Origin of the sequence: Paraburkholderia humisilvae (genome assembly GCF_902859855.1) — a bacterium.
GTDB classification, from domain to species: Bacteria; Pseudomonadota; Gammaproteobacteria; order Burkholderiales; family Burkholderiaceae; genus Paraburkholderia; species Paraburkholderia humisilvae.
Genome location: NZ_CADIKH010000030.1, coordinates 1 through 56411 on the forward strand (window position 1 = coordinate 1; position 56411 = coordinate 56411).

Consider the following 56411-nt stretch of genomic DNA (forward strand, 5'->3'; position numbering starts at 1 on the left):
CCGTCGCTCGCAACAAGCTCAAAAGCGCTCAGCACCGACCTTCGATCATCGCCGCGTGCTGGATTCAGGCAACCTTGTGGTGACGTCATGATTTATGGAAAGGTCAATAAAGGCGCGTTTTTCTCCGAGTTTATCGACATGTTCGATATCTACCTGCCGGTGGTGGTGCTGTCGCCGGTGCTGTTCTTCTTCCAGCCGCCGCATCTGTCGAGCGGCATGGAGACGATCCTCGCGTCGCTCGTGTTCATTACGACGCTGCTTGGCCGGCCGATCGGCGCGCTGCTGTTCGGCATGGTCGCGGATCGGGTCGGCCGCCGGATGGCGTCGATCTGGTCGGTGACGGGCTTCGGCGTCGTCACGTTGCTCATCGCGTTGCTGCCGGGCTATCAAAGCATCGGCATCGCGTCGTACGGCTTGCTTGTGCTGCTGCGCTTTGTCGACGGCATATTCCTAGGCGGCGGGTATACCGGCGCCATGCCGCTTGCGATCGAGTACTCGAAGAAAGACCAGCGCGGTTTTGTCGGCGGGCTGATCATCGCCGGCTTTCCGGCGGCCTATGTGACGATCAACCTGGTCGCGATGGTGATGTTCGCGTTTTTCCCGCTGAACGGTGTCAATTCGCCGTATGCGCAGTGGGGCTGGCGCGTTCCGTTTGTGATCGGCGCCGTGCTCGCGGGCGTGCTCGCGTTGTACTACGTGCACAAGGTCGCGGAGTCGGAGATCTGGAAGAGCGAGGCCGGCGAAAAGCGCGCGAAAAACGACACGCCACTGCTGTCGGAGCTGTTCAGCGGCAAGAGCGCGCGCAGCCTCCTTCAGGTGCTGTTGCTGATGACCGGCTTCTGGCTCACGCAGAACATCATCACGATCTTTCTGCCAACCGGGCTGCTCGTGCACACGCTGCATCTAAGCGGCTTCCAGTTGACCTCGACGCTGCTGCTGTCGTATTTCGTGCTGTTTTTCAGCTATATCGGCTCCGGCATGCTCGGCCAGAAGATCGGCCGGCGGCGCTTCTTCGCGATCGTCGGTCCGCTGATCGCCACCGTCGGCGCCGCGCTGCTGTATGTGCTCGGCAATGTGAGCGGCCTGTCGCTGCCGACCATCATGCTGACGGTCTGTGTGCTCGCGGTCCTCGTCACGTCGCCGTGGGGCGTGATTGTCACGTATATCAACGAGCGTTTTGCGACGGAAGTGCGCGCGACCGGCTTTGGCGTGGGTTTTAGCCTGTCGGTGATCGTGCCGTCGTTCTACGCGTTCTATATGAACTGGCTCGGCGCGTTCATGCCGCTTTCCGTGACGCCGGTCGTGCTGCTCAGTATCGGCGGGCTGATCGGCATGGTGGGTGCGCTGATGGGACCGGAAACCAGGGACGTCGATTTTTGAAGGACCTATCTGAAGGACCTATTTGAAGGACATCATGAACAAGGAACGAATCGGATTTATCGGGCTCGGCAATATGGGCGGCCGCATGACGCGTCGCATAGTCGATGCCGGTATTGCGGTGCTCGGCTATGACACGGTTGCGCAGCGCGTTAAAGACGCGGGCGCGCAAACGGCAGCATCGGTTCGCGAAGTGATCGGCTATGCGGACCTCGTGCTGCTGTCTTTGCCCGATAGCAAGGTCGTCGAAGCCGTCGTCGAAGGCGCGGATGGCATTCTCGCGCACTGCCGCGCCGGGCAAACGGTAATCGACCTCAGCACCGCCGCCGCGAGTTCGACGGTGCGGCTCCATGGTCTTTTCAACGCGCGCGGCGTGCATTACATCGACGCGGGCATTTCAGGCGGCGCTGCAGCGGCCGAGAAAGGCACGCTGACCTTGATGGTCGGCGGCGATGCCGCCGCGATCGAGGCGGCGCAATGGATCTTCAAGCCAATCGCCGGCAAGGTAATGGTGATGGGCGCAAGCGGCGCCGGCCACACGACGAAGCTGCTGAACAATTTCCTGAACGCGGTGAGCCTGGCCGCGACTGCCGAAGTGATGGTGGCCGGCAAAAAGGCGGGACTCGATCTGCATCGGCTGCTCGACGTGCTCAATAGCAGCACCGGGGTCAACTTCGCCACGCAGAACCGCTTTCCGAAGATTGTCGATGGCGATTACCTCGAAGGCGGATTGACGTCGAAGCTGATGACGAAAGACATCGTGCTGTATATCGACCGCGCGCGCGAACTGGGCATTGCGTCAGTCAACGCGGCGGGGCCGCTTGCGAGCTTCGGCCTTGCGACGTCGCTGGGCTATGGCGATCTGATCAGCAACCGCGTCGTCGATGCGATTGGCGACGTGTCGGGCGGCGTGAGGCTTCATGGCAACGCAAATCGCAAAGGAGCGAACTGATGAAGGTGTTCCACGGTAGAGCGGTGGGCGCGGCGTCGGAGCGGCGCGGCAATGGCGATACGTTTACCGGCGTCGTATGGGCCGACCCGGTGATGCCGGCCGCCGACGGAGTGACGATCAACACCGTGTGCTTCGAACCCGGCGCGCGCACGTACTGGCATGCGCATGAGCGCGGACAGATCTTGCAGGTGACGGCGGGGCAGGGCTGGATTTGCGTCGAAGGCGGCAAGCCGGAAGTGATCCGCCAGGGCGACTTCGTCTGGATCGGTCCAAACGAACGCCACTGGCATGGCGGCAGCGCGGACACTTTTATGGTTCATATCGCGACGTCGCTCGGCAAATCGACATGGCAGGAAGCGGTGAGCGAGCACGACTATCCGCCGTCGGCGCGGCGCTGACAGACAGGAAACCCGCTATGAGTCTGACTGAAAAGCAACAGCAAGTGAAAGATGCGTTCATCCGTGTGCGCGGCACGTGGGGGCCGTCATGGGAAAGTCTGCTGCGTCTCGATGCGGGTTTTCTCGAGGCGTACCTGAATTTTTCAGCGGTGCCGTGGCGCAGGAATCATCTCGAAGACAAGGTCAAAGAGTTCATTTACATCACGGCGGACGCCGCCGCGACGCATCTGTACACGCCGGGAATCCAGCAGCATCTGCACATGGCGCTGAAGTTCGGCGCGACGCGCGAAGAACTGATGGAAGTGCTCGAATTGATCAGCACGATCGGCATTCATGCGTGCAACGTCGGTGTGCCGCTGCTGCTCGAGGTACTCGAAGAGGAGGGCAAGCGGTCAGGCCGCGCGCCGCTCGACGAACGGCAGCGCGCGCTGAAGGCCAGTTTCGAAAAGAATCGCGGCTACTGGCATCCGTCGTGGGATGGACTGCTTGAACTCGATCCGGACCTCTTCGAAGCGTATCTCGAGTTCTCGTCGGTGCCATGGCGTACCGGCGTGCTAAGCCCGAAGGTCAAGGAGCTGATTTACTGCGCGTTCGACGCATCGGCGACGCATCTGTATCAGCCGGGCCTCAAGCTGCATATGCGCAATGCGGTCCGCTATGGCGCGACGGCCGGCGAGATTATGGAAGTGCTTGAGATCGTCAGCGTGATCGGCATTCATGGCGCGGCGGTCGCGGCCCCGATGCTCGAAGTGGCGCTCGCTGCCGGCGCTCATGCAGTCGAACCGGCAACCGGGTAAGCGGGCCTTGCGCGCCGCGGCCGTGCGCGAACCCCATTCGGGTTCGAACAGGCCCGTCAGCGGTTGGGCTTCCGGTATGATGTGCAACGGTTTTCATTGTCGGACAGGCATACAACGGACGGGATACACGATGTCAGCAGAGATTGGGGTGATACGGCCGGAAACGCTGCGCCATCAGGTCGAAAACGTTCTGCGGCAGGCGATCGTGACGGGGCGTTTCGCGCCGGGCGCGCGCCTTGTCGAACGCGAACTGTGCGAGACGCTCGGCGTGAGCCGCACGTCGGTACGCGAGGCGCTGCGCAAGCTCGAAGCCGAAAAGCTCGTGCGCAGCGTGCCGCACAAGGGGCCAGTGGTCGCGGTGATGTCGAAGCAGGAGGCGGCCGAGCTGTATGCGCTGCGCGCGCTGCTGGAAGGCTTCGCCGCGCACGAGTTCGCGCGTCTGGCGGACGACCGCGCGATCGCGCGCTTCGGTGAGGTTGCAAAGGAGTTGCGCGCTGAAGCCACCGCGCGCAACCAGGCCGGCGTGTTGCGCGCGAAGACCGCACTCTATGATGTGCTGCTCGATAATTGCGGCAATGCGCTGATCAAGGAAATCCTGACGAGCCTCTACTCGCGGGTCAACCTGTTGCGCGCGACGTCCCTGATGCATCCGGACCGGCTGCCTGCGAGCTTGCGCGAAATCGACAAGCTCTACAAGGCGCTCAAGGCACGCGACGGCGAAGCGGCGCAACAGGCCGCACGCGTGCATGTGCAGAACGCGGAGAAGGCCGCGATGCGGATGCTCGACGAGCCGCACCCGGACGACGCATAGCATTAGCGCGGCGCCGCATCGAGCCGCACGATCCAGCCTTGTGTTGCCTTGCTGTGGGATGGATACCGGCGCAGCACGTCCGGATCGTGTCCGGGCACCACGTGGTGAGTGGAATCGGCAAGCTGGTGCACGACGCGATATCCCTCCAGCATGTCGCCGACGTTGTAGACCGCGGGAAATGGCCGTTGCTGTTCCATGTTCGCATACAGATGCGATGCGTCGGAGGCGAGCACGACCCAGCCGCGCTCGGTGTGCACCCGCACCACCTGAAGCCCGTTCGTATGGCCGCCGACCAGGTGCACGGAAAGACCCGGCGCGAGTTGCGACGCACCGTCGTGAAACTGCACGCGGCCATCGAAGATACGGCCGACCATCATCTTCACGTCGTCCGGATTGAACGGATGCTTGAGTACGCCGTGGCACATGCAGCGGCCGGTGCAATACGCCATCTCCCGGTCCTGCACGTGGTAGCGCGCCTTCGGAAATAGCTCGCGGTTGCCTGCGTGATCGTAGTGCATATGCGTGACGATCACGTCCTCGACCGAATCCGCACGGATACCGACCGCCTGCAAACCTTCTTCGACGCGATGCGTGGTCGTGCGGCCGCGCCCATTGCCGACCTCCGGGTCGAACCCGGTATCGACGATAAACGTGCGGCTCTCGCCGACCACGGCCCAGACGAAATAGTCGAGCGGCATCGACACGTCGTGCGGATCACCGCCGAGAAAGTTCTCGCGGGCCGGGCGGTCGTGGTGAGCGTATTTGATTGCGTAGATCTTGTAGTTTTCGAGTGGCGAGGTCATCGAGTGTCTCCTTTTCTCGAATCGTGATAGCGCTATCATAGCGCATCGTGGTTCATTTCGCGCAAGCCGTATTTGCGTTTGCCGGTGGGGACGATGCAGGACTGTGCACGACAGGCGCGACGTACTGACACCGCATACCGGTGGGATACAATTCGCCATCTTTCGAAAGGCCGGATGCAGATCAGTGAAAAAGCGCGCAGGCACCGCCGCTGGCGGGAACCCACGAGAAAGCGAGAGCAGGACCCGCAGCGGCGGAAGCGCGGTGCGCATGGTCGATGTCGCGAAGGCGGCAAACGTGTCGCTGATGACCGTCTCGCGCGCACTGAACGAACCAGCCAAACTCTCCGAAGACACGCGCAAGCTTGTGCTCGATACGATTCGCAAGATCGGCTACGTGCCGAACTCGATCGCGTCGAATCTCGCATCGAATCGTTCGAACGTCGTAGGGCAGATCGTCCCCAGCATCCAGAATTCGCTGTATTCGCACACGATGAAGGGCGCATCCGACGTGCTGCGCACGGCGGGCATGCATCTGCTGATTGCCGATAGTGGCTATTCGCTCGATGAAGAGGAAGCGTTGATCGGCGCGTTCGTCGCGCAGCGCGTGTGCGGACTGCTGTTGCACAACACCGTGCATACACCGCGTGCGGCACAGCTGGCGCGCCAGGCCGGCATTCCGGTCATCGAGACCGGCGACCTTGTGCGCAATCCGCTCGACGTCGTGATCAGCTACTCGAACTTCAATGCGGCGAAAGAGATGACGCTGTATCTGGCGGCGCGCGGTTATCGGTCGATCGGTTTCGTCAGCGTTCCGATGCTCAACAATCCGCGCGCGAAAGAGCGTCTGAAGGGCTATTACGCGGCACTCGCGGCGCTCGGCCGCGAACGCAACCCATCGCTCGTGCGGGAAGCGGAACCGGGTCTGACGTCCGGCGCGCACGCGATGATCGACATGATGCAGCGCGTACCCGAGGTCGATGCGATCTTTTTCGCGGGCGACGTGCTCGCGGTCGGCGCGCTGTTCGAGGCGCAGCGGCGCGGCTGGAAAGTGCCCGAGCGAATCGCGATCGCGGGCTTCGACGACCTCGACATTCTTCGGCACACGGTGCCGAAGCTCACCTGCCTGAACCTGCCGCGGCTTGAAATCGGCCGGCGCAGCGCCGAATGTCTGCTGCAGCGCTTGCGAGGCGACGCGGATGCGGCGCCGGCGCGGCTCGATCTCGGCTTCGAAATCATTCAGCGCGAAAGTACCTGAAACGGTGGGCTCGGGCGCGATGCGTGCGGAGCTGCATGCTTCGCTGGTTCGCGCGTCGATTCCTCCGTTGATTCACCGCGGTGATTCTCCGCGGTGATTACCGTTTGGCAAACAAATTAAGTTAGCGCTATCATAAAAACACGCCTTCGAACGGGAAGGCATCGCTAACTCAGGAAGCGTGTCGGATGAAAGGAAAAACTGCGCTCGTGACCGGGTCATCGCATGGCTTGGGCCTCGCGATGGCGGATGCACTGGCGGCTGCAGGATGCAAGGTACTGCTGCATGGGGTCGAACCGGCCACCGATGTTGAGCCTGCGCGTGCGGCTTTTGAAGCGCGCTATGGCGCAGCACCCGACTATATCCAGGCGGACCTCGCGAACCCGGCAGCAGTCGAACAGCTGATCAGCCAGGCCGTTGAACGGACGGGCTCACTGGACATTCTTGTCAATAATGCAGTGGTGAGGCACTTCGCGCCCATCGATGCGTTTCCAGTCGATAAATGGGAGCAGGCACTCGCGGTCAACCTGAGCGCTGCGTTTCATGCGGTTCGTCTTAGCTTGCCACGTATGCGCGAGCGCGGCTGGGGACGCATCTTCAACATGACATCGGTATATGGGATGCGCGGTACCGCGAACCGTGTCGATTACGTGACGACCAAATCGGCGCTGCTCGGTTTGACCCGCGCGGTGGCTGCGGAGACGGTCGGCACCGGTGTTACTTGCAATGCGATTTGCCCCGGTGCGGTTCATACCCCGACCAGCGAGAAGCGCATCGTTACGCTGATGAACGAGACTGGGCTCGCGCGCGAGGCCGCGGTTCGTGAGTTCTTGCGGGGCAAGCAGCCGAGCGGGCAGTTCGTCGAAGCGTCGCATGTCGCGCAGCTCGTGGTTTTTTTATGCGGTGACGCGGCAGGCGAGATCAACGGCGCGATGCTGCCTGTCGAAGGCGGGTGGCTCGCGACTTAAGCGGCGCACCTTTAATTTAAATGTGAGGAGCAGGACATGCTTGAGAACAAGCTAATCGGTTTCATCGGTGTCGGCGTAATGGGTCGGCCGATGGCGCGGCGTCTGATCGAGCAGGGTCACGCACTGATGATCTACGATAGGGACGCGCACGCGCTCGACGAATTGCGGAAAATCGGCGCTCAGGTTGCCGACAGTGTGCGCGCAGTCGCGGACACCGCCGGCGTCGTATTCACGAGCTTGCCGACGCCCGCGATTTTTCGCGACGTCGCGATCGGCGCGCAAGGCGTCGTGCACGGCAAGGCGGTCAAAGTCCTGATCGATCTGTCGACGGTGGGCTCGACCACCGAGAAGGAAGTCGCGGCGGCGCTGCTGGCAAGAGGCATCGAGACCATCGATGCGCCGGTGAGCGGCGGCGCCGCCGGCGCGCAGAAGGGCACGCTTGCGGTGATGATCGCCGGCAAGCCCGAGGTGGTCGCGCAGGTGCGCGAGCTGTTCGATGTGTTCGGCAAGACCTTTAACGTCGGCAGCGAGCCAGGGCAGGGTCAACTGATGAAGCTGCTGAACAACATGTTGTCGTCGACGGCATTTGCGATCACGTCCGAAGCGTTTGTCGCCGGTGTCAAAGGCGGGCTGGAGCCGGAGACGATGATGGCCGTGATTAACGCGGGCAGCGGCAAGAACGGCGCGACGCAGGACAAGTTTCCGAAGCAGGTGTTGCCGCGCACGTTCGATTTCGGCTTTCCGATCGGCAGCGTGTGCAAGGATATCGGCCTTGCGGTCGACGAGTGCCAGGCGCTTGGTGTGCCGATGTGGGTGGGCAGTACGGTGCGGCAACTGTGGAACTTCGCGGCGCTGCAGGATGGCACGAAGCGCGATATGACCGAGCTGGTTCGTTATATCGAGGACTGGTCAGGTTCGGCTGGCGGGAAAAAATAGCCGGTCGCTGGTCGGTAGACGCGGCGATGGTTAGGAATCCATCAGGTTGCCATGCGGTGGACATTCCTGAAAAACAAAAAACCCGGCCATGATGACCGGGTTTTCTGCTTGATTCGAATGGTAGGCCGTACGGGATTCGAACCTGTGACCAACGGATTAAAAGTCCGCTGCTCTACCAGCTGAGCTAACGACCCCAAAAGAGAAGCGAAATTATAGCGATGACCATACGCCCGTGTCAAGATAGCGCACGGCGAAATTCAGGTAGTCGCGTGGGCGGAATAGCGTTCAGCGCCGGGAATCAAGCCCGGCAGACCCGCCACCGCTTGTCGCGGCGACACGTCGGATGGCCGCGTTACTTGATCTGCGAAAGCTTGCTTTGCGCAGACTGCGCGACATCGGAGCCGCCATACTGCGCGACGATCTGCTCAAGCGTTTTCTTCGCGGCGGCCTTTTGCCCCTGCTCGAGCTGGTTGTTCGCGATGGCGAGCAACGCTTCAGGGGCACGCGGGTGCTGCGGGTAGTTTTTCACCACGCCCTGCCATACCGCGGTCGACCCCTTGTAGTCGCGCAACGCGTACAGCGCGTTGCCGAGCCAGTACTGCGCGGTCGGCTGATACGGGCTTTGCGGAAACTTCGAGATGAAGCTGCGAAACGATGCGGCGGCGCCTTTGAAGTCGCCGTTGCGGAACTGCTGCGAAGCCGCGTTGAACGCGTCCGTCTCACCCGGCTGCACTTCGCCCTGCACCCCGTCGACCGTTTGCTGCTGCGGCTCGAACTTCTTCAGCCGGCCGTCGAGGTCGGTGTAGTAGTCCTTCTGCTGCTTCTGCAAGATGGCCAACTGGTTGGTCAGATCCTCGTTCTGGCCGCGCAGCGTCGCGACCTGCTGGCTCAGCTGGTCGAGACGGCTCGACTGATCGAGGATCGTGCGTTGCGCAGCCGATAGCTGGTTCGTCAGACTGTCGGTCTTCGTGCGCAGGTCGAGAATCGCCTGGCGGGCCTGGTCATCATCGAACAGGCCTGCATGCGCCGGCATGGCCACAAAGGCCACGCCCGCTGCGCATGCTGCTGCGGCGAGCCGCAGCCGGGAGAAACGGAGTGTCATACGGCGCGTTACCCGTTACTGTTGGTAGACGAGATCGGCGCGGCGGTTTTGCGCCCACGACGCTTCGTCATGACCGGTCGCGAGCGGCTTTTCCTTGCCGAGACTCACGGCTTCCATTTGCGAATCAGGCACGCCCATCAACGACATCGCGCGACGCACGGCTTCCGCACGCTTCTGTCCAAGCGCGAGGTTGTACTCGCTCGTGCCGCGCTCGTCGGTGTTACCCTGGATCAGCACGTGACGCTGCGGGTGCGACTTCAGATACTGCGCGTGTTGTTGCAGCAGCGGCTGGTACTCGTCCTTCACCGAGTAGCTGTCGAAATCGAAGTACACGCTGCGCTTCGCGAGCGGGCTGTTCGGGTCGTTCAGCTCATCGACGGTGACCGGCGCGACCGCATTCGGATTCGGTTGCGCACTGATGTTGCCTGTATTCGTGGTCTGGGCCGGAGGCGTCGACTTGCACGCAGCGAGGGCACCGACGACCGTCAGCGCGGCCAAAGTAAGACGCAGTTTGGAATTCATGCTTGACTCTCCTTGTGTGGTTATTGCATAAACGGGCCCCAGGACGGCTCGCGCACGCTGCCACCCTGAACGGACAGGACCTGCCGCGTCCGACCATCGGTCGATACTGCAGCCAACACGCCACGGCCGTTCACCTGAGTGGCGTAAAGGATGTACTGACCATTCGCCGCGAAGCTCGGCGATTCGTCATGTGTCGTGTCGGTCAGCGCCGTCGCGACGCCAGACTGCAGATCCTGGATGTATAGCTTGAAACCGCCGCCGGTGCGCGAAATATACGCCAGTTGTTTGCCGTCCGGGCTGATGCGAGGACTCGTGTTGTAGTTGCCGGTGAAGGTCACGCGCTGTGCGGCGCCTGTGTTTTCGCCCGCGGCCGGCATTTTATAGATTTGCGGCTGACCGCCACGGTCGCTCGTGAAATAGATCGACTGGCCGTCCGGCGAGAAGTCCGGCTCGGTGTCGATCGAGCTGCCTTCCGTAAGACGCCGCAGGCCGCTGCCGTCCGCGTTCACCGCGAAAATCTGCGTGTTGCCGGTGCGCGAAAGGGCGACCGCGAGCGTTCGACCATCGGGCGACCACGCCGGCGCACTATTGTTGCCCTTCTGATCGGACACGATGACGCGGCGGCCGGTTGGCAGGTCGTGGATATAGACGATCGGCTTCTTCTTCTCGAACGACACATACGCGACCTTCGTGCCGTCCGGCGACCATGCCGGCGAGATGATCGGCTCGGGGCTCGACAGCGCGATGTGCGCGTCCTGGCCGTCGGAGTCGGAGATTTGCAGCTGGTAGCGGTTGCCGACCTTGATCACATACGACAGGCGTGTTGCGAACACGCCGCGCGTGCCCATCAGCTTCGCGTAGATGTAGTCGGCGACCTTGTGCGCACTCATCCGCAGACCGCTTTCCGGGCTCACGAGCACGAGGCCGCCGAGGTTTTCCTGCTTGACCGTGTCGTACAGCTTGAACCGCACTTCGTACTGGCCGTCCGGACGCTTCGTCACGCTGCCGGCGACGAACGCGTCCGCCCCTTTCGCCTTCCAGCTGCCGAGGTCGACCGTATCGGTTTCGGAGATCGGCGTGGCGCCCGCGTCGATGTTCGTGAACTTGCCGCTGCGTTGCAGATCCTGGCGTACGATCGTGCTGATCTGCTGAGGGGAACTCGCTTCGTTCGCAAAATTCGCTGTCGCGATCGGAAACTGCGTGGATCCGACGCCCGTCACGAGGACGTTCAGCTGTGCATGTGCCGCACCGCCTGCCGCGATCATGCAGGATGCCACCAGTGTTCGCAGGCCTAGCTTCGTCATCAAACTCATGCTTTATCGATTCCCCAAAGTACAAAAAACCTTCATAACTGCAAACAGACCCAAGCACGCAGAAATCGTTCCCGAATGAGCGGTTGCCTTATCAGGCGTGACTGACGGCTTTCAGCATGCCTTAGCGCAAGGTTCTCCGGCGCGTCCCTAACTTTCGTTCATGTTTCGCAAAGCGTTGCTCAACCCGCCGGACGCAGCGTAATGGTAAAGCTCGCCGGTGTCTTGCCATTTGTGTCTTGCGGCATCGGATCCGAACGCTGGACTGCGCGCAGCGCCGCGTCATCCCACTGCGAATTGCCGCTGCCGCGCGTGATGGTAGCCGACAGCAGCGTGCCGGTCGGCGCGCAGCGTACCGAGACCACTGTTTCGAGCCCTTGCGTGTCGCCCGCCCACACGATGTTCGGCCGCACCCGCCGCTGTACCTTCTCCGCATAGCCCGGCGATGTCGCCGTGCCGCCCGCGCCGCTACCCGTGCCGCTCTTCGCGAGTCCGTTGCCGCTCGAGCCTTCACCGCCTGCCATGCCCTGCAGCGCCGCGAGGCGCTGGCGACGCTCCTGATCGAGCTTCTTCGCGGCTTCAGCCTGTGCCGCCGCCTTCGCCTTCGCGGCCTTGTCGGCTTCCGCCTTCTGTTGGGCGTCGGCCTGCGCCTGCTGTTGTTCCTTCAACTGATCCTGCTTTTGCTGCTCGGCCAGTTGTTGCTGCTTGAGCTTTTGCGCTTGCAACTGTTGCTGTTGCAACTGCTGCTTCTTCAAGGCCGCGGCCATTTCGGCCTGCTGTTCGGCGAGTTGCTGCTGACGCTTCGCGTCGGCTTCCTGCTGGGCCTGCAACTGCTGCTGCCGCTGCTGTTCGGCCAGTTGCGCAGCGCGCGCGGCTTCCTCCTGCTTGCGCTTCTTTTCCTGCAGCGCGATGTCCGCCTGCTCGTCGGGCACGGGCGGCGCCGGTGCGACCGGCATGGGCGGTGGCGGGGCGCGCGGCGTCGACAGGTCGGGTACTGCGGTCCACAGTTCGGCCTCTGCGCCTGCCGGCGTGCTGTTTTGCCAATGAATGCCGTGATACAGAAAGAATCCGAGCAGCACATGCATCAATGCGGCGAGCACGAACGCGCGCAACGTGCCGCGTTCACGCGGTGGCTGCAACGGATAAGCGGATTTCTGGCGAATCATTGCGATTTGACGAGCAATCCAACGCGCTTGACGCCGCGCGCCTTCAGATCGGACATCACGTTCATCACCACTTCGTACTTCACGGTCTTGTCAGCGGCGATCACGACGGGCTGGTCGGGATGCGATTGCTCACGGTCGGTGACGAAGCTGTTCAGGTCGGCTCGCGTCATGGTTTCCTGTTGCGTGGCGCCCGCGTCGTCCTTATAGCGCACACTCATGTTGCCGTCCGCGCGGATGTTGACGACCACCGGTGGCGTCTGCTGCTGCGGGCTGGCACCGCCGACGGTCGGCAGATTCACGATCGACGGTGCGACGAGCGGCGCCGTCACCATGAAGATCACGAGCAGCACGAGCATCACGTCGATATACGGCACGACGTTGATGTCGGACATCGCACGGCGCGAGCGGCCGCTGCGCATGCTGGAACGGGTCGTGGAACCGGCCATCGTGTACTCCTTAATGGGCCTGGCGCTGCAGGATGTTCGAGAACTCTTCGATGAAGGTCTCGAAGCGGATCGCGAGGCGGTCGATATCGTGAGCGTAGCGGTTGTACGCGACCACTGCAGGGATCGCGGCGAACAGGCCGATCGCGGTCGCGGTCAACGCTTCCGCGATGCCCGGCGCGACGTTCGCGAGGGTTGCCTGCTGCACGTTCGCGAGGCCGCGAAACGCGTTCATGATCCCCCAGACCGTGCCGAACAGCCCGATGTAAGGGCTTACCGAGCCAACCGACGCGAGAAACGCGAGGTTTGCCTCGAGCACGTCCATTTCACGCTGGAATGCGGCGCGCATCGCGCGGCGCGCGCCATCGAGGATCGCGCCCGGGTCGTTCAGGCGCTTTTCCTTGCCCTTCAGAAACTCCCGCATGCCGGATTCGAAGATGCGTTCGAGCGCGCCGATCCGATGCCGGTTGTTCGCTGCGCTCTGATATAGCGCCTGCAGGTCTCCGCCCGACCAGAAGTCGCGTTCGAAGCGCTCGGTCTGTCCGCGGGCGCGGCGAATCGCAAACCACTTGCGGAAAATGAAAGTCCAGGACATCAGCGACAGCAGCAACAGTAGCGCCATCACTGCCTGCGCCAGCAGGCTCGCATTGAGAACGAGGGAAATGATCGATAGATCTTGTGTCGTATTCATAGAGGTTCGCTGTAACGTCCCGCAAGGGGCGTCCGGCTGCAAGGCGGATCGAAGCGCTCCGTGAGGGAACCGGAAGCTTCGGCGAACCCTTTCGCCGAACCATGCTTGGTCTTGTTCTGACCGTTACGAGTTCACTGGCCAGGTATCAACGGTACTCATATGCCGGCCGTTGACACGCCTGTCCCCGTGTTGCCCGCGCCATTGTTCGGGCGGGTATCCGGCGGGCCGCGCCGCAATGCGGCGAGCACTGCCGGAGCGATCGCGGTGGGTCGAAGCGCGGCGGCATCCACGCAGCCGACACGGATCGTGCCGGTCGCGAGCAGCGTGCCGTCGCGCCACGCTTCCTGCGCGAAATCGACGGACGCGCGGCCGAGCCGTTCGATCCTGCTGACGATTGTCAGCAGGTCATCAAGACGCGCGGGCGAGCGATAGTCGAGCGCCGTGCTGCTGACGATGAAGAGCGTGCCGGTTTCGCGTGCGAGCCTGCCTTGTTCGATTCCGCAGGCGCGCAGCCATTCGGTGCGCGCGCGTTCGAAAAACTTCAGGTAGTTCGCGTAGAACACGATGCCACCGGCGTCGGTATCTTCGTAGTACACGCGAATCGGCCATGCAAAGCCGATTTCGGCGCCGGGCGGACTGCTTGGCGTTTTCATGTCGCGCATTTTACCGGAACCCGACAGGCTGCCCGCATTTTCGGCACATCGCTTGCCCGGTCAGCCGCGATGGATCGACAGGCCGGCGAACGACTGCGCGACGGGCATCAGTTCGATCGAATTGATGTTCACGTGCGCGGGGCGCGTCGCCACCCAGTAGATCGACTCGGCGATGTCTTCCGCGGTGAGCGGCTGGACGTCCTTGTAGACGTTCGCGGCTTTCGCGTCGTCGCCGTGAAAACGCACGTTCGAGAACTCGGTGCCGCCGCACAGGCCCGGCTGAATGTCGGTGACGCGCACGGCCGTACCGGCGAGGTCCGCGCGCAGGTTCAGGCTGAACTGCGCGACGAAGGCCTTGGTCGCACCATAGACGTTGCCGCCGGCATAGGGCCAGTTGCTCGCGACCGAACCGAGATTGACGACGTGGCCGCGATTGCGCTCGACCATGCCCGGCAGCAGCGCGCGCGTCACCTGCACCAGGCCTTTGCAGTTGGTGTCGATCATCGTTTCCCAGTCGTCGAGGTGGGCCTTGTGAGCCGGTTCGAGGCCGAGTGCGAGACCTGCGTTGTTGACGAGCACGTCCACCTGCGCGAAATCCGCCGGCAATGTGGCGGGCAGCGCCGCGACGGCCGCGCGGTCGCGCACGTCGAGCTCGAGCGCCAGCAGGTTCGTGCCGAGTTCGCGGGCGAGGGCGTCGAGACGGTCCTTGCGGCGCGCGGTGGCGACGACGCGGTGGCCGCCCTTTACGAAGGCGCGGGCGATGGCGGCGCCGAACCCGGCCGACGCCCCGGTGACTAAGACGATCATTGCAATTCCCGGTTGGTTGTGAAAGGCGACAAGCCTACCATTGTCGCGCCTCCTGATCCGGCCGCCACGGCCGGATCAGGAGGGCGGACGAGCGGACCGAATGGCGGGTGAAGCGGCGGCCGGGCAGGGCGCCCGGGTTCGCGCTCCGGTGGCCCGATGGGCGGAAGTTCCGGTGGCAGATCGGGCGGCCATCTGGATGGCAGGTCCGGCGGCCATTTCGAAGGTAGATCCGGTGGCCATTTCGACGGCAGATCCGGTGGCCAGCCGGGTGACGGATACGACGGCATGTCCTCCGATGGTGTGGCCGGGCGCAGCGGCGACGAATACCTGCGACCGTTTTCCGGCGCGGTGGCCGATTCGCGCCGGGCCGGCCGCCGCGGTGCCGGGCGGTACGTCGCGCAATGCGCCCAAGTAGCGAATTTGTCAGGCTTTTTTGGCTCGGCGCGGGCGCCGCAAGGCTGGTTGCCTATTCGATCCGCTTCCAATAAACTAACGCGCTCACCCCTGCGTGACTGGCGATAGAACCCAACGGGTTCAAGGTGGAGCAACCCACCGTGAAGCGCGGGGTTCCGTTTTGCCGTTCGCCTGGGCAGCTGTGATCCGCGCGCCATTGTTTGTGCTGCCGGTCGCTGGCTCGCCTCGCGTGTGCGGCTTCCCCGTAGTCCGCGTATCCTGGCTTCCAGCTTTCTGCCGCACCGCGCACCCATTTGCGCGCCTTGCGCACGCGTATCAAGCGCCTTGGCGCGCAAGATCGGGCGCGAAACTACGCGTGGACTCACGGTCAACCGAACATTCTTAACGGAACGCACATGTTTGATAAAGCCCAAAGCACCATTGCGAGCGTCGACCCGGAAGTCTGGCAGGCAATCGAGCAGGAAAACCGCCGCCAGGAAGAACATATCGAGCTGATCGCGTCGGAGAACTATACGAGTCCGGCGGTGATGGCCGCGCAAGGCTCCCAGCTCACGAACAAGTATGCGGAAGGCTACCCGGGTAAGCGCTATTACGGCGGCTGCGAGTACGTCGATATCGTCGAGCAGCTTGCGATCGACCGGGTCAAGCAACTGTTCGGCGCCGAAGCGGCGAACGTGCAGCCGAATTCGGGCTCGCAGGCCAATCAGGGCGTCTTCTTCGCGATGCTCAAGCCGGGCGATACGATCATGGGCATGAGCCTCGCGCATGGCGGCCATTTGACGCACGGCTCGCCGGTCAACATGTCGGGCAAGTGGTTCAATGTCGTGAGCTACGGGCTCGATGCGGCCGAAGACATCGACTACGAAGCGGCCGAAAAGCTCGCTCACGAACACAAGCCGAAGCTGATTGTCGCTGGCGCATCCGCGTTCTCGCTGCGCATCGATTTCGAACGGCTCGCGAAAGTCGCGAAGTCGGTCGGTGCGTATCTGATGGTCGATATGGCGCACTACGCCGGCCTGATTGCCGCCGGCGTGTATCCGAACCCTGTGCCGCATGCGGATTTCGTCACCACCACCACGCATAAGAGCCTGCGCGGCCCGCGCGGCGGCGTGATCCTGATGAAGGCTGAATACGAGAAGCCGATCAACTCGGCCATTTTCCCGGGTATCCAGGGTGGTCCGCTGATGCACGTGATCGCTGCGAAGGCCGTCGCGTTCAAGGAAGCGTTGTCGCCGGAGTTCAAGGAGTATCAGCAGCGCGTGATCGAAAACGCCCGCGTGCTCGCGGAAACGCTGGTCAAGCGCGGCCTGCGCATCGTGTCGGGCCGAACCGAGAGCCACGTGATGCTGGTCGATCTGCGCGCGAAACACATTACCGGCAAGGCGGCGGAAGCGGCGCTCGGCGCAGCGCACATCACGGTCAACAAAAACGCGATTCCGAACGACCCGGAAAAGCCGTTCGTCACGAGCGGCATTCGTCTGGGCTCGCCGGCAATGACAACGCGCGGCTTCGGCGTGGCGGAAGCCGAACGGGTGGGCAACCTGATTGCCGACGTACTCGACAATCCGGAGGACGGCGCCACCATTGAACGTGTGCGCGCGCAGGTTGCCGAGCTGACGAAGCGTTTCCCGGTCTATCGCTAACCGATCATGCGCTGCCCGTTCTGCCGGCACGACGATACGCAGGTGGTCGACTCGCGGGTATCCGAAGACGGCGCCGCGATCCGGCGCCGCCGCCGTTGCCCGGCTTGCGACAAGCGCTTCACCACCTATGAGCGCGTCGAGCTGTCGCTGCCATCGGTCGTGAAGAAGGACGGCAGCCGTGTCGAATTTGATCGGCGCAAGATTGTCGCCAGCATGAAGCTCGCATTGCGCAAGCGGCCGGTCGCCGCCGATGCCATCGACGCCGCGGTCGCGCGTATCGAGTACCAGCTGCTCGGCAGTGGCGAGCGCGAAGTGAAAAGTGAGCGGCTTGGCGAACTCGTGATGAACGAGCTGCGCGCGCTCGACACAATCGCGTACGTGCGGTTCGCATCGGTCTACCGGCGCTTCGAAGACGTATCCGAGTTCGAGGACGTGATCGAAGAGTTCCGCCGGGCGCCGACGCCATCCGATACACCCAAGCCGCGGCGCAAGCGCTGATTGCGAGGTGAGCCACTCCGCAGTGAGATACCTAACAAGTGGCTTCATACGCTGAGCAGTGGGCCACTCGGTGGCCACCCCAGTTATTGCGTCGTTCACCAGCATTCTCTCTCCCTTTCTCACCTGACTGAACCCCTTCAACGTCTCGTAGCCGGGACGCGTTCGATACGCATCCGATATTGCGTGTGATTGCGTTCGCGCGCCACCTGGCCATTCGGCATATTGTTAGCACTCTGAAACAACGGTAGATTCGTCACCGTCGTTGCTGAAAACGGAGGCGAACAATGAAAAACGATGGCTGGGCAATGCGTGCGCGATATGGCTTCACGCTGATCGAAACGCTGATGGTGGTTGCGCTGCTGGCGTTGCTGGCGGCGATGGCGACACCGTCGTTTGTCGCATGGCAGGTGCGCGATCAGGTAAACGCACGTGCCTACGCGTTGTTATCGACGCTGGCTTACGCGCGCAGTGAAGCGATCAGACGCGGCGTGCGCGTCACGGTGTGCCGCATCGATGCGGCACGGCATTGTCTTGCCGCGGGTCAGGCGTGCCGTTCCGGCGCGACGGACTGGTCATGCGGCTGGGCGGTGATGATCGAGCGGGCGGGCGCGCTCCTCGCGCTGCGTGCACAGCCGGAATTCGCGGCAGTCAGCATCGCTGGTGCCTCGACGAATCTTAGCTTTACACCGCCCGCGGGGCAGACGATCGGCAGCTTCCGCAGCTTCGATCTTGCACCGCGTGTGCCGTGGAAAGCGACGCAAGGTAACCCGTGGCGCCGCTGCATTCGCATTGCGGCCGGCGGGCGCGCGCGTATCGCCGAAGGCGCTTGTGGAGCATCGGCATGAATCGCTCATCTGCACTTTATCAATTCTCTGATCGCGGCGAATCGTTGATTGAAGTGATGCTGGCCGTTGTGCTGACCGCCGTGACTGCGCTCGGACTGATTGCCGCGCAAATGTGGATGATCCGCGATGCGCGCGCGACAGCAACGCGTGAGCACGCGGCGCTGATCGCCGATGCACTCGTCGAAGCGATGCAGCCCGCGCCGCAGAGCAGCGCGGCGCTCTCACAATGGCGTGCTCGGGCGGCTGCGTTGCTGCCGCAAGGCGAGACGTCGGAGAGCGACGCTGGCGATCGGACGTCTGTCGTGCGTGTGACGTGGCACGCCACCGCCAATGCACCACGTTCGGGCGAAGTGATCGACATGCCGCCGCCGTGCGGCGACGTCGCAGTCCCCACAGGCACCGGCTGTGTCGTACTTGCATTTGCGCGATGACGCGGCGCGCTCTTCGTTCATGCGGCCACACATTGCTCGAGGTGATGATCGCGGTCGCGCTCGGCCTCGTCGTGACGGCGGGCGCGGTGTCGCTGTACCGTTCGCAGCGGCTCGCACTTGTGCGCGCCACCGACGCTGTGCAGATGCACGACGCCGGAATGACGGCGCTAACGCTGATCGCGCTGCAGTTGCAGATGGCCGGCTTCACGCCCGCGGACGCTCCGTCGGCAGGTGCGTCGACCTCTACCGGCGCGCTCTTCGGTTGCTCGGCCGCGCGTCCGGTCGGGGCCGATGAGCGCCTCACGTGCGAAGCGCTCGCCAGCCATTCGGACGGCATTGCGATCCGCTACGTCGCCGATAACGTGTCGACGTGGCCGTCGGCCGCCGCGCAGCCAACCGATTGCCTTGGCCAGGGACTGGTGCGAACGCTTGCCGAGGGGCAGGGCGTGCCGGTCGTCAACCGCTTCTATGCCAAAGCAAGCGGGTCCACCGGCGAGCCGGAACTGTACTGCGAGGGCAGTGGCAAGCCGGGCTCGTCGCAACCGCTGGTAGAAGGCGTCGAGCGGCTGCGGCTGCGCTACTGGGCAGCCGGCGCGCCGGCCGCGCTCGATGCATCCGCGCTTGCGCCGGACCAGTGGAACCGTGTCGTCGCCGTCGACGTTTGTGTGCTCGTACGCGGCGCACGCGACACGGCGCCGAGCCGCTACGTCGATTGCGACGGCGTGCCGTCGGTCGGTACGGACAAGCGCGCTCGCGACGCGTTCTGGCGGCGCGTCGCGATCCGGAACAACAGTGGAGGTGAAACATGATGCGTTGCGGACCTAAACCGGTGCCGGCAATGAAGCGTCATACGGTGAGGCGCGGCGGCCGTGCTCCACGCCGCGATAGCGCACCGCGTGCCCCGCGTCGCGCGCGCAACCGCGGCGCGGCATTACCGGTCGTGCTGATATTGTCGTCGATGATGCTGGCCACATCGGCCGCGTGGTTCGAAACGTCGGTCGCGTCGGCGCGCGCCGCGGCAAACCTGCACGACCAACTGGTCGCGTTTCACGCGGCGGATTCGGCGTTGATGTTGTGCGCGCAACGCGTCCTCGCGGACCAGTCACCGTCGGCTGAGCCGGCGGCGGACGGCGAGCCGGTTACATGGAAACTGCCCGCTACGTTCGGCGCGGCTGCGTTCACCCCCATTGCGAAATGGCAGGGTTCGTTCGCTCCGCCGCAATGCGTGATCGAAGCGTGGCGTCTCGCGACGCGTCCCTCCACCCGTGCATGGCTCATCACCTCGCGCGGCTATGGCAGCACACAGGACGCGCAGGCGTGGCTGCAGCTTCAACTGGTCGTCGATAACGGCATGGTCGAGCGTCACTGGCGGCGTGTCGCGGCGCGGCCTTTCTAAGCGGGCGCACGATCGCTCGACAATCACTCAATCCGGATCGACCGAATGAAGCTTCACGCCGATGCTTTTACGCTGTTGGAACTGGTGATCGCGCTTGCGATCATCGCCGTGCTCGCCGCATTCGCGGTGCCGTCATACCGTGCGCAGGTCGTGCGTGGACACCGAACCGATGCCGCGGCGGCGCTCTATCGCGCGGCCCAATTCGTTGAATCGGCGCCGCGCGGCGGTGGCGCCGTCACGTTGCCGTCCGGGTTCGATCAGGTGCCTCAATCCGGTGCGGCCGTCTACCGGCTACAGATGCTGCCCGCCGACGCAGCAAACGGCGGCTATACGCTGGAAGCGACGCCTACCGCGACAGGCCCGATGCAAGACGACCCATGCGGCACCTTCGCGCTCGACGCGACGGGGCTGCGCACGAACCGCGCTTCTGCTGGCACGCCGGTCGACGCAGTAGCGTCCGGTGCGACCACAGGCAACACGCCTGGCGTTGATTCCGCACAGTGCTGGAACGCGCGCTGATGCATGCTCTGACACCCGAGCTGATGCGTACATCAGCCCGCCGCCGGCTACGATGCCAGGCGAGCGCCGCGCCGATCGCCTCCTGATCGACCTGGCGGTCAACACGCGAACCCAATCAGCCGCCCGCGTCCGCCGCTTGCTCCGACTCGCCAGCGCCGCCGCGACTCGCCCCGCTTGCGCTTTTGCCCGAAGGACGTCCGCCCGTCTGGCGCCGCACCTGCTGCCAGACCCGGTAAGCCTCCCAGGCCGCGAGCCCGAGGCTGCCCCACTTCAGCAGCGGCTTGGCGGTCGCCACCACGCTGGTGCGCAGCGGCCGTGCGAGCAGCAGCGACATGATCGAGCTCAGCAGCGGATACTGTTTCAGCAGGGTGCCAATGCCCTTGCTGGTCGCGCCGCGTGCGCTCCAGCGCATGCTGGCGAAGCCCGGCAGCACGAATTTGAGCCAACTGAAACGAATGATCGCCTGGCGCAATTCGACGGTCGCCTGGGCGAGTTCCATGCGCTCGACGTCAGCACGCACGATCAGGAGTTCCTTGCGCAGCGCCCGCATCTGGGGCGTGCTCAGGTTTTTCGCCACTCTGTTCTGGTAATGGCGGAATGCGGCATCTGAAGAATGGGCCTGGCTCATGAGGTGTCAGTGGAGCGTCAGAGGTTGTCGAAGAAGTCGGCGGCGCATGGTCAATGAACACAATGAAACCAGCGTACACGCCGGTCAGCGCACCCGTCGATGCGCACGCGACGCGCGTCAGTTCGAATGCTTACGGAAAATCTCGCGGTCTTTCTCGAACTCGCTGAGCGTCGCTTCGAACACCGCCGGCGCATTGTGCAAGTTGCTGCGCGCGCGCAGGCCGCATACCAGCGCGGCGACCGCATAGACAATCGTGATGCCCGCGAGCGCCTGCCAGCGGTAGGTGTCCCAGAACGCGATCGCGATCAGTACGGAGAGCGAAATCAGCGCCATCACCGCCAGCATCATCGCCGCGAGTCCGAGGAAAAGCACGGCGAGCAGGCGGTCTTTTTCTTCTGCCAGCTCAATGCCGATCAGTTCGAGCCGGGTCTGCAGGATCGAAAAGACGGAACCGAAAATGCGGCGCAGCGGACTGTGTTCCGCGCGCTGCGATTGGGTATCGGTGGTCATGGCGTGAGCGCGTTACCCCGTGAAAGTGCGCCGGAAATTCACCGGAAACCCCACCGGGCGCACTGGAATCAACCTGGCCGGCGCTGCTGCGCGCCAGCCAGGCCGTGTCTGAAAACGTGTCCGGCTCGACGTCAGATAACGTCCCGCCGGGCCGGCCGCGCTGTTCGCAGCATAGCTTGCCGCGATACTTCGTGCGGTATTTCCCGCATGACTTGCCGGTTTACTTCCCGCATCACTTCCGATTGATCAGCAGGCCCAGCAGCACACCTGCGCCAACCGCGATGCCGATCGATGTCCACGGGTGCTCGTGCACGTAGTCGTCGGTCGCGCGTGCAGCCTTCTTGCCTTTTTCGACCACCACCACTTGCACATCCGCCGCCTTTTCCTTCGCCTGCTTGAGCCGCGACAGCGCGGTTTCGCGGAGTTCGGAAGCGCGTTCGCCGGTTGCGCTCGCGGCCTGCTTCAGCAGATCTTCAGCGTCTGCGAGGACTGTCTTGATATCCGACATCAATCTCTCCTTGTTGACTTCCGACATTGATTGCTCCCTTCGTGCACGCTACGCGTGGAATCGTAACCAAAGAAACCGCCGCTGGCGAGCATGGCAGGTGAGCGGGACGGATCAGGACCCTCGCGACACCGCAGAAACCATTCCCGGCTGGCCAGTTGCGCAACAAACGATCGACAAGCGAAGAAACCCGATGGAAAACGCCCGGCGGCGGCGATCGCGGGCTGCGGCGGCGGGCGTGACGCTCATACGACGCTTCCCACATTAATAGCACGGGAAGCGGATCTGACCCGCTAAGTTTCACTCATCGTGACCAAAATTACAAAAAACTCATATGTGTATGACGCTCCGTTCGTTAAGCGGACAGGCGGACGTCCGGTATGCTCTAATTTTTCCAAGCGCCGCCGGACATCTCCGGTGGACCATTCGAACACTAAAAGGAGCTGCACGATGAGTTTACGTCTTGGCGACACCGCACCTGATTTCGAACAGGATTCGAGCATCGGCCAGATCCGGTTCCACGAGTGGCTGGGCGACAGCTGGGGCGTGCTGTTCTCGCACCCGGCCGACTTCACGCCGGTCTGCACGACGGAACTGGGTCTGACGGCGAAGCTTGCGAGTGAGTTCGAGAAGCGCAACGTGAAGACGATCGCGCTGTCGGTGGACACCGCCAAATCGCACCACGAGTGGATCAAGGACATCAACGAAACGCAGGCCGCGAGCGTCGGCTTTCCGATTCTCGCCGACGGCGACCGCAAGGTGTCGGAACTGTACGACATGATTCATCCGAACGCGAACGAAACGCTGACGGTGCGCTCGCTCTTCATCATCGACCCGAAGAAGAAGGTGCGGCTGATCATCACGTATCCGGCGAGCACTGGCCGCAACTTCGACGAGGTGCTGCGCGTGATCGACTCGCTGCAGCTGACTGACAACTATCAGGTCGCGACGCCGGGCAACTGGAAGCAGGGCGACGACGTCGTCATCGTGCCGTCGCTCAAGGATGAAGAAGTGATCAAGCAGAAATTCCCGAAGGGCTACAAGGCGCTGCGTCCGTATCTGCGGATGACGCCGCAGCCGAACCTGAAGTAAGCCTCCGGCAAGCGCCAAGGCGAAGACAAAAGCCAAGCCGGGCCGCAGGTGGCCGTTACCCGCGGCCCGGCTTCTAATTTGGCCTCGCGCTTCTGAAAGTCAGGCAACAAGACCGTGTGCGTCGATCAACCGGTTCACCACCCGTATCACGAACTCCGGACTGATCGTCGCCGTGCACTGGAAGCGCTGCGCGCGGCGATCCGCGCGGCGCGGGCACCAGTCGAAATCGTCGGGATCGAACTGGTGCGCGGTGTCGTTGAAGCAGCTATTGCACGGGTGAAAGTTGATCACGCGCCACGGTGTGTGGAACTCGGTCTGCGGATGCGAAAAGCCGCTAATCATCACGACCGGCCTGCCGACCGCCCACGCGAGCCATGACAGGCCGCTGCCCAGCCCGACGAAGAACGCGGCGTGCGCGAGCAGGCTCGCGCGCTCCTGCAGCGGCCGTTCGCCGGTGAAATCCTCGGCGCCCGCCGGCATCCGGTTCAGCGCGCCGGGCTGTCCGTATGCGCGGTCACGGTCGATGCACAGCACGCGAAAGCCGAGCCGCTTCAGATGCGCGATCAGCGTCGGCCAGCCACGCGGATTGTTCCAGTACTTGCATTGGGCCGTGGCCTGCGTCGCGATGCACACGTACGGTTGCGCGATGCGCCGCGCGGTGTCCGCGACGATCAGCCGCGGCCGCCGCTCGCCGGGCGGCACGCCGAGCATGTACGCGACCGCGTCCTGCATGCTGCTCACGCGCGGGTCGGTCGGCTGGTGATCGCGTTCGTCGTAGGGGGAAAAGAGGCCGACGTGATACGTCGCATAGAACGGAGTGCCCGCTGCGGCGGCTGCGCCGGGAGCGCGATCGGAAACGAGCTGCAAAGCCGGGTAGCCAGCGCGAAAGAGCGGGTGCAGGTGGTCCGGCAACGCAACGTGCAGATCGCAGCGGTGCTGCTCGCGAAACGCGTCGATCGCTGGCATCCACGCGAGCGAGTCGCCGAGCGCAGCCGACGCGAGACGGACCAGCACAGGCTGGCCGGCTGCATCGAACCCATGCTCGAACACGAGGCGCGCGCCGTCGAACACTTGCAGGCGCGTGCGCACGAAGTACTTGCGCCGGCTCGCGACGGTCGCGCCGGCTTCGACCATTTCGTCGAACACGACGTTGTGGGTATCGATGTCGACCATCCGCACGCGCCAACCGTCGACCGGCACCTGCACGCGGCAGCCGTAGTTGAAATCGAAACGGACGCCTTCGGGCCCGTTGAACACGGGCGTGCCCGGTCGCGTAAAGCTCGATTCGGTGAGACCGTGCTGGGTGCCGGTGCGGACGGTTTCGCTCATGTTTTCTCCGAGGCGGCGCCGACAAAGTCTGTCGACCCCGCGTCGAAGATCGGAATCGGCGCATCACAAAAATGCAGCCGACACCTTAAGCGGGCGATTTGCCTGTCCGAATTGGACAACTCTTAAAACGCGCCCGTACAGTCCTGGTTTGCGGGCTAACTCAGAAGAAAGCCTGAATCCCCGTCTGAGCGCGTCCGAGAATGAGCGCATGGATATCGTGTGTGCCTTCGTACGTGTTGACCACTTCGAGGTTCACCAGATGACGCGCGACGCCGAACTCATCCGAAATGCCGTTCCCGCCGAGCATGTCACGCGCGATGCGCGCGATGTCGAGCGACTTGCCGCACGAGTTGCGCTTCATGATCGACGTAATTTCGACGGCGGCGGTGCCGTCGTCCTTCATGCGCCCGAGGCGCAGCACGCCTTGCAGCCCGAGCGTAATTTCGGTCTGCATGTCGGCGAGCTTTTTCTGGATCAGCTGGTTCGCGGCAAGCGGCCGGCCGAACTGCTTGCGATCGAGCACATACTGGCGCGCGATGTGCCAGCACGCTTCGGCCGCGCCGAGCGCGCCCCACGCGATGCCGTAACGCGCTGAATTCAGACAGGTGAACGGCCCGCGCAACCCCTTCACGCCGGGCAGCAGGTTTTCCTCGGGAACGAACACCTCGTCGAGCACGATCTCGCCGGTAATCGACGCGCGCAAACCGACCTTGCCGTGGATCGCCGGCGCGCTCAGCCCCTTCCAGCCCTTCTCGAGGATAAATCCGCGGATCTCGTCCTTGCCGTTCTCTTCGAGCTGAGCCCAGACGAGGAACACATCGGCGATCGGCGAGTTCGTGATCCACATCTTCGAGCCCGACAGCGAGTAGCCGCCATCGACTTGCTTCGCGCGCGTGACCATGTTCGCCGGGTCCGAGCCGTGGTTCGGCTCGGTCAGGCCGAAGCAGCCGATCCATTCGCCGCTGGCGAGTTTCGGCAGGTATTTGTCTTTCTGCGCAGCGGAGCCGAATTCGAAGATCGGCACCATCACGAGCGACGATTGCACGGACATCATCGACCGGTAGCCGGAATCGATCCGCTCGACTTCGCGCGCGATCAGCCCGTAGCTGACGTAATTCAGGCCCGGGCCGCCGTACTCCTCCGGAATGGTCGGGCCGAGCAGGCCGAGTTCGCCCATTTCGCGAAAGATCGCGACGTCGGTCTTTTCGTGGCGAAATGCTTCGAGCACGCGCGGCGCGAGCTTGCCCTGCGCGTAGGCCGCGGCGGCGTCGCGCACCATGCGTTCTTCGTCGGTGAGCTGCTGGTTGAAAAGCAGCGGATCGTCCCAGTGGAATTGCGCATGCGCGGCCATGATGTCTCTCCTGAATACTCGATTGCCTGATCGCTCGACTGCCGGGTGGTGACCGGGGCGCGGACGCTCGATCGTGCGTAACGTGATCTGACTTGACTTGAGTTCCGCTGTGCGAAACAATGTTTTGCAAATGACACTTGAGTGTACCATCCGATGCCACGCTCCGCACCTGCTCCCGCCAAGACAGCCGATTTACACGATTCGCCGGATTCGCCGGATTCGTCGCAGTCTGCGCCGTTCATCGACGAGCGCAAGTTCGTCGTCGCGCTTGCGCGCGGGCTCGACTTGCTGCGCGTGTTCAAGCCAGGCGAGACGCTGCTGGGCAATCGCGATTTTGTCGAACGGACCGGTTTGCCGAAGGCAACCGTCAATCGCCTGGCGTATACGCTGACGGTGCTCGGCTACCTGCGTTTTGACGAAGCGCTCGGCAAATATGCGCTTGACGCGGGCGTGCTATCGCTCGGTTTCGCGCTGCTATCCGGGACCGACACGCTCGAACTCGCGCGTCCGCATCTGCGGGCCTTTGCACGGGAGGTCGGCGCGGCGGTGTCGCTCGGGTGCCGCGACGGTCTCGACATGATCTATCTGGAAACCATCCGCAGCGAAACGGCGCTGACGCTGGGGCTTGCCTCCGGCTCGAAGCTATCGATGCTGACGAGCTCGATGGGTCGCGCGTACCTCGCGGTGCAGCCGGTCGATGTGCGCGACGCGCTGCTCGCCGAACTCGCGCAAGCGGCGGGCGACGTCGGTCAGGCACAGACGGAACAAGCGCGGGTCGAAATCGACGCATTCGAGCACGCGGGCTGTTGTTATTCGTTTCGCGCGTGGCACGACGACGTCAACGCGGTCGCCGTCCCGTTTCGCGATCCGCGCGATGGCCGCTGGCTCGTGCTCAGTTGCAGCGGACCGGCGTCATCGATGGGGGAGGAGGTGTTTCGTGAGCGCGTCGCACCGCGCCTGATGGCGCTTGCGCAACGCCTTGGCGGCCCGGCGCAGCGTGGCGCGCGGTCGCACGCACGGTGAGCCGGCGCGGCGGCTGATCAGGCCATTCTGTCAAGCCGCCCTATGCTCATTGACCACAAACAGCGGCCCTTGCACGAATCGCACGTCGTACTGCTGCAACAGATCGAACTGCGCTTCAGTCGCGACGCGGTTGAAAATCAATGGAATGCGAAGGCGGTTCGCATAACCGACGAGCGGTTTCACCATCGAATCGCGTAGTGCCGCGCCCGCGTCCATCTTGATGAAGTCGAGACGGGCCATGTCGGACACCGACAGGATTTGCCCCGCGTTCGGCAGATTCCCCGCCACCTTGAAGCCGTAATGCTGGTAGCTCTTCGTCAGATAACCGAGAAAAGTGCGATGAGCGACAGCGGCCGGCGGTAACTCGATCACGATGCGCGACGGATTCAGTCCGAACGAGATCAGTACGGTCGAAAAGTGCCGTCCATGGTCATAGCGCACGCTCTTCAGCAAGCGCTCGTGCACACGCAGAAACAACAGCCCATGCCGCTGCGCGCCGAAGAAGTTGATGGTGTGCATCGCGCGTGACATGCGGTCGAGTGCGACCAGTTCCTGGTCGTCGGAGACGTGCTCGAACGGATCGAAGGTATCCACATGCGCGCCGTTCAGCAACTGCGTGACCGCCTGAAAGCCGAGCTCGTCGCCGAACCGGTCCGCGCTTTCCGGCGCCGACGACAGCGACTGCGCGAGCGCATGCACGCTGATGTCAAAGATCGGCTCGTAGTGGCTGCCGAGTTCGAAGTCGGCGTAACGCGCGATCGCGGTGTCGCGATGAACGCCGCTACCCATACGCAAATGCTCGCGAAGAAAGGGCACGGTCGATGCGCGATCAACGAGTTGGGCAATGGTCAACGGGATCATCGTGGCGTAGGGGAGCGATCGGGCGCGCTCGATTGTTCGGCTTGTCGCCGCATCCTTTGATGGTAGCAGCGGGCGCCAGATCACGACTAACCAAATGCTGATATCGATTCACGCGGCGGCGTGCATATTAGGGTTTACGTTGATTTCACTAATCGTAATTGGTTTTACCATTCGGAACTTAACGGTTGGTCAACGGAGAACCTGCATGAACACATCGACGCGGCCCGAAAGCCACGCGGACGGTGCCAGCGGCATCGGCGACGCTGGCGGCGCGTACCAGTCCGGCTTCGCGAACGAATTCGCCACAGAAGCGCTGCCCGGCGCGCTGCCGCACGGCCGCAATTCGCCGCAGCGCGCGCCTTACGGGCTCTACACCGAACAGTTGTCGGGCACCGCGTTCACCGCGCCGCGCGGCCACAACCGGCGCTCATGGCTATACCGGATCCGGCCGGCCGCGATGCACCGGCCATTCACGCCCTTGCCGTCGGAGCGTCTGGTCGCTAACTTCGCTGACGTGCCGCCGACACCGCCGAACCAGCTCCGCTGGGACCCGCTGCCGATGCCGTCGAAGCCCACCGACTTTATCGACGGCTGGGTGACGATGGCGGGCAACGGCGCCGCCGAAGCGATGAACGGCTGTGCGATTCATCTGTATGCGGCGAACCGCTCGATGCAGGACCGTTACTTCTACAGCGCCGACGGCGAATTGCTGATCGTTCCACAGCACGGCCGTCTGGCGATCGCGACCGAGCTGGGCAAACTCGACGTCGCGCCGTACGAAATCGCGGTGATTCCGCGCGGCGTGCGCTTCACCGTTGCGCTGCCGGATGGCGACGCGCGCGGCTACATTTGCGAGAACTTCGGCGCCCTGCTGCGGCTGCCGGACCTCGGGCCGATCGGCTCGAACGGGCTGGCGAATCCGCGCGATTTCCTGACGCCGCACGCCGCCTATGAAGACCGCGAAGGCGCGTTTGAACTGGTCGCGAAGCTGAACGGCCAGCTGTGGCGCGCGGACATCGGCCATGCGCCGCTCGACGTGGTCGCGTGGCATGGCAACTACGCGCCGTACAAGTACGACTTGCGCCGCTTCAATACGATTGGCTCGATCAGCTATGACCATCCGGACCCGTCGATCTTCCTCGTGCTGCATGCGCCGAGCGATACGCCGGGCGTCGATACGCTCGACTTCGTGATCTTTCCGCCGCGCTGGCTCGCGGCCGAGGATACGTTCCGTCCGCCGTGGTTCCACCGTAATGTCGCGAGCGAGTTCATGGGGCTTGTCCACGGCGTGTACGACGCGAAGGCGGAAGGCTTTGTGCCGGGCGGCGCGAGTCTGCACAACTGCATGTCGGGGCACGGGCCCGATGCGGAAACCTTCGAGAAGGCATCGCACAGTGACACGTCGAAGCCGCATAAGGTGGCCGACACGATGGCATTCATGTTCGAGTGCCGCACGCTGATCCGGCCGACGCGTTTCGCACTCGAGCGCGCGCCACTACAGGCGAACTACGCCGAATGCTGGCAAGGCTTGCAAAAACACTTCAACCCGGAGCAGCGATGAGCCTCGAGAACTCCCTTCAGTCGACGCTCGACGCTGCGCGCCAAAGCTGGATCGATACCGCGAACGACCCGGCCTGCGATTTCCCGATCCAGAACCTGCCGTTCGGCATCTTCAGCGATTCGCGCGATCGCATGCCGCGCGCAGGGGTGGCGATCGGCGATCGGATCGTCGACCTGGGCGTGCTGGAACAGGCGGGGCTGCTGCCGTTGCCGGTTCAGCCTGACGCGATGAAAGACGGCGCGAGCGTGTTCGCGCGCGATTCGCTGAACGCGTTTATCGCGCTCGGCCGTGACACATGGCGCAGCGTGCGCGTGCAACTGAGCGCGCTGCTCGCGCGCGACAACCCGCGCCTGCGTGACGACACAGCGCTCCACGCGCGCGCGCTGGTGCGTCAGGCGGACGCGACGCTGCATCTGCCGGTGGACATTCCCGGCTACACCGACTTCTATTCGTCGAAGGAGCACGCGACCAACGTCGGATCGATGTTTCGCGACCCGAAGAATGCGCTGCTGCCGAACTGGCTGGAGATACCGATCGGCTATAACGGACGGGCGTCGTCGGTGGTGGTGAGCGGCACGCCGGTGCGGCGGCCCAATGGCCAGATCAAGCTGCCGGAGGCGCCGCGACCGGTGTTCGGCGCGTGCCGCAAGCTCGATATCGAGCTGGAGACGGGCTTTATCGTCGGACGCGGCAATGCGCTCGGCGAGCCGATTGCATGCGCCGATGCGGAACAGCATATCTTCGGCATGGTGCTGCTCAACGACTGGAGCGCACGTGATCTCCAGCAATGGGAATACGTGCCGCTCGGCCCGTTCAACTCGAAGACTTTCGCGACCACGATCTCGCCGTGGATCGTCACGCTCGATGCGCTCGAACCGTTCCGCGTCGCGCAGCCGGACCAGCAGCCGGCGCCGCTCGACTATCTGCGGCACGACGGCAGGCATGCCTTCGATATCGAGCTCGAAGTCCGCTTGCGGCCGCGGCACGCGGGCCGCGCGACGATGATCGCGCGCACGAACTTCCGCCATATGTACTGGACGATGGCGCAGCAGCTCGCGCATCACACCGTGTCGGGCTGCAATACGCGGGTTGGCGATCTGATGGGCTCAGGAACGATCAGCGGGGCCGCTGAAAACGCGTTCGGCAGCCTGCTCGAACTGACGTGGAATGGCAAGAAGCCGCTTGAGCTCGACGAAGGTGGCACGCGCATGTTTATCGAGGACGGCGATGAACTGACGCTTGCGGGCTGGTGTCAGGGCGATGGTTATCGCGTGGGTTTCGGCACGTGTATGGGCGAGGTGTTGCCGGCACGCGGGTGAAACTCTCGCGCATCCCGCACAAGGGCAATGCGCACGTGCAACGCCGCGGTGACTATTGCAACGCGCGCACCGCGGCGCGCCGTTTTTCCCACAACGCTGCGAAGAGAAAGGAAAGCGCGCTCGCCAGCAGCACGCCGATCAGCGCATCGTTGCCGATACGCTTCATCAGCGCGCCGGCGACGAGCGGCCCGCCGAAGCTCGCGACGCTCCACGACGCGCCGACCAGCGAACTCGCGGACACCAGCGCCGCGCCGCGAAAGCGCTCGCCGCATGCGACGAGCGACAGCGTATAGATCGCGCCGGCCGCGCCGCCCAGCACATACAGCAGCGGCCAGCACAGCCACGGTGTCGCGACCGCCCACGGCAGCAGTGCGAGCAGCAGCACGACGACGACGGCCGCGCCGATATGAACGCGTTCGCGGCCCAGATGGTCCGCGAGCCAGCCGATCGGGAATTGCAGCGTGGTGTCGCCGAGCAGCAGCGCCGAGGCGAAAAGCACCGCGACACTCGCTGCGAATCCGTGGGCCATCGCGAAGAGCGGAATCAGCGACAGCGCGAGCGTGTCGAATAGCGCGAAGAACCCGGTGCCGACCACCAGCGCCGGCATGCGCGGCAGCACGTGCCGCCAGTTGCCGTGCGGCTCATGCTCGCCCGCGACGCGCGGCGTCGCGCGGATCGCCGCGAGCATCGGCAGCGCGAGCAGAAAGACGGCGCCGCAGGCGAGAAAGCGCCAGCCGGCAAACGGCGCGATGCGGCTGACGAGCACCGGGCCGGTCATCTGGAACAGCGTGAAGTGGGTCGCGTAGATCGCGATCACACGGGCGCGCGACGCATCGTCGGCAAGCTGGTTCACCCATGCTTCGCCGACCGTGAACAGCAACATCAGCGCGACGCCGCACACCACGCGCAATACGCCCCAGACCCACAGGTTAGAGGTGAACTGCATCAGCGCGGTCGCGAGCGCGACCGCGAGCACCGCGCCGACGATCACCTGACGGCCACTGAAACGCGCGGCGATGCGGCTTGTCAGCGGCACGACGAGCAGGCCGCCGGCTGCTTGCGCGGCAGTCAGCAGGCCGACGACGTCGGTGCCGTAGCCGGCGTCGGTGAGCGCGAGAGCCGTCAGCGGAAGCGTTGCGCCGGTGCCGAGTCCGACCACGGCGACGCTCAGAATGAGCGCGACAAAGTCGCGCGAGAAGATCACTTTCATCGGCCGTGATGCTACTACGCGGGGCAGTGGCGTGTGCGCGGCAACGTGCGCGCGCGTGAACCCGAAAACGGCGCGATTAACCCGGTATCGCGACCCGCTGTGTGCGCCGCTCGAGCGACACCGACCAAAGCATCACCGCAACCGCGCCGGCCGCGGTCGTGACGCCGACCCACGGTAACGCGGTAAGCGGCGCACCCGCACCGATCGCCATGCCGCCGAGCCACGCACCGGTCGCGTTGCCGAGATTGAACGCGCCCTGGTTTAATGTCGATGCGAGATTCGGCGCATGGCTTGCGCGGTCGACGATCAGCATCTGCAGCGGCGGCACGATTGCAAACGCGAGCACGCCCCATGCGAATACCGTGACGAGCGCGGGAATTTCCGCATGCATCGCCGCGGCGAACACGACCAGGATCGCGACGATCGCGAGCAGGAAGCCGAGCAGCGATTGAACCGGCCGCCAGTCCGCGAGCTTGCCGCCGAGTGTGCTGCCGACCGTTAGCCCAAGCCCGAATAGCAGCAGCACGAACGTGACCGCATGCGGCGTGAAGCCGGTGACGTCTTCGAGAATCGGCGTGATGTAGGTGAACGTCGAGAAGAGACTCGCCGACGCGAGCACGCTGGTGCCGAGCACCATCAGCACTTGCGGATTCTTCAATACTTTGAACTCGTGCAACAGGCTTGCCTTCTGCATGTCGATACGCGATGGCAGGCAGACCGCGAGCGCGGCGGCGGCTAGCACGCCGATGCCGGTCACCGCCCAGAACGTCGCACGCCAGCCGACTGCCTGGCCGAGCGCGGTGCCAAGCGGCACGCCCAGCACGTTGGCGAGCGTGAGGCCGGTGAACATCAGCGCGATGGCCTGCGCGCGGCGGTTCGGCGCGACAAGCCCCGCCGCGACGACCGAGCCGATGCCGAAAAATGCGCCGTGGCAGAAAGCGGTGACGATGCGCGCGATCATCAGGACGACATAGTTCGGCGCGACCGCGCACAGCAGGTTGCCGACGATGAACACGCCGATCAGACTCATCAGCGCCTTTTTGCGCGGCATGTTCGCCACCGCGATCGCGACGATCGGCGCGCCGATGGTGACGCCAAGCGCATAGGCGGAAACCAGCATGCCGGCCGCCGGGATCGATACCGCGAGATCGCGCGCGACGTCGGGCAGCAGCCCCATGATCACAAATTCAGTCGTGCCGATGCCGAAGGCGGCGACGGCGAGAGCAAGCAGGGGCAGAGGCATGATGGGAAAGCCGGCAGGCGCCGTGCTCGCGCGCATTCGGGAAGAAGCGCGTCGGCTCAGGCAGGGAAAATCATTAGGGAATTGTACCTAAGCCAAAACCCGTGCGTCAGAGCATGCAACAAGTGTTGTTTTTTGTTGAGTGCCGGTGAATGGCAGCCGGGCGGCCCGCGTGCCGGCGCGTATGCGGTGTGTACACAGTTTTACGGCCGTATGTCGGTGTATGGCGTTAACCGTCCGATGGATCGAATGCGGCGCCGTGTCGTCCGGCGCCGCCGGCAAAACGTGTGGCAAGCGCAGCGCCTTCGCCGAATACCGCTGGGTAACCACCGGCGCCTTCGCGGCGTAACGCTTCGGCGAAGTCATCGAGCATGCTGTTTTCGAGCGCCGAACGGCGGTCGGCCAGCAGCGCGGCCTGCGGCAGCGCTGCCAGTTCCGCAGCGAGCCGCTCGGCCGCGGCACGCGCGGTGCCGTCGTCGACCACGCGGTTGGCGAGCCCGAACGCAAGTGCCTCGTCGGCGCCGAGCGCGCGCCCGGTCAGAATCAGATCGAGCGCGCGTGACAGGCCGATCAGCCGCGGCAAACGGATCGTGCCGCCGTCGATCAGCGGAATGCCGACCCGCCGGCAAAACACGCCGAGCACTGCCGACCGTTCGACCACCCGCAGATCGCACATCGCCGCAAGCTCGAGTCCGCCCGCGACCGCATAGCCGGATATCGCCGCGATCATCGGCTTCGTGAACGGCGTGCGCGTCGGGCCCATCGGGCCGGGGCCGCTACCGTCGGCATGGAGTTCGTTGCGGCGAGCGGGGTCGTTGAGTGCGCTGAGGTCCGCGCCCGCGCAGAAGGTTCCGCCCGCACCGAACAGGACTGCGGCACGCCACGCGCCGTTGGCTTCGACATGGGCGAAAGCGTCGGATAGCGCGTGCGCGGTCGGCCGGTCGACGGCGTTGCGGCGTTCGGGCCGATCGAGAACAATTGTTGCCACCGCATCGATCGCTTCGATACGGACATGTTCGCCGAATGTTTCGACGGTCATCATCGTCTCCTGACAGACAACACGCATCGCGCGGTCGGCTGTGCTCGAAAAACCACAGATGCACGCCGAAACCGCTTGCGTTGCTGACACGCGGTTTTCACAATCGACTCGTAGCGTAACCTGCTTTGCATGCCGGTTTGACGCGTGGTTCAGGCGCTTGCAGGTGTGTTGAAGCGAGCCGCCGTTTGTTCTCCGCTGTTTGTTTTCATTTGAAGCCGTCGATGTCGAACTCAGCACTGCCCGCGTGTGAACCTGTCTGGGTCGTTCAACTTTACGATCATGAATGGTACGACCACGTTCGCCTGAAACGCGTTTTTTCCACCGACGGCACCCGTCATGAAGTCGTGCTCGTCGATGCGCGTAGGCTGCTGTCCTGCGCGGACCGAGACGACACCGACTATGTGCTGCGCCCTGTGCTCGAATGGCATCCGGGCAAGATGCGCGGCATTCGCGAATTTCTCGATCCCGACAATGCGCGCATTCCGGAAATGCCTTATGTCACTGTGTCGTCGCGCCGCGCGCCGGGTCTGATCGGCTGGCTCGGCCTTGAGCACGAAGGCGTGGTCACATTCCGCAACGGCCAGCATCGCGCACGCTATCTCGCATCGGCGGGCGCGCGGTGGTTTCCGGTCGAAGTGCATGAGCGGGAGGCCGCGCTGCTTCGCCAGTATTGCGGTGCGCCCGATGATGCACGCACCGCGTTGCGGCCGAGCATGACCATCGCACAGAGCGCCGATGACACGGACGACGATGAGCAGGCCGACGACGCGTCGTTCGAACGCACGCGTCACGGCAACTTGCGCAACGGGCGCTAACGCATCATGCTCCGCGCGCCGGCTTATGCTCGATGACGTTAAGCGGCACGCCATCACTCCACGCTTTCACATTGCCGAGCGTCGTCTGCGCGATTTCGCTCATCGCCTCGCGCGTGAAGAACGCCTGATGCGAGGTCACGATCACATTCGGGAACATCAGCAGCCGCGCGAGCACGTCGTCCTGTAGCGGTGTATCCGAATGGTCTTCGAAAAACAGGCCGCCTTCCTCTTCATACACATCGAGCCCGAGGTGGCCGAGCTGCCCGCTCTTTAACGCACCGATCAGCGCATTGCTTTCGACGAGACCGCCGCGTCCGGTATTGATCAGCATCGCGCCGCGCTTTATCTTCGCGAGCGCGGCCGCATCGATCATATGGTAGGTGGACGGCAGCAGCGGGCAGTGCAGGCTCACGACGTCCGCGCTGGCAAGCAGCGTATCGAGCGGTTCGTAGCGCGCGCCGAGCGCGAGCAGATCGGCGGCCGGCGGGCCCGGATCGTATGCGATTACCTGCATGCCGAAGCCCGCCATGATGCGGCCAAACGTGCGGCCGATCACGCCGGTGCCGATCACGCCGACCGTCTTGCCGTGCAGGTCGAAACCCAGCAGACCGGTAAGCGAGAAGTCGCCCTCGCGCGTGCGAGCGACCGCGCGCGGCAGGCGCCGGTTCAGCGCGAGGATCAGGCCCACTGCGTGCTCCGCGACCGCATGCGGCGAGTACGCCGGCACGTGCACCACCGGCAGGCCGAGGCGCTGGGCCGTCACGAGATCGACGTGATTGAAGCCCGCCGAGCGCAATGCGATAAGCTGCGTGCCGCCGGCGTGCAGCTGTTCAAGTACGGCAGCATCGACGCTGTCGTTGACGAACGGACAGACGATCTCGTAGCCGTGCGCAAGGATCGCGGTCTCGCTATCGAGGTAGGACTCCTGGAAGTGCAGTTCGTAATGAAACGACGCGTTGGCTTCGTTGAACGTGTCGCGGTCGTACTGGCGGCTGCTGAACAGGATCATGCGCATCGCGGCTCCCAAAGAGCGCGCGCCGTTCCGCGCGGCGGGTTTCGCGGAGGGTTTCCGCTGTGAGTCCATGCGGATGAACTCGCGGGGGACCTTGCATTTGACCTCGCAATCGACTTTATCGAGGCCCCGGGTCTGCACCCGGCGAGTCATCACGCATGCGGAACGACGTGCAGATCAGCCAGTATCGCACCATGCGGCGCCGCCGCGGCGGACGATGCGGCGCTCATCTGCTCGAGCGCAAAGTCGACGAACGCGCGCGTCCTGCCGTTCAGGTGCCGGCGGCGCGGATAGACGAGCGAGATGTGCCGATGCGGGTCGTCGATCGTGCAGTCCGGCAACACGTGCGCGAGCGTGCCGGCAGCGAGATCGCCGGCGACAAGCGGCGCGGGCAGCACCGCGACGCCCATGCCGGCAAGCGCCGCAAGGCGTACCAGCGGCGCGCTGTTCACCGTGAAGACCGGTTCGATGGTCACCGTATGCGCGCTGCCATCCGCCTGCACGAAGCGCCACGACGCGCTGCGCCGCTCGGATGGTAGCGCGACGCATGCATGGTGCGCGAGCTCATCGGGGCGCTGCAGTGCGCCGTGTTCGTCGAGATAGGCGGCCGACGCGCAAGCGACGAGCGATTGTGTCGCCAGCGGCGTTTCGGCGAGGTCGAGTTCCGCATTCGCGGTGGAAAACGCGGTCACGATACCGACGTCGTAGCCATTGTCAGGCAGCCGCGCGAGCTGTTCCGCAAGCGCAAGCCGCACGCCTATCTTCGGATGCCGGCGATGAAAGCCGTCGACCAGCCGCGCCAACGTCTGCGGCGCAAGCGCGCCGGCTGCGACGACACGCAACAGGCCGCCTGGCTCGCGCTCCGTGCACGCGACCGCGCTGTCCAGATGGTCGAGCTCTTCGAGCAGGCCGCGGCAACCTTCGAGATAGTGCGCGCCCGCTTCGGTCAACGACAGGTTGCGCGTGGTGCGATTGATGAGACGAGCATGCAGATGCGCTTCGAGTGTCGCGATCGAGCGGGTGACGAGCGCGTTCGATACGTTCAGCTGCTGCGCGGCCCGGCGAAAGCTCTGCGTTTCGGCCACTCTGACGAAGACTCGCATCGCGTGGATCTGGTTCATGTCTGTGCGCCCTCCGGCTACGGCAGGAATGCGATACAGGCGGCATGCCGGCGATCACCAGGCCATTCCGGCATGGATGCAATATGGCTGCGACAACGATGCAATTGCGACTCGTGCTCAAAAATAATATTGACAGCCTTGCATAATTACAATATTTATAAAACCAGCGCGACCATTTCGCGCTAGTAAAAAGTCCCACCGTTGATGCAAACCGTTGCGCATAAGTTGATGAGCACAAAAAGGCCGCCCGCCTGATTCGCGGTCCCGACGTGTTGTTCGACAACCTGACGAGGAAGCGATGTCTGTCAGCCAAACAGGTAGCGGGTGAGCGTCGTTTCCCGAATGTGCGCTGCGGCGCGCCGCGCATATCTGACGCCGCTGGCTCCCTATCGCGTGCAATAAGCCGTTTCGTTTGAATCCGAAGAAAAATCGGCGGAATACGCGCGATCCTATTCTTTAAAAATGCAAGGCCTGTTTCTGATTAATTCGCAGCGGATTTTGTAAGAAGTTTGCGAAAACGGTCTTTGATTCCTGGAAACGGAAAATGATCGCCGAATTGCTCAGGTCTCAGCCGGAAATTGCATTGTTCGTGAGCCTCGCGCTGGGCTATTTCATCGGCTCGTTTCGTCTTGGGCCGATTCAGTTGGGCGGCGTCTGCGGCACGCTGATCGTCGCGCTGGTACTGGGGCAGACCGGCGCGCGCATCTCCCCCGATCTGAAGAACATCGCGTTCGCGCTCTTCATCTTTGCGCTCGGTTTCACCGGCGGTCCGCAGTTTTTTGCGAACGTCGGGCGCGGCTGGCGCTATGGACTGCTGTCGGTCATCGAGATCGTGTCGGTGCTCGTGCTGGTGATGCTCGCGGTTTCGCTGATGCATCTCGACGCCGGCACGGCAGCGGGTCTGCTCGCCGGTGCGGCGACCGAGTCGGCGGTGATCGGCACCGCGTCGGAGGCGATCACGCGGCTCGGCCTCAACGATGCGGAAACGACGCGCCTGCAGGCGAATATCGTGACGGCTTACAGTGTGAGCTATCTGTTTGGTCTTATCACGATCGTGCTGTTCTGCAGCCAGATTGCGCCGCTGCTGTTGCGGATCAATTTGCGCGCGGAGGCGGAGCGCGTGTGGCGCGAACTGGGCGGCGGCGACGCACTCGATGAAGGACAACGCCTCGCCGCACCCGCGCTTGTCGGCCGCGCGTTTCGCATTGGGCCGGCCGCCGGCTCGACGGTCAGCGCATTCGAGCAGCAGTACGGCAACAACCTGACATTCGAGCAGATCGAGCGCGCCGGTTTGCTGATGGCCGCCGACCCGCAAGCGAAGCTCGAAGCAGGCGATCTCGCACTGGTCGTCGGCCGGCGCGCGGCGCTCGTCGCGGCGGCGCCGCACATCGGCGAAGAGGTGACCGGCGGCGACTTCAACGTCGTGATGGGCGAGCGCGTCGATGTCGTGCTGACGCGCCGCGACCTGCACGGTCTCACGATCGCGCAGGTGCGCGAGCAGGCATCGCGTACCGAGGGGCGCGGCGTTTATATCGCCGCGGTCAACCGCCTCGACGCGCGCATTCCCGCGCTGCCCGGCACCGTGCTCAACCGTGGCGATGTGCTGACGATCGTCGGTGCGAAAGACGACGTCGCGCGTGGCGTGAAGCGGCTTGGCTACGAACTCGTGCCGACGCAGAAAACCGATTTCGTCTATCTCGGTCTTGGTGTGCTGATCGGCATGGCGCTCGGACGTCTGTCCGGCACGATCGGCGGCGTGTCGCTCGCACTCGGCACGGGGGGCGGCTGTCTGCTGTCGGGACTCCTGTTCGGCTGGATTCGTTCGCGTCACCCGCTGGTCGGCTCGCTGCCGTCCGCCGCCGCGCAGATTCTGAAGGACTTCGGTCTTGCGACTTTTATCGCCGCGGTTGGCCTGTCGGCGGGACCGGATGCGATCAAGCTCGTGCGTGAGTATGGTCTTGCGCTGCCGATCGTCGGCATTCTGATGGTGATCGTGCCGGGGTTGCTGTCGCTCTGGGTGGGCCACGCGCTGCTCAAGCTCAATGCACCGATGTTGCTCGGCGCGATTGCCGGCCAGCAATGCAGCACGCCGGCGATCAGCGCGCTCGTCGGCGTGACCGGCAACTCGACGCCAGTGATCGGTTACACGATCACGTATGCGCTGTCGAACATCCTGTTGCCGTTGATGGGGCCGGTGGTGGTGGGTCTTGCAGGTAAATTTGGATAACAAACCAGATCTGACATTTCGAATATTGCGAGCCTCACGACACAAACGTAAGGTGGCGATTTGATGATGCTCTGTACTGCGCATCATCGCTGGAAGACGAACGGAATTTCATGGAGCACGGAGAGACTTCAATGGATTGGCTACACCATATCTTCCAGAAATCCCCTGAAGTCGCGCTGTTTCTGTCGCTCGCGGTCGGCTATTTCATCGGCCAGATCAACTTCGGCAAGTTTCAACTGGGCGGTGTCGGCGGTTCGCTGCTCGCGGCGGTCGTGATCAGCCAGGTCGGCGTGACGGTCGACAACGGCGTGAAGGCAGTGATGTTCGCGGTGTTTATCTACGCAGTCGGCTATGACTCCGGGCCTGGCTTTTTCAATTCGCTGAACCGCAAGACGCTGCGCGAAATCGCGATGGCCGTGTTTCTCGCGGTCTCCGCGCTCGTCACGGTGCTGATCTGCGCGAAGCTGTTCCATCTGAACAAGGGGCTGGCCGCCGGGCTCGCGGGCGGTGCGCTTACGCAGTCGGCGATTATCGGCACCGCGGGCGATGCGATCGCGCGTCTAGGTCTATCCGCCGAAGAAACCAAAACACTGCAATCGGACGTCGCGATTGCGTATGCGGTGACCTACGTATTCGGTTCGCTGGGCGCGATCATTGTCTGCGTGAATCTGCTGCCGAAGTTTATGGGTCGCGGCCTGCGCGAGGCGGCGCTTGACGCTGAAGCCGCGCTCGCCGGCGGCGCGCCGGCACGCGGGCCGAACGAACTGTCGGCATTGCCCGAACTGGTCGGGCGCGCGTTTCGCGTTGAGCAGGCGGCGGGGCGCAAAGTCGCGGAGATCGAGATCAGCCAGAAGGACATGGTGACGATCGAGCGCATTCATCGAAACGGCGCCGCGGTCGAGCCCTCGGCCGATGCGGTGCTTTCCAGGGGGGACGTGGTGCTGGTGGTCGGGCGCCGCGAAGGGATGGTCGGCGTCGCGCCGCTGATCGGCCCCGAAGTCGCGGACACGACCGATGTCGTCCTCGTGATGCAGACGCGCCAGGCGGTGTTTACGCGCAAAGGTTTGAACCACACGACGATCGCGCATGTGCGCGAGACCGTCGATCGCGATATGCGGCATGGCGTGTTTCTGGAAAGCATCTCGCGGGTCGGCCAGCCGGTGCCGCTGCTGCCGCAGACGCAGCTCGAGCACGGCGACGTGCTCACGTTTTACGGCTCCGCGAAAGATACGAAACGCGCGGTCGCGGCTACGGGCTACGAGTTGCCCTATTCGATCAAGACCGACTTTATCTATATGGGCGTCGGTCTCGTGCTGGGTCTGCTCATCGGCCTGATCGTCGTCAACATCGGCGGCGTGCCGCTCACGCTCGGCTCCGGCGGCGGCTGCCTGCTCACGGGCCTGCTGTTCGGCTGGATGCGCGGCAAACATCCGATGTACGGCGTGATGCCGCCGGCCGCATCGCAATTGCTGAAAGACTTCGGGCTTGCCGCGTTCGTCGCGGTGGTTGGGCTCAACTCCGGTCTGCAGGCGGTCGTCACGGTCAAGCAGAGCGGCATGACGATCTTCCTCGTCGGCGTCGTCGTCACGATGGTGCCGTTGCTGCTGACGATGCTGTTCGGCCGGTACGTGCTCGGCTACAACAACGCGGCGATTCTGGCCGGCGCGCTGTCGGGCTCGCGTAGCGCGAATCCGGCCTTCGGTGGTGTGCTCGACAAGGCGGAAAGTGCGGTGCCGACCGTGCCGTTCGCGATTACCTATGCGATCGCCAACGTGCTGCTGACGCTGCTCGGCCCGCTCGTCGTCGGGCTTGCTTGATCTTCAACGCGGGCCGCTGCGTCGACGCACGCGCCGCATTTCTTTCATTATTGGAGGCCGCATCATGGCAAAGGAAAAGTCAGGCAGCAGCGAACAGGCGAAGCTCGCGGCGCTGAGCCCGTTCGAGCTGAAAGACGAGCTGATCAAGGCAGCGGGCGGCGGCGCGGTCGAGCGTGCGGCGAATACCGCGATGCTCAATGCGGGCCGTGGCAATCCTAACTTTCTCGCCACCGTTCCGCGCCACGGCTTCTGGCAACTGGGTCTGTTCGCGATGCGCGAAGCGGAGCGCTCGTTCGCGCATATGCCGGAGGGCGTCGGCGGGTTTCCGAAGCGCGATGGGCTGACCGAGCGCTTCGAACTGTTCCTGCGCGAGAACCGGAGCGTGCCCGGCATCGATTTTCTGCGCGGCGCGGTGTCGTATGTGCGCGATCAGTTGGGGCTTTCCGCCGGCGACTTCCTGTACGAGATGTGCGAGGGCATCCTGGCGTCGAACTATCCGGTGCCGGACCGGATGCTGAAACTGTCGGAGATCATCGTCGGGCAGTATTTGCGGCGCGAGATGATCGGCAAGCACCCGTTTGTCGGCGAGTTCGATATCTTCGCGGTTGAAGGCGGTACGGCGGCCATGACGTACATCTTCAATACGATGCGCGAGAACCATCTGATCAAGGCCGGTGACACGATCGCGCTGGGTATGCCGATCTTCACGCCGTACATCGAGATTCCGCGTCTGAACGACTACCAACTGAACGTGATCAACCTGAACGCTGAGGTCGAGAAGAACTGGCAGTACTCGAAGGCGGAGCTTGACAAGCTGCGCGATCCGAAGGTGAAGGCGTTCTTCCTCGTGAACCCGAGCAACCCGCCATCGGTGAGAATCAGCGACGAGAGCCTCGAGCAGATCGCCGACATCGTGAAGGAGCGGCCCGATCTGATCCTGCTCACCGACGATGTGTACGGCACATTTGCCGACAATTTCGTGTCGCTGTTCGCGCTTGCGCCGAAAAACACCATTCTCGTGTACTCGTATTCGAAGTACTTCGGCGCGACCGGATGGCGCCTGGGCACGATCGCGACGCACCGCGACAATGTGCTCGACCGGCTGATCGCCGGCTTGCCGAAGGACGTGAAAAAGCAACTGCACGCGCGTTACGAATCCATCACGACCGAGCCGGACAAGCTTAAATTTATCGACCGGCTGGTGGCCGACAGCCGCACGGTCGCGCTGAATCACACCGCGGGTCTGTCGACGCCGCAGCAGGTGCAGATGGTGCTGTTTTCGCTGTTCTCGCTGATGGACACGCCCGACGCGTACAAGTGTGCGTTGAAGCGCCTGATTCGCAGCCGCAAGCGCGCGCTGTACGAGGAGATCGGCATCTCGTTCGACGACGACGATCCGAATCAGGTCGACTATTACACGATCCTCGACATCGAGTTTCTGGGCGAGCGTGCTCACGGCCGCGAGTTCGTCGACTGGATCAAGAAGAACACGCAGCCGTCCGAACTGCTGTTCCGTCTCGCGCGCGAAGCGCGCGTCGTGCTGCTGCCGGGACGCGGGTTCGGCACGCCGCATCCGTCGGGACGCGTATCGCTGGCTAACCTGAACGAATCGGACTACCGGCAGATCGGCCGCGCGGTGCGCAAACTGATCGAAGAATATGTGGAGCGCTTCAACGCGGCGACGGGCAAGAGCCTCGATAAGGGCAAGGTGAAGTGATGTGATCGCGCCGGCGGCGTTGTCCAGCCGCCATGGCGAACCAGCTGCACTGTCAAAAAACTTGCACATTCGCGCAGATAGGTGAATGATCGGCCAGATGCGGTAACAGGCGCGGTACAAAACGGCCCGCCGGCAGTACGCCGGCGGGCCTGTTTTTACAGCCGTCCGGATAGCCGCTCGCTTAGTACGTCGATCTTCACCCGCTTTTCTGCCAACCGATCATGTCAACTGTCACGTCCCCCACCTCGTTCACCGTTCCCTGTCCCGAAGTCGAATCGCTCGACGCCATCCTGCCCGAAGAACCGCTGCTGATGATGGGCGCCGGTCCCGTGCCGATTCCCGCGGCGGTGGCGAAGGCGAATGCGATCGTGATCAATCACCTCGGCGGCACGATGGCAAAGGTCGTCGGGCAGGTGAAGACGATGGCGCGCTACGTGTTCCAGACGAACTCGAAGTGGGTGCTCGGCGTGGCCGGTCCGGGGTCCGCCGCGATGGAAATGGCGATTTCGAATCTCGCATGGTCAGGCACGCGGATGCTCAGCATCAAAAACGGCTTTTTCAGCGAGCGGATGGCTGAGATGGGCCGCCGTATCGGTGCGCAGGTGTCGCTGCTCGAGGTGCCGGACCGCACGGTCGCGAGCCTCGAAGCGGTCGCCGAAGCGATCCGTCGTGAGCGTCCGGAAGTCGTCACGATCGTGCAGGGCGAGACGTCGAACACGGTGTGGAATCATCATCTGCAGGAAATTGCCGCGCTCGCGAAAGCGGCGGGCGCGCTGGTCATCGTCGATGCGGTGTGCACGCTGAGCACGATGCCGCTCGATATGGACGCGTGGGGTATCGATGCGGTCATCACCGGCGGACAGAAGGGCTTGTCGTCCATTCCGGGCGTATCGCTGATTGCGTTCTCCGATGCCGCGTGGGAACGCGTCAAGGCGCGTAAGCATGCGAACGCGCACTGGTGCCTCGATGCGTCGCTGGCCGAGAACTTCTGGCACAACGCCGGGTATCACTACACCGCGCCGGTGTCGGGCGTGCTCGCGTTGCATGAGGCGCTACGGCTCGTCTGCGCGGAGACGCTCGAGAAGCGCTTCGCGCGTCATCTGAAGTGCTCGCACGCGCTGCAGGAATCCATTACAGCGATGGGTCTGCAGCTTTATGCGCCGCGGGAATGCCGGCTCAATTCGGTGATCGGTATCGAAGTGCCGGGCACGCTCAGCCCCGGCGATATTTGCGGACATATCTCGCGCCATCATCAGGTCGAGATCTCCGGCTCGTTCGGCTTGCCGATTGTGCGGATTGGGCAGATGGGCGAGCAGTGCCGCGCGCATAACCTGTTTCGCACCGTCCATGCATTTGGCCGCACGATGGTCGACCTCGGGGTGGCGGTCGATTTGCCGGCCGGTGTCGCGGCGCTGGAGAAGTCGCTGTCGAACGGGGCGAAGGCCGATGCGCGCGTAAGTTGAGTCGGCTGAGGGTGAGCGCGTGGCTCAAGCGGAAGAGGGCGGCGGGGTCCGCGAGGCGTGCCGCCCGACTGCTGCATCACACGGCGGCTGAAGGCCCTGCCACACGCGCCTGGCGCTGGTAAAGAACGACCGTCAGCGCGATCGCCACCGCGGCCGCGACCGCCGCGAACAGATACACCGAGCCATAGCCGAACTCACCGGCGATATACCCCGCAAGCGGTCCGGTCACGCCAAGCGACAGATCGAGAAACACCGAGTACGCGGACAATGCCGCGCCGCGGCTTGCCGGCGGCACGAGGCCCACGGCTTCGACCCCGAGCGCCGGGAACACGAGCGCGAAACCGAACCCGGTCAGCGCGGCGCCAGCCAAAGCGACATGCGGCACCGGCGCGACCCACAGCATCAGCAGACCGGCGCATTCGAGCGCAAACGACGCGATGGCGACGCGAAAGCCGCCGTAGGTCTGGATCGTGTTTGCGAACAGCAGGCGCGCGCCGATAAACATCGTGCCGAACAGCGTCAGCGACAACGCCGCGTTCGGCCAATGCCGCGCCGCGTAGAACAGCGTGATGAAGGTGGCGATCGAGCCGAAGCCCACGGAGCCGAGCGCGAGCCCGAGACCGTGCGGCAGCACGCGCACGAACACGCTGCGATACGACATCCGCTCACCGTGTACCACCGGCACCGCGGCGACCAGCCGCGCGAGCGCATAGCCGGCCGCCGCCAGCGCGATGACCGCGATGCCAAGCGCGGCAAAGCCGATGTCGCGCGCAATCAGCACGCCGAGCGGTGCGCCAATCGCGAGCGCACCGTAGGTCGCGATGCCGTTCCACGAGATCACGCGCGCATTGTTCGCGGTGCCGACCCGGCCGATGCCCCACAGGATCGCGCCTGTGCCGCACAGGCTTTCGCCGACGCCGAGCAGTAGGCGGCTGGCTACCAGCAGCGTCAGGCTAAGCGCTGGCCAGTGTCCGGTCAGCGTGGCGAGCAGCAACGCGATGCCGCTCGCGCTGCACGCGATCAAGCCGTTCGAAACGGTTTTCTTCGGCCCGAGCGTATCGGCCGAGCGGCCGGCGAGCGCACGCGACGCGAGCGTGGCGAGGTATTGGATGCTGATCGCGACGCCGGCGATCACCGTGCTGAAGCCGAGGTCGCCGTGCACGTAGCCTGGCAGGACCGCTAGCGGGAGGCCGATGGCGAGGTAGTAAAGAAACGTGAAAAAGACGACCGGAATGATCTGTAACGTGATCGCCAATTCGCTGCGTGGCGAGGGCGATGAAGTGGGACCTGTGGACATAGGGAAAACGATACTTGAAGAAAGCAGATGACCGTGATTTTCCCATGGAAGCTTCCCCGCTTGCAGCGCATACTTAAAAATATTCATCAGAAATCGTGATGAATGACGCCGGACGATGCGCTTTGGCGACAACGTCGCCGAACCTCCGCACATTGGTTGCTCATCAGCTTTCATCAGCTTTCATCAGCCTTCGTCGACCACGGTTGGCCGAAGTGACGGATCCCCATGCGAAGCGCGCCATAACGGACCTGACGATCTCAGCACGGGCCAGCCGTTCATCCATCTCAATATCGGTCTGGCGATATGTCCTGCATGTAGATCGCGCTATGGGTTGCGGAAATCGGCGGTGATAGCTTTCAAACCATTCCCCCGCCGCACCCACCGCGCTCCCCGCGCGGGCTAGAACAACCGCCAGAGACACAACCCATGAGCCAGCCGATCCGCTTCTATCACCGCCACGCGATTCGCGAAATCAGCGACGCGCCGGTCACCCGCACCGTCCTGCAATACCTGCGCGAAGACGCGCGTTGCACGGGCACCAAGGAAGGCTGCGCGGAAGGCGATTGCGGCGCGTGCACGGTCGTCGTTGGTGAACGCGATGAACTGGGCGGCGTCAGCTTCAAGGCGGTCAATGCGTGCATCCAGTTTCTGCCGACGCTCGACGGCCGTGCGCTCTTCACCGTCGAGGACCTGCGCCAGCCGGACGGCTCGCTGCATCCGGTTCAGCAGGCGCTGGTCGAATGCCACGGGTCGCAATGCGGGTTCTGTACGCCGGGCTTTGTGATGTCGATGTGGGCGCTGTACAAGAAGCACGGCCACGAATACGGCGGCACGCATTGCACCGTGCCGACGCGTGAAGAGGTCAGCAATGCGCTGACCGGCAATCTGTGCCGCTGCACCGGCTACCGGCCGATCGTCGATGCGGCGCTCAGGATGTTCCAACTGCCGGCGCCCGCCGCGCCGATCGACACCGCGGTGCTGTCACGCACGCTGTTGTCGCTCGAACGCGACGCGACCTTCCGATACGAGCACGCGGGCCAGCGCTTTGCCGCGCCGCGCACCGTCGATGCGCTCGCGCAGATCAAGCAGGAACAGCCCGCGACGCGCATCCTGGCCGGCAGCACCGACATCGGCCTGTGGGTCACGAAACAGATGCGCGAACTGGGCGACATCGTTTATGTGGGCCAACTGGCCGAACTGAAGACCATCGAAACCATCGACGGATGGCTGCGCATCGGCGCGGGTGTGACCGTCGAGGCCGCGTATGCGGAGCTCGCGCGGCACTATCCGGAGCTGACCGAGATGTGGCAGCGCTTCGCGTCGCTGCCGATCCGCAATGCCGGCACGCTGGGCGGCAACGTCGCGAACGGCTCGCCGATCGGCGATTCGATGCCGGGGCTGATCGCGTTGGGTGCGCGCGTCGTACTGCGCGGCGGCGAGGTCGAGCGTGAACTGCCGCTCGAAGACCTGTACCTCGCGTACCAGAAAAAGGATATGGCGGAGCACGAGTTCGTCGTCGCGGTGAAAGTGCCGACGCGTACCGGCGTGCGCGCGAATCTGCGGTTTCGCACGTACAAGATCTCGAAGCGCTTTGATTCCGACATTTCCGCGGTATGCGCCGCGTTCTCTTTTATCGCCGACGGCGACGTGATCCGGGAGCCGCGCATGGCGTTCGGCGGCATGGCCGCGACGCCGAAGCGTGCGGCGCATGCGGAAAGCGTGCTGCGCGACGCGGACTGGCACGAAGCGACCGCGCAGGCCGCGATGCTTGCGCTGGCGAAAGACTACGCGCCGCTTTCCGATATGCGCGCGACCGATGAATACCGGATCGAAGCGGCGAAGAACACGCTGTACCGCTTCTGGCTCGAAACGCGGCCGCACGATCCGCTGCCGAAGCAGGCGCTCGACGTGCGCGCGGTCGAGGCCGCGTGTGCCAACGCGGCTGCGTAGCCCGGCTGCGCGAGCCGCGTAGAGCGGATTCGCGCATTCCAGACCTATGAACGATCCAGTGCGTCCGCCGCGCACCCGGTCAGATACGGAGACTGTCCCGCATGAACCAGCAAGCCGAACCGTTCCTGAAAGACGCACAGGAACTTGCCGAACTCGCCGACTTCACCCAGGTGCATGTGTCGCGCCCGCACGAGTCCGCGCATCTGCACGTGACCGGCCGCGCGACTTACACCGACGACATCCCCGTGGTCGCCGGCACGTTGCACGCGGCACTCGGCCTGTCACAGAAGGCGCACGCGAGAATCGTGTCGATCTCGCTCGACAAGGTGCGCGCGACGCCCGGCGTCGTTGCGGTATTCACCGCCGCGGACATTCCCGGCCATAACGACTGCGCGCCGATTGTCAAAGGCGACGATCCGGTGCTCGCGGATGGCGTCGTGCAGTACGTCGGCCAGCCGGTCTTTATTGTCGTCGCGACATCGCACGACACCGCGCGGCGTGCGGCGCGGCGCGCGCAGATCGACTATGAGGAACTGCCCGCGGTGCTGACCGCACAGCAGGCGCGCGCCGCGCAGCAGAGCGTGATTCCGCCGATGAAGCTCGCGCGCGGCGACGCCGGTGCGAAGCTCGCGCGTGCCCCGCATCGCGAACGGGGCGAGATGCTGCTCGGCGGCCAGGAGCAGTTCTATCTCGAAGGGCAGATTGCGTACGCGGTGCCAAAGGACGATGACGGCATGCACGTCTGGTGCTCGACGCAGCATCCGACCGAAATGCAGCATCTGGTCGCGCATGTGCTGAACGTCGCATCGCATAACGTGCTAGTCGAATGCCGGCGCATGGGTGGCGGCTTCGGCGGCAAGGAGTCGCAGTCAGGTCTGTTCGCGTGCTGCGCGGCGCTTGCCGCATGGAAGCTGCTGTGCCCGGTCAAGCTGCGTCCGGACCGCGACGACGACATGATGATCACCGGCAAACGCCATGATTTCCACTACACGTACGACGTCGGTTACGACGACGACGGTGTGATCGAAGGCGTATCGGTCGACATGACGTCTCGCTGCGGTTTCTCGGCGGATCTGTCAGGGCCGGTGATGACGCGCGCGGTGTGCCACTTCGATAACGCGTACTGGCTGCCGGACGTCTCGATCGCGGGGTTTTGCGGCAAGACCAACACGCAGTCGAACACGGCGTTTCGCGGCTTCGGCGGACCGCAGGGCGCATTCGCGATCGAGTACATCATCGACAACGTCGCGCGTTCGCTCGGGCTCGATCCGCTCGATGTGCGACGCCGCAACCTGTATGGCAAGACCGAGCGCAACCAGACGCCGTACGGCCAGATCGTTGAAGACAACGTGCTGCACGAACTGATCGGCGAACTCGAAGCGACTAGCCACTACCGCGCGCGCCGCGCGGCCGTGCGCGAATTCAACGCGCGCAACGACGTGCTGAAAAAGGGCATCGCGCTGACTCCGGTGAAGTTCGGCATCGCGTTCAACGTGACGCACTTCAATCAGGCAGGCGCGCTCGTGCATATCTACACGGACGGCTCGGTGCTCGTGAATCATGGCGGCACGGAGATGGGGCAAGGCCTGAACACGAAGGTCGCGCAGGTGGTCGCGCATGAACTCGGCGTGCGCTTTAGCCGCGTGCGCGTGACGGCGACCGATACGAGCAAGGTCGCCAATACGTCGGCGACGGCCGCATCGACCGGTTCGGATCTCAACGGCAAGGCCGCGCAGGACGCCGCGCGCCAGTTGCGCGAACGGCTTGCCGCGTTCGCGGCTGAGCGTTATGGCGCCGGTCATGTGACGCCCGCGGCGGTGCGCTTCGCGAACGATAGCGTCGTTGTGGGCGAGGCGGTGGTGCCATTCGATGAAGTGATCGCGAACGCGTATCTTGCGCGCGTGCAGTTGTGGTCCGACGGCTTCTATGCGACGCCGAAGCTCTATTGGGATCAGGCGAAACTGCAAGGCCGGCCGTTCTTTTACTACTCGTACGGCGCGGCCGTCTCCGAGGTCGTGATTGACACGCTGACTGGCGAGATGCGCGTGCTGCGCGCGGATGCGCTGCATGACGTGGGCGCGTCGCTGAATCCTGCACTCGATATCGGCCAGGTCGAAGGCGGGTTTATCCAGGGCATGGGCTGGCTCACGACCGAAGAGCTGTGGTGGAACGATGGCGGCAAGCTGATGACGCACGCACCGTCGACCTACAAGATTCCGACCGTGAACGACATGCCGCCGGACTTCCGCGTGAACCTGTTCAGGAATCGCAATGCGGAGGACAGCATTCACCGTTCGAAAGCGGTCGGCGAGCCGCCGCTGTTGCTGCCGTTCTCGGTGTTCTTCGCGATTCGCGACGCGGTGTCGAGTGTTGCGGACTACGAGGTGAACCCGCCGCTCAATGCACCGGCGACCAGCGAAGCGATTCTCAAGGCGGTCGGCGCGGTGCGCGCGATGCGCAAGCCATGCGCTCACGCGGCGCAAGGAGTCCGGCGATGATGAACGTGTCCTTCCCGAACGCCGCTCCGCCGCTGCAGATCGGCCGGTGCGGCGGCCATCCCGCCAGCCTGCCGCCGCCGATGCATATCGTGCTGTTCGGCGCGGGCCATGTCGGCCATGCGCTCGTGACGCTGCTTGGCCGGCTGCCGTGCATTGTGCAATGGGTCGACGAGCGCGATGAACGGTTCCCGGACGAAGTGCCGGCCAACGTGCAGGTTGAAGCGACCGATACGCCGGATGCGATTGTCGATAGCGCGCCGGCCGGTGCGTACTTTCTCGTGATGACGCACAACCATGCGCTCGACTTCGCGCTGGCGACGCGGATCATGCGCCGGCGCGATTTTACGTACTTCGGGATGATCGGCTCGAAGACGAAGCGGGTGAAATTCGAGCGCCGGCTGATCGAGCGCGGCGTCGATCCCGCACGGATGGATCAGATGACCTGCCCGATCGGCGTGGACGGCATCCTCGATAAAGCGCCGCATGCGATCGCGCTCGCGGTGTGCGCGGAACTGCTGCAAGTGCGCTGCGCGCGGCACGTCACGCAACACGCCGCGCAGACTTCGCCGCAGTGTGCGTCCCAGGTGGTGTCGCAGCTTGCCTGATCGGTCGCCGCGTTAGCGCGGCGGGATCGCATTCAGACCTGCGCTGGAACCCCCGCTCGACGCCCTATCCAGCGCGGCACACCGGTCCTTGCCCGCGCGCTGTGCCTTGTGCGCGATCAGATCCGCCGATACCTGCGCCATCAAACCGCGCAGCCAGCCGATATCGCTCGGCCGGTCGGATTGCGGATGCCACATCTGATAGCAGCGGATGCGCGGAAACGGAATCGGCACGTCGACGACCGCGAGCGGCAGCAGGTTCGCATAGTGGATCGCAAAGCGGCGCGTCGTCGTGAAGATCAGGTCCGATTGCAGCAGCACATGCGGCACGAGCCCGAAATACGGCAGCGTCGCGACGACCCGGCGCTGCGCGCCCGCGCGCGCGAAGCCCGCGTCGATCGCGCCGCTGCGCCCACCGCTGTAAGGCATGGGCGCGAGATGAGGCGCCGCGAGATACGCATCGCGCGTGAGCGGTGCCTGCGCCAGCGGATGATCGGCGCGCATCATGCAGACCACCGTATCCGAGAACAGGTCGCTGCGCTCGAAGCGCTCATCCGGCTTCGGCCAGTTGCCGATCACCAGATCGAGTTCGCCGGAGTCGAGCGCCGCCGCATGATCGAGCAGCGGGCCAAGCGATTCGATCTCGAGCCGTGCATGCGGCGCCGCGTCGCGGAACTGCGCGATCACGGTCGGCATGAAGAAGTCGTTCAGATAGTCGGGCGCCGCGATGCGAAATGTGCGGCGCGAGCGTTCCGGATCGAAATCGCCGTGCGGCGTCGCGACGAAATCGACATCGCGCAGCACCCTCTGCGCGGACGCGAGCAGCGATTCGCCGTATTCGGTCGGCACCATGCCCGACTTGCCGCGCACGAGGATCGGATCATTCAGCGTTTCGCGCAGTTTGCGCAGCGCGGTGCTGATCGCCGGCTGCGTCTGGTTCAGGCGCAGCGCGGTCTGCGTGACGCTGCGCTCGACGAGCAGCGTGCGCAGCACGCGCACCAGCCAGATATCGAGAGTAGCGGCGTTGTCGTCCACGATGGTGTCGTCGGTCAGGTTGGGTGCGGCGGCCGAAACCGTGCGGCAGCACGGTCCGCTTGCATAACCTTAGGCCATACCGTGCGCGCCGGGCATAGTGCGCACGGTATGGCGGACATCACGCGCTGCCCGCCGTCACATCTTCGGGAAGGCCGACGGCAGCGACGAGATTCGCTTGACCTCTTTCGATTCCAGCCAGTTCGGCGTGCGCGCGCAATAGAGCACCATCGGCAACGCGTCTTCGCCCCAGAACAGCTGTTTGTTCAGCCAGAATGTCGGCACGCCGAATACGCCGAGCGCAATCGCGTCGGCGGTATTGCGCTGCAATTGCGCCTTGGTCTCTTCGCGTTCGACCAGTTCGGCTCCGTCCTGGACACCGAGTCGTTCGCACAGCAACGCGAAGCCATCCGGCGTCGACGGGTTGCGGCCTTCGCGCCAGATAAAGCGGAAAATTTCCCGCACTGTGTGGACGTCGGCGCGGAGGGCCGCGGCGAGGCGCATCGGTCTGATCGAATCGAACGGGTGGACCGGTGGCATCTTGAACGGAATGCCGAGCTGTTCCGCGCGAAAAAGCGCATAGCGGTACATGAAGATGCGCTTGGCCGGAACGTCGTACGCGAGGCGCTGGCGCCAATGGCCGTACAGCTCGTTTAACGTGACGGGCGTCATCACGAACGGCATGCCCGGCCATTTGTCGTGCTGCTCGAGCAGCAGGTACGAAAACGGCGAGACAAAGTCGTAAAACCACAGTGGCTGCGTGGCGTCGATGCCATCGGTCATGATGTCTCCCGGGAATTCCAGTGTGGCGCGGCGCCGTTGCCGGGCGTGTTGCTGACGCGGGCGGCGCTGTGCCGGATTGCCTCGATCTTACGCAAAGCTGGACCGGTACGCAGCACCGGCGGGGCGGGATTGGGAAAATGCACGCTGCGCGTGGTCCGCCGGGTGCCCGCCGCGTGCCTGGCGCCATCTGACACGGCGCCATCGGTTCGATGTCATGCGTCAGACGGTACGGGTCGGGCCGGCCTGTTCGGCGGGCGGCGCGTCGCGGGACGCCGGATTGCTGCGCGCGGCGTCGGCGGCCAGCGCTCCGGCGGCCCCGCTGGCCGGATGCGCGGGCCCGGCCGTGCCTGCGGATGCGGCCGCGCCCGAGGACCCGGCCGGCCCGGCCGCGTTTGCTGTGTCACCCGACGGCGGCGCGTGCGCGCCGTCCGCATGCGCTTCCCGCGGATGCGTCAGCCGCCCGCGCACGAAGCCGATATGTTCGCGCAGCACATAGAACTGGTCCGCGTAGGCAAGCGGCATCTTGAGCCCGTTGACCGCTTCCTCGATTGCGTCGAGCCGCTCGACGAGCGCGTCGCGCTCCGCCTGCGACGTTTCGGAGAGCGCGCCGCGCTCGATCGCGATCAGCGCGCCGTACCAGCGGTAAATCCGCGAGCGCACGCGCCATGCGTACAACGACGGCACGAGCCGCAAGCCCGGGATCAGCACGACGACAATCGGCACCAGCACGACCAGCAGCCGGTCCGCGAGGCTCGCGATCCAGAACGGCAAGGTCCGGTACAGGAAGCTCTTGCCCGACTTGTAATAGCGTGCCGCGTCGGCGCTGATCGGGAAGTCGTGCGCAAGCGGCGATGGAAAGTCGCCGGCGCGTTGCAGGATGTTCGCTCTGCCATGCACTTCGCGCGCGGCTTCGATCAGCAGATCGGACAGCGCCGGATGCAACGACGTGCGCGCGACCAGTTCGGCGGTCGGCGCGACCATTTGCATCGTCTGCGAAGGGATGTTCTTGCCGAGATCGAGCGCGCCCATCGGCAGCTCGATGCGTGTCAGGTACGGGAAGCGGCCCGCATACGCCTGCGCCTGCGTGAAGTCGAAGAACTGGATATTCGGTGTGCGGAACAGTCTGACCATCACCGGCGGCTGCGCGGAATCGCCGGTCAGGAAGGCCGCGTCGATTTTGCCATCGACCAGCGCCTGCGCGGCGTCTTCGCCAGACAACGGCAGCAGCCTGGTCGGCCCGCCTGGCGCAATGCCGTTCGCCGCCAGCAGCGCCAGCGCGAGCTCGCGCGTGCCGCTGCCTTCGGCGCCGATCGCAACGCGCTGTCCCTTGAATTGCGACAGCCATTGGACCGTCTGGCCGTGATAGAAAATCGCGACCGGGACGTACGCGACGCTGCCCAGCGACATCAGCCCGTCGGTATTGCCTTGCGCGATGCCGTCCTGCACGAACGCGACATCGACATTGAATTTTGGATCTCTGAGACGCCGGAAGTTGTCGGCCGAACCTTCCGATTCCAGCACGTTCACCGTCACGCGGTTGCGCGCGAGGATCTCCTTGTAGCGCTGCGCGGCGTTCCAGAATGTACTGCCGCGCGGTCCGGCGCTGATGATCAGCGTACTGGGGGGCGCGGGCTGGATCAAACGCACCGCCGCCCAGATCGCAATGGCGCTGATCAGCAGGATCGGTCCGAAGGTGACCGCAAGGTCGCGCCACGAGATCGCAACGAAGCGTGCGACGAGGCGGGGACGCTTTTCGCCGTTCCTTGCCTCGCTCGTCCTGTCGATACTCGGGCCGGTGGGTTCTGTCATTGGAGTTCGTGACGGCGGGTCGGCGTACTGTCGAATGCGGTCTGCGTACGGCGGCGGCATGCACGCTGCGCGGTGCCTGCGGATGCCGCCAGGGTGAAGCCGCCCGGGTAGCGACGCAACCCAGGCGGCGATGCTCGCGCCGATGGTACATGAGATTGTCCGCGCGGCGGCACACGAAAACCGGCTCGCCGCGTACAAACCCGTAACAATTCGTGAGTGCCAAGTGTGTACGAAGTGCGTGCGCACACAAGCAGATTTTTTGTCGGCGACACAACATTTGTGAGGCCGAACCGCGCTTTCGGCGCTAAAAGCTTTGCGATTTTTGCCGAGCTAGATTAAATTGGCGGCGCTGTCGCGCATCACGCGGGCGCGCGCGATCCGGTCACCGAGAACCGGACGGGCTGCGCCGCCGCGCGGCACCGGACCGGTCCGCCGCGATCGCGCATATCGCGCGTCGAGCCGCAACCCGGATAATGTCGGCCGTTCCGTTTTCCCGCCTCTCGTCTCTCGTCTGCCGCGTCGCTCCGTCAATCGGACGACGCCGTGCCCGAGCGCGCCTGCTTGCGCGATGCTTGCGAGCGGTGAGCGCGTGTCGTGGCGCACGCGGCGATGTGCTGGAACGAAGTCGTAACGAAGCCGCAATGCGGTCTGGCCCGGCCGGGTCTAAATCGAAGTGAAAAAAGGAGAAAACATGAAATCGGCAGTTCTGAAGGTGTTGAGCGGTGTGGTCGCCGTGATGGTTGCATGCAACGTGTACGCGCAGGCAAGCGATGCGGCTGCGGGTGGCCAGACGGCTACGGCAGGCGCGAAGGCCGAGAAGAAGGCGAACCGCCAGCTTGGCCACAAAGTGCGCGCGGCGCTCGCGAAGGCGAAGGGTCTCGACGTGTCGAGCATCAACGTGCGCGCGAAGGACGGTGCGGTGACGCTGTCCGGTACGGTGCCCGACCAGGGCCAGATCGACCTCGCCGGCGATACGGCGAAGGGCGTGGCCGGCGTGGCGTCGGTGTCGAACAAGCTGAACGTGCAGCAGCAGTAAGCGCTGCGCGCCGCGCGAAACGCGTCCGGTGTTTTGCGCAAGGTCACGCATGGGTGGCAGGAAGGCCACGTGTGGCCTGATCAGGCCGATACGACGAACGGGCTTCGGGGCATCACCCGAAGCCCGTTCTGTTTTATGCGCGGTGCTTAATGTGTGCGGGCGCGCGTCGCGCGCGGCACTTTGGATGATGCGTGGTGCCAAACGTCGACAAGCGCGTCAAGGTTGCGCGACGGGGGAGGTCACAGTGCCCGCATTCCAGTCCTTGCGTTTTGCGATGCTCGCGTGCTGCGCGTCGGTGCTCGCATCCGGCTGCGGCAGCGGCAGTGACGACCACGGCCAGTCGATCAACGCGATGCCGAACTTCGTCGTGTCGAACAGCGTCACGACCACCTCGTACGACGGCGACAGCGACGACCTGCTGACCGCCGGCCTCGGCAAGACCGGCCTCGCGGGCAACGCGCCGGGTTTTGCGAACCCGGCCGCGCCCACCACCGCCGAATTGCGGCGCCTCGCGATCTGGTCGAACTATCGCGCGCTGGTCGATATCACCGCGAACGGCGGCTATGGCCGCTTCTGGGGGCCGAATATCGACCTGAACGGCAACGACACGCTAGGCGAAGGGAAGATTGCCGGCACCGAGTACCTCGCGTATGCGGACGACGGCAGCGGCACGCAGAACGTAACGCTGCTCGTGCAGGTGCCCGCGGCTTTCGATCCAGCCAATCCGTGCATCGTGACCGCGACGTCGTCGGGTTCGCGCGGCGTCTACGGCGCGATTTCGGCGGCGGGCGAATGGGCGTTGAAACGTGGCTGCGCGGTGGCCTACACGG

At 64.2% G+C, this 56411-nt stretch carries 54 protein-coding genes, 1 tRNA gene and 1 riboswitch (1 of these 56 running past the window's edge); of the genes, 30 read left to right on the top strand and 25 right to left on the bottom strand.

All coding sequences use genetic code 11. The annotated features are described in order from the left end of the window. Positions 1-87 precede the first annotated feature (87 nt). From HV796_RS26315 to HV796_RS26335, 5 genes are all read left to right on the top strand, one after another. Positions 88-1380 carry an MFS transporter gene (locus tag HV796_RS26315; protein WP_175229430.1) on the top strand — a complete coding sequence of 431 codons (1293 nt, stop codon included), beginning with the start codon at positions 88-90 and terminating at the stop codon, positions 1378-1380. 34 nt (positions 1381-1414) lie between these two features. Further along, the gene (locus HV796_RS26320; protein WP_175229431.1) at positions 1415-2329 is read left to right on the top strand and encodes an NAD(P)-dependent oxidoreductase; all 915 of its coding nucleotides are present in this window, start codon (positions 1415-1417) and stop codon (positions 2327-2329) included. Then, the gene (locus HV796_RS26325; protein ID WP_175229432.1) at positions 2329-2727 is read left to right on the top strand and encodes a cupin domain-containing protein; all 399 of its coding nucleotides are present in this window, start codon (positions 2329-2331) and stop codon (positions 2725-2727) included. Before HV796_RS26320 ends, HV796_RS26325 begins: the two co-directional genes overlap by 1 nt. A 17-nt stretch (positions 2728-2744) precedes the next feature. Next, a complete protein-coding gene (locus HV796_RS26330) occupies positions 2745-3524 on the top strand; it encodes a carboxymuconolactone decarboxylase family protein (protein WP_175229433.1) in 780 nt (259 codons plus the stop codon). 130 nt (positions 3525-3654) lie between these two features. Next, positions 3655-4335 carry a GntR family transcriptional regulator gene (locus HV796_RS26335; RefSeq protein WP_175229434.1) on the top strand — a complete coding sequence of 227 codons (681 nt, stop codon included), beginning with the start codon at positions 3655-3657 and terminating at the stop codon, positions 4333-4335. A 2-nt stretch (positions 4336-4337) separates the two neighbouring features. Here the strand turns inward: HV796_RS26335 and HV796_RS26340 are convergent, their stop codons facing one another. Further along, positions 4338-5138, bottom strand: coding sequence for an N-acyl homoserine lactonase family protein (locus HV796_RS26340; protein ID WP_175229435.1), 801 nt, complete (start codon positions 5136-5138; stop codon positions 4338-4340). Positions 5139-5322: 184 nt separating this feature from the next. Here HV796_RS26340 and HV796_RS26345 point away from each other — a divergent pair, with 184 nt between their 5' ends. From HV796_RS26345 to HV796_RS26355, 3 genes are all read left to right on the top strand, one after another. Next, positions 5323-6393: a LacI family DNA-binding transcriptional regulator gene (locus HV796_RS26345; RefSeq protein WP_246356044.1), complete on the top strand. Its 1071-nt coding sequence runs from the start codon at positions 5323-5325 to the stop codon at positions 6391-6393. A 185-nt stretch (positions 6394-6578) separates the two neighbouring features. Beyond that, a complete protein-coding gene (locus HV796_RS26350) occupies positions 6579-7358 on the top strand; it encodes an SDR family NAD(P)-dependent oxidoreductase (protein WP_175229436.1) in 780 nt (259 codons plus the stop codon). 36 nt (positions 7359-7394) lie between these two features. Then, entirely contained in the window at positions 7395-8294 is a 900-nt protein-coding gene (locus HV796_RS26355; protein WP_175229437.1) for an NAD(P)-dependent oxidoreductase, read from the top strand. A 118-nt stretch (positions 8295-8412) separates the two neighbouring features. On the opposite strand, the gene HV796_RS26360 is transcribed toward HV796_RS26355, so the two are convergent. From HV796_RS26360 to ydfG, 9 genes are all read right to left on the bottom strand, one after another. Further along, positions 8413-8488, bottom strand: a tRNA-Lys gene (locus HV796_RS26360). 158 nt (positions 8489-8646) lie between these two features. Then, positions 8647-9396 carry a tol-pal system protein YbgF gene (gene ybgF, locus HV796_RS26365; RefSeq protein WP_175229438.1) on the bottom strand — a complete coding sequence of 250 codons (750 nt, stop codon included), beginning with the start codon at positions 9394-9396 and terminating at the stop codon, positions 8647-8649. 15 nt (positions 9397-9411) lie between these two features. Next, positions 9412-9918, bottom strand: coding sequence for a peptidoglycan-associated lipoprotein Pal (pal, locus tag HV796_RS26370; protein WP_175229439.1), 507 nt, complete (start codon positions 9916-9918; stop codon positions 9412-9414). A gap of 20 nt (positions 9919-9938) precedes the next feature. Beyond that, positions 9939-11231, bottom strand: a complete 1293-nt coding sequence (gene tolB / locus HV796_RS26375) for a Tol-Pal system beta propeller repeat protein TolB (RefSeq protein ID WP_175229440.1) — start codon at positions 11229-11231, stop codon at positions 9939-9941. A gap of 179 nt (positions 11232-11410) precedes the next feature. After that, positions 11411-12394, bottom strand: coding sequence for a cell envelope integrity protein TolA (gene tolA, locus HV796_RS26380; protein ID WP_175229441.1), 984 nt, complete (start codon positions 12392-12394; stop codon positions 11411-11413). Beyond that, positions 12391-12840, bottom strand: a complete 450-nt coding sequence (gene tolR / locus HV796_RS26385) for a protein TolR (protein ID WP_175229442.1) — start codon at positions 12838-12840, stop codon at positions 12391-12393. The genes tolA and tolR overlap by 4 nt, the downstream gene beginning before the upstream one ends. A gap of 10 nt (positions 12841-12850) precedes the next feature. Beyond that, positions 12851-13528, bottom strand: a complete 678-nt coding sequence (gene tolQ, locus HV796_RS26390; protein WP_175115181.1) for a protein TolQ — start codon at positions 13526-13528, stop codon at positions 12851-12853. Positions 13529-13683: 155 nt separating this feature from the next. Next, positions 13684-14190 carry a tol-pal system-associated acyl-CoA thioesterase gene (ybgC, locus tag HV796_RS26395; RefSeq protein ID WP_175229443.1) on the bottom strand — a complete coding sequence of 169 codons (507 nt, stop codon included), beginning with the start codon at positions 14188-14190 and terminating at the stop codon, positions 13684-13686. A gap of 51 nt (positions 14191-14241) precedes the next feature. Further along, positions 14242-14988: a bifunctional NADP-dependent 3-hydroxy acid dehydrogenase/3-hydroxypropionate dehydrogenase YdfG gene (gene ydfG / locus HV796_RS26400; protein ID WP_175229444.1), complete on the bottom strand. Its 747-nt coding sequence runs from the start codon at positions 14986-14988 to the stop codon at positions 14242-14244. A gap of 172 nt (positions 14989-15160) precedes the next feature. Here ydfG and HV796_RS26405 point away from each other — a divergent pair, with 172 nt between their 5' ends. The 8 genes from HV796_RS26405 to HV796_RS26440 all read left to right on the top strand — a co-directional run bounded on the left by HV796_RS26405 (position 15161) and on the right by HV796_RS26440 (position 20734). After that, the gene (locus tag HV796_RS26405) at positions 15161-15403 is read left to right on the top strand and encodes a hypothetical protein (RefSeq protein WP_175229445.1); all 243 of its coding nucleotides are present in this window, start codon (positions 15161-15163) and stop codon (positions 15401-15403) included. Between the two features lie 83 nt (positions 15404-15486). Continuing rightward, positions 15487-15586: riboswitch (ZMP/ZTP riboswitch) on the top strand. 211 nt (positions 15587-15797) lie between these two features. Then, positions 15798-17045, top strand: coding sequence for a serine hydroxymethyltransferase (gene glyA / locus HV796_RS26410; protein WP_175229446.1), 1248 nt, complete (start codon positions 15798-15800; stop codon positions 17043-17045). A 6-nt stretch (positions 17046-17051) separates the two neighbouring features. Next, positions 17052-17543: a transcriptional regulator NrdR gene (nrdR, locus tag HV796_RS26415; protein WP_175229447.1), complete on the top strand. Its 492-nt coding sequence runs from the start codon at positions 17052-17054 to the stop codon at positions 17541-17543. Positions 17544-17827: 284 nt separating this feature from the next. Continuing rightward, the gene (locus tag HV796_RS26420; RefSeq protein ID WP_175229448.1) at positions 17828-18388 is read left to right on the top strand and encodes a GspH/FimT family pseudopilin; all 561 of its coding nucleotides are present in this window, start codon (positions 17828-17830) and stop codon (positions 18386-18388) included. After that, entirely contained in the window at positions 18385-18819 is a 435-nt protein-coding gene (locus HV796_RS26425) for a type IV pilus modification PilV family protein (protein WP_175229449.1), read from the top strand. The genes HV796_RS26420 and HV796_RS26425 overlap by 4 nt, the downstream gene beginning before the upstream one ends. Then, positions 18816-19628, top strand: coding sequence for a PilW family protein (locus HV796_RS26430; protein ID WP_175229450.1), 813 nt, complete (start codon positions 18816-18818; stop codon positions 19626-19628). Before HV796_RS26425 ends, HV796_RS26430 begins: the two co-directional genes overlap by 4 nt. 29 nt (positions 19629-19657) lie before the next feature. After that, positions 19658-20215, top strand: coding sequence for a pilus assembly PilX family protein (locus tag HV796_RS26435; protein WP_246356046.1), 558 nt, complete (start codon positions 19658-19660; stop codon positions 20213-20215). 45 nt (positions 20216-20260) lie between these two features. Beyond that, complete coding sequence (locus HV796_RS26440; RefSeq protein WP_175229451.1) at positions 20261-20734, top strand: type IV pilin protein; 474 nt, start codon at positions 20261-20263, stop codon at positions 20732-20734. Positions 20735-20849: 115 nt separating this feature from the next. Here the strand turns inward: HV796_RS26440 and HV796_RS26445 are convergent, their stop codons facing one another. The 3 genes from HV796_RS26445 to HV796_RS26455 form a co-directional block, all read right to left on the bottom strand. Further along, a complete protein-coding gene (locus tag HV796_RS26445; protein WP_175229452.1) occupies positions 20850-21362 on the bottom strand; it encodes a DUF3318 domain-containing protein in 513 nt (170 codons plus the stop codon). Between the two features lie 117 nt (positions 21363-21479). Next, complete coding sequence (locus HV796_RS26450) at positions 21480-21872, bottom strand: phage holin family protein (protein WP_175229453.1); 393 nt, start codon at positions 21870-21872, stop codon at positions 21480-21482. A gap of 232 nt (positions 21873-22104) precedes the next feature. Next, on the bottom strand, positions 22105-22407 hold the full coding sequence (locus HV796_RS26455; protein ID WP_175229454.1) for an ElaB/YgaM/YqjD family protein: 303 nt from the start codon (positions 22405-22407) through the stop codon (positions 22105-22107). 420 nt (positions 22408-22827) lie between these two features. On the opposite strand from HV796_RS26455, the gene HV796_RS26460 reads away from it, so the two are divergent. Then, complete coding sequence (locus HV796_RS26460) at positions 22828-23469, top strand: peroxiredoxin (RefSeq protein ID WP_175229455.1); 642 nt, start codon at positions 22828-22830, stop codon at positions 23467-23469. 99 nt (positions 23470-23568) lie between these two features. Here HV796_RS26460 and HV796_RS26465 read toward each other — a convergent pair whose 3' ends face one another. Together HV796_RS26465 and HV796_RS26470 are read right to left on the bottom strand one after the other, a co-directional pair. Continuing rightward, entirely contained in the window at positions 23569-24798 is a 1230-nt protein-coding gene (locus tag HV796_RS26465; protein WP_175229456.1) for an autotransporter strand-loop-strand O-heptosyltransferase, read from the bottom strand. A 160-nt stretch (positions 24799-24958) separates the two neighbouring features. Then, positions 24959-26149, bottom strand: coding sequence for an acyl-CoA dehydrogenase (locus tag HV796_RS26470; protein ID WP_175229457.1), 1191 nt, complete (start codon positions 26147-26149; stop codon positions 24959-24961). A gap of 153 nt (positions 26150-26302) precedes the next feature. On the opposite strand from HV796_RS26470, the gene HV796_RS26475 reads away from it, so the two are divergent. Then, positions 26303-27172, top strand: a complete 870-nt coding sequence (locus tag HV796_RS26475; RefSeq protein WP_175229458.1) for an IclR family transcriptional regulator — start codon at positions 26303-26305, stop codon at positions 27170-27172. A gap of 30 nt (positions 27173-27202) precedes the next feature. Here HV796_RS26475 and HV796_RS26480 read toward each other — a convergent pair whose 3' ends face one another. Beyond that, a complete protein-coding gene (locus HV796_RS26480; RefSeq protein ID WP_175229459.1) occupies positions 27203-28033 on the bottom strand; it encodes an EAL domain-containing protein in 831 nt (276 codons plus the stop codon). A gap of 205 nt (positions 28034-28238) precedes the next feature. Here HV796_RS26480 and hmgA point away from each other — a divergent pair, with 205 nt between their 5' ends. Both hmgA and fahA read left to right on the top strand, forming a co-directional pair. Continuing rightward, positions 28239-29594: a homogentisate 1,2-dioxygenase gene (hmgA, locus tag HV796_RS26485; RefSeq protein ID WP_175229460.1), complete on the top strand. Its 1356-nt coding sequence runs from the start codon at positions 28239-28241 to the stop codon at positions 29592-29594. Then, positions 29591-30913, top strand: coding sequence for a fumarylacetoacetase (gene fahA / locus HV796_RS26490; protein WP_175229461.1), 1323 nt, complete (start codon positions 29591-29593; stop codon positions 30911-30913). The genes hmgA and fahA overlap by 4 nt, the downstream gene beginning before the upstream one ends. A gap of 52 nt (positions 30914-30965) precedes the next feature. Here the strand turns inward: fahA and HV796_RS26495 are convergent, their stop codons facing one another. The 3 genes from HV796_RS26495 to HV796_RS26505 form a co-directional block, all read right to left on the bottom strand. Then, the gene (locus HV796_RS26495; RefSeq protein WP_175229462.1) at positions 30966-32123 is read right to left on the bottom strand and encodes an MFS transporter; all 1158 of its coding nucleotides are present in this window, start codon (positions 32121-32123) and stop codon (positions 30966-30968) included. Between the two features lie 76 nt (positions 32124-32199). Continuing rightward, entirely contained in the window at positions 32200-33366 is a 1167-nt protein-coding gene (locus tag HV796_RS26500) for an MFS transporter (RefSeq protein ID WP_175229463.1), read from the bottom strand. A gap of 226 nt (positions 33367-33592) precedes the next feature. Next, complete coding sequence (locus HV796_RS26505; RefSeq protein WP_377693707.1) at positions 33593-34402, bottom strand: crotonase/enoyl-CoA hydratase family protein; 810 nt, start codon at positions 34400-34402, stop codon at positions 33593-33595. 221 nt (positions 34403-34623) lie between these two features. Between HV796_RS26505 and HV796_RS26510 the strand changes: the two genes are divergently transcribed. After that, positions 34624-35217 carry a plasmid fertility inhibition factor family protein gene (locus HV796_RS26510; protein WP_246356047.1) on the top strand — a complete coding sequence of 198 codons (594 nt, stop codon included), beginning with the start codon at positions 34624-34626 and terminating at the stop codon, positions 35215-35217. A 4-nt stretch (positions 35218-35221) separates the two neighbouring features. Here HV796_RS26510 and HV796_RS26515 read toward each other — a convergent pair whose 3' ends face one another. Then, the gene (locus HV796_RS26515; RefSeq protein WP_175229465.1) at positions 35222-36232 is read right to left on the bottom strand and encodes a 2-hydroxyacid dehydrogenase; all 1011 of its coding nucleotides are present in this window, start codon (positions 36230-36232) and stop codon (positions 35222-35224) included. 149 nt (positions 36233-36381) lie between these two features. Next, positions 36382-37350, bottom strand: a complete 969-nt coding sequence (locus HV796_RS26520) for a LysR family transcriptional regulator (protein WP_175229466.1) — start codon at positions 37348-37350, stop codon at positions 36382-36384. A gap of 544 nt (positions 37351-37894) precedes the next feature. Between HV796_RS26520 and aspT (HV796_RS26525) the strand changes: the two genes are divergently transcribed. The 4 genes from aspT (HV796_RS26525) to HV796_RS26540 all read left to right on the top strand — a co-directional run bounded on the left by aspT (HV796_RS26525) (position 37895) and on the right by HV796_RS26540 (position 44574). Then, positions 37895-39577 carry an aspartate-alanine antiporter gene (aspT, locus tag HV796_RS26525; protein WP_175229467.1) on the top strand — a complete coding sequence of 561 codons (1683 nt, stop codon included), beginning with the start codon at positions 37895-37897 and terminating at the stop codon, positions 39575-39577. A 131-nt stretch (positions 39578-39708) separates the two neighbouring features. Beyond that, complete coding sequence (aspT, locus tag HV796_RS26530; RefSeq protein WP_175229468.1) at positions 39709-41394, top strand: aspartate-alanine antiporter; 1686 nt, start codon at positions 39709-39711, stop codon at positions 41392-41394. Positions 41395-41458: 64 nt separating this feature from the next. Beyond that, positions 41459-43111 carry a bifunctional aspartate transaminase/aspartate 4-decarboxylase gene (locus HV796_RS26535; RefSeq protein ID WP_175229469.1) on the top strand — a complete coding sequence of 551 codons (1653 nt, stop codon included), beginning with the start codon at positions 41459-41461 and terminating at the stop codon, positions 43109-43111. A gap of 221 nt (positions 43112-43332) precedes the next feature. Next, on the top strand, positions 43333-44574 hold the full coding sequence (locus tag HV796_RS26540) for a pyridoxal-phosphate-dependent aminotransferase family protein (protein ID WP_175229470.1): 1242 nt from the start codon (positions 43333-43335) through the stop codon (positions 44572-44574). Positions 44575-44650: 76 nt separating this feature from the next. Here the strand turns inward: HV796_RS26540 and HV796_RS26545 are convergent, their stop codons facing one another. Then, complete coding sequence (locus HV796_RS26545; RefSeq protein ID WP_175229471.1) at positions 44651-45871, bottom strand: MFS transporter; 1221 nt, start codon at positions 45869-45871, stop codon at positions 44651-44653. Between the two features lie 426 nt (positions 45872-46297). Here HV796_RS26545 and xdhA point away from each other — a divergent pair, with 426 nt between their 5' ends. From xdhA to xdhC, 3 genes are all read left to right on the top strand, one after another. Then, on the top strand, positions 46298-47821 hold the full coding sequence (xdhA, locus tag HV796_RS26550) for a xanthine dehydrogenase small subunit (protein WP_175229472.1): 1524 nt from the start codon (positions 46298-46300) through the stop codon (positions 47819-47821). Between the two features lie 101 nt (positions 47822-47922). Next, a complete protein-coding gene (gene xdhB, locus HV796_RS26555) occupies positions 47923-50319 on the top strand; it encodes a xanthine dehydrogenase molybdopterin binding subunit (RefSeq protein WP_175229473.1) in 2397 nt (798 codons plus the stop codon). Next, positions 50316-50924 (top strand): xanthine dehydrogenase accessory protein XdhC, encoded by a 609-nt coding sequence (gene xdhC / locus HV796_RS26560; protein WP_377693685.1) that lies wholly within the window; start codon positions 50316-50318, stop codon positions 50922-50924. The genes xdhB and xdhC overlap by 4 nt, the downstream gene beginning before the upstream one ends. Positions 50925-50936: 12 nt before the next feature. On the opposite strand, the gene HV796_RS26565 is transcribed toward xdhC, so the two are convergent. The 3 genes from HV796_RS26565 to HV796_RS26575 all read right to left on the bottom strand — a co-directional run bounded on the left by HV796_RS26565 (position 50937) and on the right by HV796_RS26575 (position 54545). After that, a complete protein-coding gene (locus HV796_RS26565; RefSeq protein WP_246356048.1) occupies positions 50937-51956 on the bottom strand; it encodes a LysR substrate-binding domain-containing protein in 1020 nt (339 codons plus the stop codon). 135 nt (positions 51957-52091) lie between these two features. Further along, a complete protein-coding gene (locus HV796_RS26570; RefSeq protein WP_175229475.1) occupies positions 52092-52736 on the bottom strand; it encodes a 2-hydroxychromene-2-carboxylate isomerase in 645 nt (214 codons plus the stop codon). Between the two features lie 219 nt (positions 52737-52955). Further along, positions 52956-54545, bottom strand: coding sequence for a TAXI family TRAP transporter solute-binding subunit (locus tag HV796_RS26575; protein WP_175229476.1), 1590 nt, complete (start codon positions 54543-54545; stop codon positions 52956-52958). Positions 54546-55236: 691 nt separating this feature from the next. On the opposite strand from HV796_RS26575, the gene HV796_RS26580 reads away from it, so the two are divergent. Both HV796_RS26580 and HV796_RS26585 read left to right on the top strand, forming a co-directional pair. Continuing rightward, on the top strand, positions 55237-55581 hold the full coding sequence (locus tag HV796_RS26580; protein WP_175229477.1) for a BON domain-containing protein: 345 nt from the start codon (positions 55237-55239) through the stop codon (positions 55579-55581). Between the two features lie 274 nt (positions 55582-55855). Beyond that, positions 55856-56411: the start of a D-(-)-3-hydroxybutyrate oligomer hydrolase gene (locus tag HV796_RS26585; protein WP_175229506.1), read on the top strand. Its footprint extends 1511 nt past the window's final position; the window shows 556 of its 2067 coding nt (coding positions 1-556); its start codon is at positions 55856-55858; its stop codon lies beyond the right edge, outside the window.

Bases quoted from the DNA above. Each gene is read 5' to 3' on its own strand.
- HV796_RS26315 (WP_175229430.1), top strand. From the start codon at position 88: ATGATTTATGGAAAGGTCAATAAAGGCGCGTTTTTCTCCGAGTTTATC.
- HV796_RS26320 (WP_175229431.1), top strand. From the start codon at position 1,415: ATGAACAAGGAACGAATCGGATTTATCGGGCTCGGCAATATGGGCGGC.
- HV796_RS26325 (WP_175229432.1), top strand. From the start codon at position 2,329: ATGAAGGTGTTCCACGGTAGAGCGGTGGGCGCGGCGTCGGAGCGGCGC.
- HV796_RS26330 (WP_175229433.1), top strand. From the start codon at position 2,745: ATGAGTCTGACTGAAAAGCAACAGCAAGTGAAAGATGCGTTCATCCGT.
- HV796_RS26335 (WP_175229434.1), top strand. From the start codon at position 3,655: ATGTCAGCAGAGATTGGGGTGATACGGCCGGAAACGCTGCGCCATCAG.
- HV796_RS26340 (WP_175229435.1), bottom strand. From the start codon at position 5,138: ATGACCTCGCCACTCGAAAACTACAAGATCTACGCAATCAAATACGCT.
- HV796_RS26350 (WP_175229436.1), top strand. From the start codon at position 6,579: ATGAAAGGAAAAACTGCGCTCGTGACCGGGTCATCGCATGGCTTGGGC.
- HV796_RS26355 (WP_175229437.1), top strand. From the start codon at position 7,395: ATGCTTGAGAACAAGCTAATCGGTTTCATCGGTGTCGGCGTAATGGGT.
- ybgF (WP_175229438.1), bottom strand. From the start codon at position 9,396: ATGACACTCCGTTTCTCCCGGCTGCGGCTCGCCGCAGCAGCATGCGCA.
- pal (WP_175229439.1), bottom strand. From the start codon at position 9,918: ATGAATTCCAAACTGCGTCTTACTTTGGCCGCGCTGACGGTCGTCGGT.
- tolB (WP_175229440.1), bottom strand. From the start codon at position 11,231: ATGAGTTTGATGACGAAGCTAGGCCTGCGAACACTGGTGGCATCCTGC.
- tolA (WP_175229441.1), bottom strand. From the start codon at position 12,394: ATGATTCGCCAGAAATCCGCTTATCCGTTGCAGCCACCGCGTGAACGC.
- tolR (WP_175229442.1), bottom strand. From the start codon at position 12,840: ATGGCCGGTTCCACGACCCGTTCCAGCATGCGCAGCGGCCGCTCGCGC.
- tolQ (WP_175115181.1), bottom strand. From the start codon at position 13,528: ATGAATACGACACAAGATCTATCGATCATTTCCCTCGTTCTCAATGCG.
- ybgC (WP_175229443.1), bottom strand. From the start codon at position 14,190: ATGCGCGACATGAAAACGCCAAGCAGTCCGCCCGGCGCCGAAATCGGC.
- ydfG (WP_175229444.1), bottom strand. From the start codon at position 14,988: ATGATCGTCTTAGTCACCGGGGCGTCGGCCGGGTTCGGCGCCGCCATC.
- glyA (WP_175229446.1), top strand. From the start codon at position 15,798: ATGTTTGATAAAGCCCAAAGCACCATTGCGAGCGTCGACCCGGAAGTC.
- nrdR (WP_175229447.1), top strand. From the start codon at position 17,052: ATGCGCTGCCCGTTCTGCCGGCACGACGATACGCAGGTGGTCGACTCG.
- HV796_RS26420 (WP_175229448.1), top strand. From the start codon at position 17,828: ATGAAAAACGATGGCTGGGCAATGCGTGCGCGATATGGCTTCACGCTG.
- HV796_RS26425 (WP_175229449.1), top strand. From the start codon at position 18,385: ATGAATCGCTCATCTGCACTTTATCAATTCTCTGATCGCGGCGAATCG.
- HV796_RS26430 (WP_175229450.1), top strand. From the start codon at position 18,816: ATGACGCGGCGCGCTCTTCGTTCATGCGGCCACACATTGCTCGAGGTG.
- HV796_RS26435 (WP_246356046.1), top strand. From the start codon at position 19,658: ATGAAGCGTCATACGGTGAGGCGCGGCGGCCGTGCTCCACGCCGCGAT.
- HV796_RS26440 (WP_175229451.1), top strand. From the start codon at position 20,261: ATGAAGCTTCACGCCGATGCTTTTACGCTGTTGGAACTGGTGATCGCG.
- HV796_RS26445 (WP_175229452.1), bottom strand. From the start codon at position 21,362: ATGAGCCAGGCCCATTCTTCAGATGCCGCATTCCGCCATTACCAGAAC.
- HV796_RS26450 (WP_175229453.1), bottom strand. From the start codon at position 21,872: ATGACCACCGATACCCAATCGCAGCGCGCGGAACACAGTCCGCTGCGC.
- HV796_RS26455 (WP_175229454.1), bottom strand. From the start codon at position 22,407: ATGTCGGAAGTCAACAAGGAGAGATTGATGTCGGATATCAAGACAGTC.
- HV796_RS26460 (WP_175229455.1), top strand. From the start codon at position 22,828: ATGAGTTTACGTCTTGGCGACACCGCACCTGATTTCGAACAGGATTCG.
- HV796_RS26465 (WP_175229456.1), bottom strand. From the start codon at position 24,798: ATGAGCGAAACCGTCCGCACCGGCACCCAGCACGGTCTCACCGAATCG.
- HV796_RS26470 (WP_175229457.1), bottom strand. From the start codon at position 26,149: ATGGCCGCGCATGCGCAATTCCACTGGGACGATCCGCTGCTTTTCAAC.
- HV796_RS26475 (WP_175229458.1), top strand. From the start codon at position 26,303: ATGCCACGCTCCGCACCTGCTCCCGCCAAGACAGCCGATTTACACGAT.
- HV796_RS26480 (WP_175229459.1), bottom strand. From the start codon at position 28,033: ATGATCCCGTTGACCATTGCCCAACTCGTTGATCGCGCATCGACCGTG.
- hmgA (WP_175229460.1), top strand. From the start codon at position 28,239: ATGAACACATCGACGCGGCCCGAAAGCCACGCGGACGGTGCCAGCGGC.
- fahA (WP_175229461.1), top strand. From the start codon at position 29,591: ATGAGCCTCGAGAACTCCCTTCAGTCGACGCTCGACGCTGCGCGCCAA.
- HV796_RS26495 (WP_175229462.1), bottom strand. From the start codon at position 32,123: ATGAAAGTGATCTTCTCGCGCGACTTTGTCGCGCTCATTCTGAGCGTC.
- HV796_RS26500 (WP_175229463.1), bottom strand. From the start codon at position 33,366: ATGCCTCTGCCCCTGCTTGCTCTCGCCGTCGCCGCCTTCGGCATCGGC.
- HV796_RS26505 (WP_377693707.1), bottom strand. From the start codon at position 34,402: ATGACCGTCGAAACATTCGGCGAACATGTCCGTATCGAAGCGATCGAT.
- HV796_RS26510 (WP_246356047.1), top strand. From the start codon at position 34,624: ATGTCGAACTCAGCACTGCCCGCGTGTGAACCTGTCTGGGTCGTTCAA.
- HV796_RS26515 (WP_175229465.1), bottom strand. From the start codon at position 36,232: ATGCGCATGATCCTGTTCAGCAGCCGCCAGTACGACCGCGACACGTTC.
- HV796_RS26520 (WP_175229466.1), bottom strand. From the start codon at position 37,350: ATGAACCAGATCCACGCGATGCGAGTCTTCGTCAGAGTGGCCGAAACG.
- aspT (WP_175229467.1), top strand. From the start codon at position 37,895: ATGATCGCCGAATTGCTCAGGTCTCAGCCGGAAATTGCATTGTTCGTG.
- aspT (WP_175229468.1), top strand. From the start codon at position 39,709: ATGGATTGGCTACACCATATCTTCCAGAAATCCCCTGAAGTCGCGCTG.
- HV796_RS26535 (WP_175229469.1), top strand. From the start codon at position 41,459: ATGGCAAAGGAAAAGTCAGGCAGCAGCGAACAGGCGAAGCTCGCGGCG.
- HV796_RS26540 (WP_175229470.1), top strand. From the start codon at position 43,333: ATGTCAACTGTCACGTCCCCCACCTCGTTCACCGTTCCCTGTCCCGAA.
- HV796_RS26545 (WP_175229471.1), bottom strand. From the start codon at position 45,871: ATGTCCACAGGTCCCACTTCATCGCCCTCGCCACGCAGCGAATTGGCG.
- xdhA (WP_175229472.1), top strand. From the start codon at position 46,298: ATGAGCCAGCCGATCCGCTTCTATCACCGCCACGCGATTCGCGAAATC.
- xdhB (WP_175229473.1), top strand. From the start codon at position 47,923: ATGAACCAGCAAGCCGAACCGTTCCTGAAAGACGCACAGGAACTTGCC.
- xdhC (WP_377693685.1), top strand. From the start codon at position 50,316: ATGATGAACGTGTCCTTCCCGAACGCCGCTCCGCCGCTGCAGATCGGC.
- HV796_RS26570 (WP_175229475.1), bottom strand. From the start codon at position 52,736: ATGACCGATGGCATCGACGCCACGCAGCCACTGTGGTTTTACGACTTT.
- HV796_RS26575 (WP_175229476.1), bottom strand. From the start codon at position 54,545: ATGACAGAACCCACCGGCCCGAGTATCGACAGGACGAGCGAGGCAAGG.
- HV796_RS26580 (WP_175229477.1), top strand. From the start codon at position 55,237: ATGAAATCGGCAGTTCTGAAGGTGTTGAGCGGTGTGGTCGCCGTGATG.